Annotated in this window: 39 protein-coding genes and 2 tRNA genes (1 of these 41 running past the window's edge); 25 read left to right on the top strand and 16 right to left on the bottom strand. The window is 60.7% G+C overall.

Annotated features, from left to right (window positions below):
- From AC07OE_RS19380 to AC07OE_RS19300, 17 genes are all read left to right on the top strand, one after another.
- Positions 1–111 (top strand): EF-Tu C-terminal domain-related protein (locus tag AC07OE_RS19380; protein WP_495072202.1); only part of this gene is annotated, 111 nt, incomplete at its 5' end.
- 9 nt (positions 112–120) lie between these two features.
- Positions 121–196, top strand: a tRNA-Trp gene (locus tag AC07OE_RS19375).
- 99 nt (positions 197–295) lie between these two features.
- Positions 296–679: a preprotein translocase subunit SecE gene (gene secE / locus AC07OE_RS19370; protein WP_495072197.1), complete on the top strand. Its 384-nt coding sequence runs from the start codon at positions 296–298 to the stop codon at positions 677–679.
- Positions 679–1,269, top strand: coding sequence for a transcription termination/antitermination protein NusG (gene nusG / locus AC07OE_RS19365; RefSeq protein WP_495072196.1), 591 nt, complete (start codon positions 679–681; stop codon positions 1,267–1,269). Before secE ends, nusG begins: the two co-directional genes overlap by 1 nt.
- A gap of 138 nt (positions 1,270–1,407) precedes the next feature.
- Complete coding sequence (gene rplK / locus AC07OE_RS19360) at positions 1,408–1,839, top strand: 50S ribosomal protein L11 (RefSeq protein ID WP_057674553.1); 432 nt, start codon at positions 1,408–1,410, stop codon at positions 1,837–1,839.
- A complete protein-coding gene (gene rplA / locus AC07OE_RS19355) occupies positions 1,840–2,535 on the top strand; it encodes a 50S ribosomal protein L1 (protein WP_495072195.1) in 696 nt (231 codons plus the stop codon).
- Positions 2,536–2,767: 232 nt separating this feature from the next.
- A complete protein-coding gene (gene rplJ, locus AC07OE_RS19350) occupies positions 2,768–3,295 on the top strand; it encodes a 50S ribosomal protein L10 (protein ID WP_495072194.1) in 528 nt (175 codons plus the stop codon).
- 42 nt (positions 3,296–3,337) lie between these two features.
- A complete protein-coding gene (gene rplL, locus AC07OE_RS19345) occupies positions 3,338–3,715 on the top strand; it encodes a 50S ribosomal protein L7/L12 (RefSeq protein WP_495072193.1) in 378 nt (125 codons plus the stop codon).
- 274 nt (positions 3,716–3,989) lie between these two features.
- Positions 3,990–8,102, top strand: a complete 4,113-nt coding sequence (gene rpoB, locus AC07OE_RS19340; protein WP_495072192.1) for a DNA-directed RNA polymerase subunit beta — start codon at positions 3,990–3,992, stop codon at positions 8,100–8,102.
- A 19-nt stretch (positions 8,103–8,121) separates the two neighbouring features.
- Positions 8,122–12,348, top strand: coding sequence for a DNA-directed RNA polymerase subunit beta' (rpoC, locus tag AC07OE_RS19335; RefSeq protein WP_495072191.1), 4,227 nt, complete (start codon positions 8,122–8,124; stop codon positions 12,346–12,348).
- A gap of 246 nt (positions 12,349–12,594) precedes the next feature.
- Positions 12,595–13,002 (top strand): hypothetical protein, encoded by a 408-nt coding sequence (locus AC07OE_RS19330; RefSeq protein WP_495072190.1) that lies wholly within the window; start codon positions 12,595–12,597, stop codon positions 13,000–13,002.
- Positions 13,003–13,008: 6 nt separating this feature from the next.
- Positions 13,009–14,334, top strand: a complete 1,326-nt coding sequence (gene rsmB, locus AC07OE_RS19325) for a 16S rRNA (cytosine(967)-C(5))-methyltransferase RsmB (RefSeq protein WP_495072189.1) — start codon at positions 13,009–13,011, stop codon at positions 14,332–14,334.
- Positions 14,315–14,923: a DUF4390 domain-containing protein gene (locus AC07OE_RS19320; RefSeq protein WP_495072188.1), complete on the top strand. Its 609-nt coding sequence runs from the start codon at positions 14,315–14,317 to the stop codon at positions 14,921–14,923. The genes rsmB and AC07OE_RS19320 overlap by 20 nt, the downstream gene beginning before the upstream one ends.
- Complete coding sequence (locus AC07OE_RS19315; protein WP_495072187.1) at positions 14,920–17,208, top strand: sensor histidine kinase; 2,289 nt, start codon at positions 14,920–14,922, stop codon at positions 17,206–17,208. The genes AC07OE_RS19320 and AC07OE_RS19315 overlap by 4 nt, the downstream gene beginning before the upstream one ends.
- Before the next feature lie 38 nt (positions 17,209–17,246).
- Positions 17,247–17,918: a response regulator gene (locus AC07OE_RS19310; protein WP_495072186.1), complete on the top strand. Its 672-nt coding sequence runs from the start codon at positions 17,247–17,249 to the stop codon at positions 17,916–17,918.
- Positions 17,919–17,942: 24 nt separating this feature from the next.
- Positions 17,943–18,018: transfer RNA gene (locus AC07OE_RS19305), tRNA-Phe, on the top strand.
- 226 nt (positions 18,019–18,244) lie between these two features.
- Positions 18,245–18,826: a hypothetical protein gene (locus AC07OE_RS19300; RefSeq protein ID WP_495072185.1), complete on the top strand. Its 582-nt coding sequence runs from the start codon at positions 18,245–18,247 to the stop codon at positions 18,824–18,826.
- 6 nt (positions 18,827–18,832) lie between these two features.
- Here AC07OE_RS19300 and AC07OE_RS19295 read toward each other — a convergent pair whose 3' ends face one another.
- Positions 18,833–19,738, bottom strand: a complete 906-nt coding sequence (locus AC07OE_RS19295) for a phospholipase A (RefSeq protein ID WP_495072184.1) — start codon at positions 19,736–19,738, stop codon at positions 18,833–18,835.
- A 107-nt stretch (positions 19,739–19,845) separates the two neighbouring features.
- Positions 19,846–21,960 carry an ATP-dependent helicase gene (locus AC07OE_RS19290; RefSeq protein WP_495072183.1) on the bottom strand — a complete coding sequence of 705 codons (2,115 nt, stop codon included), beginning with the start codon at positions 21,958–21,960 and terminating at the stop codon, positions 19,846–19,848.
- 584 nt (positions 21,961–22,544) lie between these two features.
- Here AC07OE_RS19290 and AC07OE_RS19285 point away from each other — a divergent pair.
- Positions 22,545–22,934: a peptidase associated/transthyretin-like domain-containing protein gene (locus tag AC07OE_RS19285; protein ID WP_495072182.1), complete on the top strand. Its 390-nt coding sequence runs from the start codon at positions 22,545–22,547 to the stop codon at positions 22,932–22,934.
- Between the two features lie 36 nt (positions 22,935–22,970).
- Here the strand turns inward: AC07OE_RS19285 and AC07OE_RS19280 are convergent, their stop codons facing one another.
- The 7 genes from AC07OE_RS19280 to AC07OE_RS19250 all read right to left on the bottom strand — a co-directional run bounded on the left by AC07OE_RS19280 (position 22,971) and on the right by AC07OE_RS19250 (position 31,067).
- Positions 22,971–23,153 (bottom strand): energy transducer TonB, encoded by a 183-nt coding sequence (locus AC07OE_RS19280; RefSeq protein WP_495072181.1) that lies wholly within the window; start codon positions 23,151–23,153, stop codon positions 22,971–22,973.
- 398 nt (positions 23,154–23,551) lie between these two features.
- Positions 23,552–27,622, bottom strand: coding sequence for a pilus assembly protein (locus AC07OE_RS19275; protein ID WP_495072180.1), 4,071 nt, complete (start codon positions 27,620–27,622; stop codon positions 23,552–23,554).
- 20 nt (positions 27,623–27,642) lie between these two features.
- The gene (locus AC07OE_RS19270) at positions 27,643–28,191 is read right to left on the bottom strand and encodes a pilus assembly PilX family protein (RefSeq protein WP_495072179.1); all 549 of its coding nucleotides are present in this window, start codon (positions 28,189–28,191) and stop codon (positions 27,643–27,645) included.
- Positions 28,192–28,259: 68 nt separating this feature from the next.
- Positions 28,260–29,561 (bottom strand): PilW family protein, encoded by a 1,302-nt coding sequence (locus tag AC07OE_RS19265; RefSeq protein ID WP_495072178.1) that lies wholly within the window; start codon positions 29,559–29,561, stop codon positions 28,260–28,262.
- Entirely contained in the window at positions 29,558–29,986 is a 429-nt protein-coding gene (locus AC07OE_RS19260; protein ID WP_495072177.1) for a type IV pilus modification PilV family protein, read from the bottom strand. Before AC07OE_RS19260 ends, AC07OE_RS19265 begins: the two co-directional genes overlap by 4 nt.
- A 2-nt stretch (positions 29,987–29,988) precedes the next feature.
- Positions 29,989–30,588 carry a prepilin-type N-terminal cleavage/methylation domain-containing protein gene (locus tag AC07OE_RS19255; RefSeq protein WP_495072176.1) on the bottom strand — a complete coding sequence of 200 codons (600 nt, stop codon included), beginning with the start codon at positions 30,586–30,588 and terminating at the stop codon, positions 29,989–29,991.
- The gene (locus AC07OE_RS19250) at positions 30,582–31,067 is read right to left on the bottom strand and encodes a type IV pilin protein (protein ID WP_495072175.1); all 486 of its coding nucleotides are present in this window, start codon (positions 31,065–31,067) and stop codon (positions 30,582–30,584) included. The genes AC07OE_RS19255 and AC07OE_RS19250 overlap by 7 nt, the downstream gene beginning before the upstream one ends.
- Before the next feature lie 177 nt (positions 31,068–31,244).
- Here AC07OE_RS19250 and AC07OE_RS19245 point away from each other — a divergent pair, with 177 nt between their 5' ends.
- Genes AC07OE_RS19245 through AC07OE_RS19235 form a run of 3 tightly spaced genes read left to right on the top strand, consistent with a single transcriptional unit; the run spans position 31,245 to position 34,449 of the window.
- On the top strand, positions 31,245–32,750 hold the full coding sequence (locus AC07OE_RS19245; RefSeq protein ID WP_495072174.1) for an ATP-binding protein: 1,506 nt from the start codon (positions 31,245–31,247) through the stop codon (positions 32,748–32,750).
- A complete protein-coding gene (locus tag AC07OE_RS19240) occupies positions 32,740–33,444 on the top strand; it encodes a response regulator (RefSeq protein WP_495072173.1) in 705 nt (234 codons plus the stop codon). Before AC07OE_RS19245 ends, AC07OE_RS19240 begins: the two co-directional genes overlap by 11 nt.
- A gap of 24 nt (positions 33,445–33,468) precedes the next feature.
- Complete coding sequence (locus tag AC07OE_RS19235) at positions 33,469–34,449, top strand: AEC family transporter (protein ID WP_495072172.1); 981 nt, start codon at positions 33,469–33,471, stop codon at positions 34,447–34,449.
- Here AC07OE_RS19235 and AC07OE_RS19230 read toward each other — a convergent pair.
- Positions 34,446–35,201 (bottom strand): hypothetical protein, encoded by a 756-nt coding sequence (locus tag AC07OE_RS19230; protein WP_495072171.1) that lies wholly within the window; start codon positions 35,199–35,201, stop codon positions 34,446–34,448. The two genes, AC07OE_RS19235 and AC07OE_RS19230, sit on opposite strands and share 4 nt — an antisense overlap.
- Before the next feature lie 71 nt (positions 35,202–35,272).
- On the opposite strand from AC07OE_RS19230, the gene AC07OE_RS19225 reads away from it, so the two are divergent.
- Positions 35,273–35,605 (top strand): hypothetical protein, encoded by a 333-nt coding sequence (locus AC07OE_RS19225; protein WP_495072170.1) that lies wholly within the window; start codon positions 35,273–35,275, stop codon positions 35,603–35,605.
- Between the two features lie 172 nt (positions 35,606–35,777).
- Here the strand turns inward: AC07OE_RS19225 and priA are convergent, their stop codons facing one another.
- From priA to AC07OE_RS19205, 4 genes are all read right to left on the bottom strand, one after another.
- Entirely contained in the window at positions 35,778–37,916 is a 2,139-nt protein-coding gene (gene priA, locus AC07OE_RS19220; protein WP_495072169.1) for a replication restart helicase PriA, read from the bottom strand.
- Between the two features lie 373 nt (positions 37,917–38,289).
- Positions 38,290–39,417: a uroporphyrinogen decarboxylase gene (gene hemE / locus AC07OE_RS19215; protein ID WP_495072168.1), complete on the bottom strand. Its 1,128-nt coding sequence runs from the start codon at positions 39,415–39,417 to the stop codon at positions 38,290–38,292.
- 60 nt (positions 39,418–39,477) lie between these two features.
- A complete protein-coding gene (locus AC07OE_RS19210; protein ID WP_495072167.1) occupies positions 39,478–39,897 on the bottom strand; it encodes a CoA-binding protein in 420 nt (139 codons plus the stop codon).
- A 9-nt stretch (positions 39,898–39,906) separates the two neighbouring features.
- A complete protein-coding gene (locus tag AC07OE_RS19205; RefSeq protein WP_495072166.1) occupies positions 39,907–42,126 on the bottom strand; it encodes a protein-disulfide reductase DsbD family protein in 2,220 nt (739 codons plus the stop codon).
- A gap of 156 nt (positions 42,127–42,282) precedes the next feature.
- On the opposite strand from AC07OE_RS19205, the gene AC07OE_RS19200 reads away from it, so the two are divergent.
- The gene (locus AC07OE_RS19200) at positions 42,283–42,900 is read left to right on the top strand and encodes a hypothetical protein (RefSeq protein WP_495072165.1); all 618 of its coding nucleotides are present in this window, start codon (positions 42,283–42,285) and stop codon (positions 42,898–42,900) included.
- A 9-nt stretch (positions 42,901–42,909) separates the two neighbouring features.
- Here the strand turns inward: AC07OE_RS19200 and AC07OE_RS19195 are convergent, their stop codons facing one another.
- Positions 42,910–43,230, bottom strand: a complete 321-nt coding sequence (locus AC07OE_RS19195; RefSeq protein WP_495072164.1) for a DUF167 domain-containing protein — start codon at positions 43,228–43,230, stop codon at positions 42,910–42,912.
- A 134-nt stretch (positions 43,231–43,364) separates the two neighbouring features.
- Here AC07OE_RS19195 and AC07OE_RS19190 point away from each other — a divergent pair, with 134 nt between their 5' ends.
- Entirely contained in the window at positions 43,365–45,356 is a 1,992-nt protein-coding gene (locus tag AC07OE_RS19190) for an ATP-binding protein (RefSeq protein ID WP_495072163.1), read from the top strand.
- Between the two features lie 14 nt (positions 45,357–45,370).
- Entirely contained in the window at positions 45,371–46,201 is an 831-nt protein-coding gene (locus tag AC07OE_RS19185) for a creatininase family protein (RefSeq protein WP_495072162.1), read from the top strand.
- Between the two features lie 3 nt (positions 46,202–46,204).
- On the opposite strand, the gene AC07OE_RS19180 is transcribed toward AC07OE_RS19185, so the two are convergent.
- On the bottom strand, positions 46,205–46,273 hold the 3' portion of the coding sequence (locus tag AC07OE_RS19180; RefSeq protein WP_495072161.1) for a formylglycine-generating enzyme family protein. Its footprint extends 954 nt past the window's final position; only the last 69 of its 1,023 coding nucleotides appear in the window; its start codon lies off the right edge, out of view; it ends in the stop codon at positions 46,205–46,207.

The raw sequence follows: 46,273 nt of genomic DNA, 5'->3' as shown, positions 1-46,273 counted from the left end.
ATCACTGTGAAGCTGATCAACCCCATCGCCATGGAAGAAGGCCTGCGCTTCGCCATCCGCGAAGGTGGTCGTACCGTTGGCGCCGGTGTGGTTGCGAAAATCATCGCGTAAGGAAACTCTAGGGGTATAGCTCAATTGGCAGAGCGTCGGTCTCCAAAACCGAAGGTTGTAGGTTCGATTCCTACTGCCCCTGCCACCTGGGAATAGGTGGCAACCAAGCCCGCTACGGTGTAGCGGGCTTCAGTGTCTTGAGGATGCTGAAATTTAGTACAAGTGAAACGCGAATAAAGACACTATGGCCACGACACAAGTTCAAACCGTCAACACCGGCGCAGACAAAGCCAAGCTGGCTGCTGCTGCATTGCTGGTGGTTGCTGCGCTGGCTGCCTTTTATCTGCTGACCAAGCAGGGTCAGCTGGTTCAGTGGACTGCGTTGATTGTCGGTCTGGGCTTGGCTGCTGGTGCTTTTTTTACGTCGGAAACCGGGCGTCAGCTGATTGCCTTTGGTCGCGATGCCTGGCGTGAAGTCAGAAAGGTCGTTTGGCCTGCCCGCAAAGAGGCGATCCAGATCACGGCCTATGTATTCGGTTTTGTGCTCATCATGGCACTATTCCTGTGGCTCACGGACAAAACCCTTGAGTGGCTTTTTTACGATCTGATTCTGGGGTGGAAAAAATAATGACTGATGACGTGGTAATTCCCGTAGCAGAGCAAGCCGCATCCGCGCCTGTGAATCCAGATTTGCGCTGGTATGTGGTCCACGCTTACTCTGGGATGGAGAAGGCGGTTGAGCGCAACATCATTGAGCGAATCACCCGTGCTGGCATGCAGAGCAAGTTTGGCCGCATCCTCGTTCCCATGGAAGAAGTGGTTGAGGTCAAGAACGGCCAGAAGAAAACGACTGAGCGCAAGTTCTTCCCTGGCTATGTGCTGGTAGAAATGGTGATGGATGATGACACCTGGCATTTGGTGAAACACACCAACAAGGTGACCGGTTTTGTGGGTGGTGCGAAGAACCGTCCGGCTCCCATTTCGGAAGCCGAGGTGATGAAGATCGTCAATCAGATGCAAGAAGGCACCGACAAGCCGCGCCACAAGATTGAGTTCGTGGTGGGTGAGTATGTGCGCGTCAAGGAAGGTCCATTCACCGATTTCAATGGTTCGGTGGAAGACGTCAACTACGAAAAGAGCAAGGTGCGCGTGTCGGTCACTATTTTTGGCCGATCCACACCGGTTGAATTGGAGTTTTCTCAAATCGAGAAGACTTGATGGTCACCCGCCAGCAGTGGCGGGTTGGGTGTTTGCGCTATCCGACTCGGCGCAGATACATGTCGAGAGTCGTTAACCCCGGGGAGCCGAGGTCTGAGTTGTTCAGCACCGAGGCGTTATCACCCGTAAGGAGAAATCATGGCGAAAAAAATCGTCGGCTTTATCAAGCTGCAAGTGCCAGCCGGTAAGGCCAACCCATCCCCCCCCATTGGCCCTGCTCTGGGTCAACGTGGTTTGAACATCATGGAGTTCTGCAAGGCATTCAATGCGCAGACCCAAGGTGTCGAGCCTGGTCTGCCCTTGCCCGTGGTGATCACGGCATTTGCCGACAAGAGCTTCACATTCGTGATCAAGACGCCTCCAGCTACCGTGCTGATCAAAAAGGCCATCAAGCTGGACAAGGGTTCCTCCAACCCCCTGAAGGACAAGGTCGGCAAGATCACCCGTGCCCAGCTCGAAGAAATTGCAAAGACCAAGATGAAAGACATGACTGCCGCCGATCTGGACGCAGCCGTTCGTACCATCGCTGGTTCTGCCCGCTCCATGGGCGTGAATGTGGAGGGCGTGTAAATGTCCAAGCTCACTAAAAAGCAAAAAGCCCAAGTTGGCAAGATCGACAGCAACAAGCTGTACGCCCTGACAGATGCACTGGGTCTGGTGAAGGAATTCGCCAACGCCAAGTTCGATGAATCCATCGACGTGGCAGTGCAACTCGGCATCGATGCCAAGAAGTCTGACCAAGTGGTGCGCGGTGCTGTTGTGCTGCCCAATGGCACTGGCAAGACCAAGCGCGTCGCCGTGTTCGCCCAAGGCGCCAAGGCTGACGAAGCCAAGGCCGCTGGTGCTGACGTGGTGGGTATGGACGACCTGGCCGCCATGGTCAAGGCCGGTGACATGCCTTTCGACATCGTGATTGCTGCCCCTGATGCCATGCGTATCGTGGGTACCTTGGGCCAGATCCTCGGCCCACGTGGTTTGATGCCTAACCCCAAGGTTGGCACCGTGACTCCCGATGTGGCTACCGCCGTGAAGAACGCCAAGGCTGGCCAAGTGCAATTCCGTGTGGACAAAGCCGGTATCGTGCACAGCACCATCGGCCGTCGCTCGTTCGAAGCGGCCCAACTGCAAAGCAACTTGGCAGCATTGGTGGATGCCTTGAACAAAGCCAAGCCTGCTTCCAGCAAGGGCCTGTATTTGCGCAAAGTCGCTGTTTCGTCGACCATGGGTGTGGGTGTCCGCGTGGACCTGCAAACCATCTCGGCGTAATCGCAAATTTGGGCGGCTGGTAACAGCCGCCTGATGTGGTGGGCTGGTTACGTTAAGAGCGTAGCCAGGCCATCCAAGACCGTTGGTGTGCAGGCAACTGCGCTTAATAGTTTTAAGCCAACGCAGATGGCGATCCCGCTGCAGATGGAATGAGAGTTCTGTTGACAGTTGGTCGCTGCAATGTGGAGCACTACGCGACGCAAGTTGCAAGGTGCATTTAAAGGAGTAGACCTTGAGTCTGAATCGCAGTGAGAAAGAAGCAGTCATCAGTGATGTGACTGGCCTCGCCGCTAAAGCTCAAACGCTCGTGATCGCGGAATACCGTGGCATCACGGTCGCTGACATGACCAAACTGCGCAATACCGCACGCAGCAATGGTGTGAGCCTGAGTGTGTTGAAAAACACCTTGGCCCGCCGTGCCGTGGCCGGTAGCAGCTTTGAAGTTGTGTCCGACCAGATGACTGGTCCTCTGATCTACGGCTTTTCCGAAGACGCTGTGGCTGCCGCTAAGGTGGTGGCCGAGTTCGCGAAAACCAACGACAAATTGGTGATCCGTGCTGGTGCGTATGGCGGCAAGGCCCTGGACGTGAACGGCGTGAAGCAATTGGCAAGCATCCCTTCCAAGGAAGTGTTGTTGGCGCAATTGTTGGGCTTGATGCAGTCCCCCATTTCGCGTACGGCCCGTGTGCTGTCCGCGCTGGCGGAACAGCGTGGCGCAGGTGCAGCAGAAGCTGCTCCCGCAGAGGCAGTCGCCGCTTAATTGCGCTCTGTCTGTAGTAACCAATATTGTTAGGAAATCAAAATGGCATTCGATAAAGACGCATTTTTGACCGCGCTGGACAGCATGACGGTCATGGAACTCAACGACCTGGTGAAAGCCATCGAAGAGAAATTTGGTGTAAGCGCCGCTGCTATGGCCGCTCCCGCTGCCGGTGGCGCTGCTGCTGGCGGTGCTGCTGCTGAAGAGAAGACCGAGTTCAACGTGGTGTTGACCGATGCGGGCGCTAACAAAGTATCCGTCATCAAGGCCGTGCGCGAAATCACCGGTCTGGGCCTGAAAGAAGCCAAGGATCTGGTGGACGGCGCTCCCAAGGCTGTCAAGGAAGGCGCTTCCAAGGCTGACGCTGACGCGGCCAAGAAGAAGCTGGAAGAAGCTGGCGCCAAGGTCGAACTCAAGTAATCGACGGTGTTGCCTAGGCTGGAGGCTCCGAAAAGGGCCTCCAGCCTTTGCTGCTTGTGGGCATTGAAATTAGTGCACACTCAAAAGTAGTCCCAGACTGCTTTTGAGTGTCTTCTGATCCGACTGCAGAAGATGCCTTGGTACGGGTTGTGTGCAATGCGCAACCGTCCGCCAGTGATTGGTAGTGGCCAATCGCCAAGCCTGTTGAGAGTGGTGCTCAACGCGACAGTCGCCTAGGACCCCCAGGATTCCTCAGCCTTTGCCCGGAGATCTAATGGCTTACACATACACAGAACGCAAGCGAATTCGCAAAAACTTCGGTAGTCGCGATAGCGTGCTCGAAATACCCTATCTGCTGCAAATGCAAAAGGACGCGTACACCGCGTTTTTGCAGGCGGATGTAGCTCCCAAGAAGCGTACCGCAGAAGGTTTGCAAGCGGCATTCGAAGCTGCTTTCCCTATCGTCTCCCACAACGGCTTTGTGGAGATGAAGTACCTGGAGTACAACCTCGCCAAGCCTGCGTTCGATGTGCGTGAATGCCAGACCCGTGGTTTGACCTTTGCATCGGCCGTGCGCGCCAAGGTGCAACTAATCATTTACGACCGTGAGTCGTCCACCGGCCAGAACAAGGTCGTCAAGGAAGTTAAGGAGCAAGAGGTCTACATGGGCGAAGTGCCTCTGATGACCGGCAAGGGCTCCTTCATCATCAACGGTACTGAGCGCGTGATCGTGTCCCAGTTGCACCGTTCGCCTGGCGTGTTCTTCGAACACGACAAGGGCAAGACCCACAGCTCGGGCAAGCTGCTGTTCTCCGCACGCATCATCCCCTACCGCGGCTCCTGGCTCGATTTCGAATTCGACCCCAAGGACCTGCTGTACTTCCGTGTCGACCGTCGCCGCAAGATGCCCGTCACGATTCTGCTCAAGGCCATTGGCCTGAACAACGAATCCATCCTGGCCAACTTTTTCGTCAACGACAACTTCCGTCTGATGGACAGCGGAGCCCAGATGGAATTTGTGGCCGAGCGTCTGCGTGGCGAAGTCGCCCGCTTCGATATCACCGACAAGTCCGGCAAGGTCGTGGTTGCCAAAGACAAGCGCGTGACGGCTCGCCACACACGTGAGCTGGAGCAATCGGGTACTTCGCACATCAGCGTGCCCGAAGACTTCCTGATCGGCCGCGTCGTGGCCCGCAATGTGGTGGACGGCGACACCGGCGAAATCGTGGCCAAGGCCAACGAAGAGCTGACCGAAGCACTGCTCAAGAAGCTGCGCACCGCCGGTATCCAGGATCTGGCTTGCATCTACACCAACGAGCTGGACCAGGGTGCCTACATCTCGCAAACCCTGCGCACGGACGAAACCGTGGACGAGTTTGCTGCACGCGTGGCCATCTACCGCATGATGCGCCCCGGCGAGCCGCCCACCGAAGACGCTGTGCAGGCCCTGTTCCAGCGCCTGTTCTACAACCCCGATACCTATGATCTGTCGCGCGTGGGTCGCATGAAGTTCAACGCCAAAATGGGCCGTTCGGAATCGACCGGCCCCATGGTGCTGACGAATGAAGACATTCTGGCTGTGGTCAAGATCTTGGTGGATCTGCGCAACGGCCGTGGCGATGTTGATGACATCGACCACTTGGGCAACCGCCGCGTGCGTTGCGTGGGCGAACTGGCCGAAAACCAGTACCGCACCGGCCTGGCACGTATCGAAAAGGCTGTAAAGGAGCGTTTGGGTCAGGCTGAGCAAGAGCCTTTGATGCCGCATGACCTGATCAACAGCAAGCCGATTTCGGCAGCATTGAAAGAGTTCTTTGGCGCGTCTCAGTTGTCCCAGTTTATGGACCAGACCAACCCGCTGGCTGAAATCACCCACAAGCGCCGTGTATCGGCCCTTGGCCCGGGCGGTTTGACGCGCGAGCGTGCAGGCTTTGAAGTGCGTGACGTGCACGTGACCCACTACGGTCGCGTCTGCCCAATCGAAACGCCTGAAGGTCCTAACATCGGTCTTATTAATTCTCTGGCTTTGTACGCTCGCCTGAACGAATACGGTTTCATTGAGACACCGTATCGCCGCGTGGTCGACAGCAAGGTCACAATGGACATTGACTACCTGTCCGCCATTGAAGAGGGCAAGTACGTGATTGCTCAGGCCAATGCGGCTCTGGACAAGGACGGCACCTTGACCGGTGATCTCGTGTCTGCCCGTGAAAAAGGCGAATCCATCCTTGTAGGCGCTGAGCGCGTGCAGTACATGGATGTTTCCCCTGCGCAGATCGTGTCGGTCGCTGCCTCTTTGGTTCCATTCTTGGAGCACGATGATGCGAACCGTGCGTTGATGGGCGCCAATATGTCGCGTCAGGCCGTCCCCGTGCTGCGTCCGGAAAAACCCATGGTGGGTACAGGCATCGAGCGCGTTGCGGCGGTGGACTCCGGCACCGTGGTGACTACCACCCGTGGAGGTATCGTGGACTATGTGGATGCAACCCGTGTGGTGATCCGCGTCAACGATGCCGAGGCACAAGCTGGCGAAGTGGGTGTGGATATCTACAACCTGATCAAGTACCAGCGCTCCAACCAGAACACCAACATCCATCAGCGTCCCATCGTCAAGAAGGGCGACAAGCTGTCCAAGGGTGATGTGATTGCCGACGGCGCATCCACTGACTTGGGTGAAATCGCCATCGGACAGAACATGCTGGTGGCCTTCATGCCTTGGAATGGCTACAACTTCGAAGACTCGATCCTGATCAGCGAGCGCGTGGTAGCAGAAGACCGCTACACCTCCATCCACATCGAAGAACTCGTGGTGATGGCGCGTGACACCAAGTTGGGTGCAGAAGAAATTACGCGCGATATTCCTAACCTGAGCGAACAGCAACTGAACCGTCTGGACGAGTCCGGCATCATCTACGTGGGCGCAGAAGTTCTGCCAGGTGACACGCTGGTCGGTAAGGTCACACCCAAGGGCGAGACCACGCTGACTCCAGAAGAAAAGCTGCTGCGAGCGATCTTCGGTGAAAAGGCCAGCGACGTGAAAGACACGTCTCTGCGCGTGGACCAGGGCAGCTCCGGCACCGTCATCGACGTACAAGTGTTTACCCGCGAAGGCATTCAGCGCGACCGCCGTGCACAGCAGATCATCGACGACGAACTCAAGCGTTTCCGCCTGGATTTGAATGACCAGCTGCGTATCGTGGAAGCCGATGCGTTCGATCGTATCGAGAAGTTGTTGACCGGCAAGGTTGCCAATGGTGGCCCGCAAAAGCTGGCCAAGGGTACCAAGCTGGACAAGGCTTATTTGGCATCTGTTGAGAAGTTCCACTGGTTCGATATTCGTCCTGCTGACGAAGAAGTCGCGAGCCAATTGGAGAGCATCAAGAACTCGCTGGAGCAGACCCGCCACAGTTTCGACCTCGCTTTTGAAGAGAAGCGCAAGAAGCTGACCCAAGGCGATGAGTTGCCTGCTGGCGTGCTGAAGATGGTCAAGGTCTACATCGCTGTGAAGCGTCGCCTGCAACCTGGTGACAAGATGGCCGGTCGCCACGGCAACAAGGGTGTGGTTTCCAAGATCACTCCCGTTGAAGATATGCCGTACATGGCCGACGGTACCCCAGTTGATATCGTGTTGAACCCGCTGGGCGTGCCCTCTCGCATGAACATCGGTCAGGTGCTGGAAGTGCATTTGGGTTGGGCTGGTAAGGGCTTGGGCCACCGTATTGGCGACATGCTGCAACGTGAAGCCGCTGCGACCGAAATCCGTGGCTTTTTGGAACAGGTCTACAACAGCACTGGCCGTAAAGAAGACTTGGCCCAACTGTCTGACGCAGAAGTGCAGGAGATGGCCAAGGAGCTGACCAGTGGCGTGCCCTTTGCTTCGCCTGTGTTTGACGGTGCGACGGAGAAAGAAATCGGCGACATGCTGCAACTCGCTTACCCGGACGACGTCGCCAAGGCAAAGGGCCTGACTGCTGCGCGTACGCAAGCCCAGCTGTATGACGGCCGTACTGGTGACGCTTTCGAGCGCACCACTACAGTGGGCTACATGCATTACCTGAAGTTGCACCATTTGGTCGACGACAAGATGCACGCCCGTTCTACCGGACCGTACAGCCTGGTCACACAACAACCGCTGGGCGGCAAGGCCCAGTTTGGTGGTCAGCGCTTCGGTGAAATGGAAGTGTGGGCGCTGGAAGCCTACGGCGCGTCCTACGTGCTGCAGGAAATGCTCACTGTCAAGTCCGATGACGTGCAAGGCCGTACCAAGGTGTACGAGAACATCGTCAAGGGTGAGCACTCCATCGAAGCCGGCATGCCGGAATCGTTCAATGTGTTGGTCAAGGAAATCCGTTCCTTGGGCATTGACATCGAACTCGAACGTTCTTAATTGAAAGGGAAAGAGTCACATGAAATCTTTACTCGACCTGTTCAAGCAGTTCACCCCCGATGAGCATTTCGATGCCATCAAGATCGGCATGGCTTCGCCCGAGAAGATCCGTTCGTGGTCTTTCGGTGAAGTCAAGAAACCCGAAACCATCAACTACCGCACTTTCAAGCCCGAACGCGATGGCCTGTTCTGCGCCAAAATTTTCGGACCTATCAAGGACTACGAATGTCTGTGCGGCAAGTACAAGCGTCTGAAGCACCGCGGTGTGATCTGCGAAAAGTGCGGCGTTGAAGTCACACAGACCAAGGTTCGCCGTGAACGCATGGGTCACATCGATCTGGCAGCTCCTTGCGCGCACATCTGGTTCCTGAAGTCCCTGCCCAGCCGTCTGGGCCTGGTGCTGGACATGACCCTGCGTGACATCGAGCGCGTGTTGTACTTTGAAGCATATGTAGTCACCGACCCCGGCATGACTCCGCTGAAGAAGTACAGCATCATGTCGGAAGACGACTACGACGCCAAGTTCAAGGAATACGGTGACGAGTTCACCGCCAAGATGGGCGCCGAAGGTATCAAGGACTTGCTGGAATCCATCGACATCGAAGGTTCCATCGAGAAGCTGCGCAACGACCTGACCGGCTCCGAGCTCAAGATCAAGAAGAACGCCAAGCGCCTGAAAGTCTTGGAAGCCTTCAAGAAGTCCGGCATCAAGCCCGAGTGGATGGTGCTCGACGTGCTGCCCGTGCTGCCGCCGGACCTGCGTCCGCTGGTGCCGCTGGACGGCGGTCGCTTTGCGACCTCCGATCTGAACGATCTGTACCGCCGCGTCATCAACCGCAACAGCCGTCTGCGCCGTTTGCTGGAACTGAAGGCACCGGAAATCATTGCGCGCAACGAAAAGCGCATGCTGCAAGAAGCCGTGGACAGCCTGCTGGACAACGGCCGCCGTGGCAAGGCCATGACCGGCGCCAACAAGCGCGCACTGAAGTCCCTGGCCGACATGATCAAGGGCAAATCTGGCCGTTTCCGCCAGAACTTGCTGGGCAAGCGCGTGGATTACTCCGGTCGTTCCGTGATTACCGTGGGCCCAACGCTCAAGTTGCACCAGTGCGGTCTGCCGAAACTGATGGCCTTGGAACTGTTCAAGCCATTCATCTTCGCGCGTCTGGAAGCCATGGGTATTGCAACCACCATCAAGGCTGCCAAGAAGGAAGTCGAATCCGGTACGCCGGTGGTGTGGGACATCCTGGAAGAGGTCATCAAAGAGCACCCCGTGATGCTGAACCGTGCGCCCACGCTGCACCGTTTGGGTATTCAGGCCTTTGAACCCATCCTGATCGAGGGCAAAGCCATCCAGCTGCACCCGCTCGTTTGCGCGGCCTTCAACGCCGACTTCGACGGTGACCAGATGGCCGTTCACGTGCCCTTGTCGGTGGAAGCACAAATGGAAGCTCGCACACTGATGCTGGCCTCCAACAACGTGCTGTTCCCTGCCAACGGCGAGCCTTCTATCGTTCCTTCGCAAGACGTGGTGTTGGGCCTGTACTACACGACTCGCGACCGCATCAATGGCAAGGGCGAAGGCTTGATCTTCTCCGACACCGGTGAAGTGCAACGCGCCTTTGACGCGGGCGAAGTCGAACTCAACGCACGTATCAATGTGCGCCTGACCGAGTGGACAAAGAACAAGGAAACCGGCGAGTTCGAGCCCTCCACCAAGCTGTGGGAAACCACGGCCGGCCGTGCTCTGCTGTCCGAAATCCTGCCCAAGGGTTTGCCTTTCTCCAACATTAACAAGGCGTTGAAGAAGAAGGAGATCTCCAAACTCATCAACGTTTCGTTCCGCAAGTGCGGATTGAAAGAGACTGTGGTGTTCGCCGACAAGCTGTTGCAAAGCGGCTTCCGTCTGGCGACCAAAGCTGGTATCTCGATCTGTATCGACGACATGTTGGTGCCGACTGAGAAGCACGACATCATTGGCCGCGCCCAAAAGGAAGTCAAAGAGATCGAGCAGCAATACGTCTCCGGCTTGGTGACCGCTGGTGAGCGCTACAACAAGGTGGTGGACATCTGGGGCAAATCGGGTGACGAAGTGTCCAAGGTCATGATGGCCAAGCTGTCCAAGGAAACGGTCACCGACCGCCATGGCAAGCAAGTGCAGCAAGAGTCCTTTAACTCCATCTACATGATGGCCGACTCTGGTGCGCGCGGTTCTGCCGCTCAAATTCGCCAGGTGGCTGGTATGCGGGGTCTGATGGCCAAGCCTGATGGCTCCATCATCGAGACGCCCATTACCGCGAACTTCCGCGAAGGTCTGAACGTGCTGGAGTACTTCATCTCCACCCACGGTGCCCGTAAGGGGCTGGCTGATACGGCCTTGAAGACGGCCAACTCCGGTTACCTGACTCGCCGTTTGGTCGACGTGACGCAAGACTTGGTTGTGACCGAGCAAGACTGCGGAACACACAATGGTTATCTGATGCGCGCCATCGTCGAAGGCGGTGAAACCATCGAGTCGTTGCGTGACCGCATTCTGGGTCGTACTGCAGCTGATGATGTCTTGCATCCAGAGAATCGCGCAGTGCTGGCATCCGCCGGTACGATGCTGGACGAAGACCTGATCGAAGAGCTCGAAGCAGCAGGGGTGGATGAAGTGAAGGTGCGCACCGCGCTCACTTGCGAAACCCGCTTTGGTATTTGCGCGAAGTGCTATGGACGCGACTTGGGTCGTGGCGGGCTGATCAATGGCGGCGAAGCCGTTGGTGTGATCGCTGCGCAATCCATCGGTGAACCCGGTACCCAGCTGACCATGCGTACCTTCCACATCGGTGGTGCGGCATCCCGCGCTGCCATCGCTTCCAGTGTGGAGGCCAAGTCCAACGGTGTGATTGGCTTCAACGCCACCATGCGTTATGTGACCAACAGCAAGTCTGAGTTGGTGGTGATTGCGCGCTCTGGCGAAATCATCATTCATGACGAGCATGGCCGTGAGCGGGAACGCCACAAGGTGCCTTACGGCGCCGTGTTGACAGTCAAGGCTGACCAGACCATCAAGGCTGGCGCAATTTTGGCTAACTGGGATCCATTGACTCGCCCCATCATTACCGAGTTCGCTGGTAGGGCTCACTTCGAGAACGTCGAAGAAGGTCTGACCGTGGCGAAGCAGGTAGATGAAGTGACCGGTTTGTCCACCCTGGTGGTGATCGACCCCAAGCGCCGCGGCGCTGCCAAGGTCGTGCGTCCCCAGGTCAAGCTGATCGACGCGTCCGGCCACGAAGTGAAGATTCCTGGCACCGACCATTCGGTGACCATTGGTTTCCCGGTGGGCGCGCTGGTGCAAGTGCGTGACGGCCAGGACGTGGGGCCTGGCGAAGTGCTGGCCCGTATCCCGATCGAAGGTCAAAAGACCCGAGACATTACCGGCGGTCTGCCACGCGTGGCTGAGCTGTTTGAGGCACGTTCGCCCAAGGACAAGGGTGTGCTGGCCGAAGTGACCGGTACGGTGTCGTTCGGCAAGGAAACCAAGGGCAAGGTCCGCTTGCAGATCACCGATCCTGAGGGCAAGGTCTGGGAAGAGCTTGTGCCCAAGGAAAAGAACATCTTGGTCCACGAAGGCCAAGTGGTCAACAAGGGTGAGTCCGTGGTGGACGGTCCGGCCGATCCGCAAGACATTTTGCGCCTGCTGGGTTCCGAAGAGCTGGCCCGCTACATCGTGGACGAAGTGCAGGACGTGTACCGTTTGCAAGGCGTGAAGATCAACGACAAGCACATCGAAGTGATTGTTCGTCAGATGCTGCGCCGTGTGGTGGTGGAAGCTGCGGGTGACTCCGGCTACATCAACGGTGAACAGGTCGAGCGCTCCGAGATGCTCAACACCAACGACGCTCTGCGTGCCGAAGGCAAGATTCCGGCGACCTATACCAACCTGTTGCTGGGTATTACCAAAGCCTCCTTGTCCACCGACAGTTTCATCTCCGCCGCGTCCTTCCAGGAAACTACGCGTGTGCTGACCGAAGCTGCCATCATGGGCAAGCGCGACGAGCTTCGCGGCCTGAAGGAAAACGTGATCGTGGGTCGTCTGATCCCTGCAGGTACTGGCTTGGCTTACCACGAAGCCCGCAAGGTGCGTGAGACCATGGACGATGCCGAGCGTCGCGCCATTGCGGAAGCTGAAGCGGCCGAGCTTGCAGGTGGTGCGGATGTCGCGGGTGAGTACCCGTCGAATGAAGGCGCTGCTGCCGAGTAATCGCGCAGTGCCCTAGCGGCTATAACGCCCCAAGTCTGTGTAAGCAGCTTGGGGCGTTTTTTATGGGGCGGTTGCATGTTCCATGGTAGGGTCCACCCAGAGTTGTAAGGAAGGTCAGGCATGAATGCGTCGCTATTGCTTTGGCTATTGCTGGCCGCATTGGTTTTTTGGAGTGTGGGGTTATACAACCGGTTGATGCGTTTGCGTGCGCGCGGAATGGATGTACTCCAAGTGCTGGAAAAACACATGCGTACATGCGCCACCGTGGTCAACACCTTCTTATCCGAAGCCACCGCTGTGGATGCCAGTTTGCCGCCAGAATGGGAGGCCCTATCGAGGGCTATCCAGGCGCTAGATGCGGCCTGGAAGCTGCCGCGTCCTAACCCGTTGGCCACCACCGCACTGACTCCCCTCGCAGCGGCCTGGGACGTTGTTCAGGCGCAATGGCACGCTGCCAGTGATGTTCCCGCCGACCTTGCCGGACCCAGCGTGCCGCCCGATCTGCGCGCGGACTGGGATGCCAGCGTGCTCAAGGTGCACAGTGCGCGGGGCGGGCTGAACCAGATCCTCAGCCGCTACAACGAGGCAATCCATCAATTCCCCGCCAGCGTTGTTGCGGGCGCCATGGGATTTCTTCCCGCGGGGCAACTCTAGGTCAGCATGTCAGAACCCAATCAATCTCCGGCGCTGTGGCGCCAATTGCAAGCCACAGCCCGGGTCGTACTGGCCGTGCGTGGCGGTACTTCCGGCACTGTCGCAATGGATGCAGTGGACGCAGAGTTGCGCTCCGGTGTTCAGGCACTTGCCTTTCAGGTTTGGCGCAATTTGGGGCGCGCCCAGGCCCTGTCCAGTTTGTTGGCGAGCAAGAAACCGCCTCCAGCTGCGGATGCCTTGTTGTGTGTTGCGCTGGCACTGGCGTGGGATGATTTGCACGCGCCCTATGACGCTTTTACGTTGGTCAACCAAGCTGTTGAGGCCGCCAAGCGCCAGCAGGAGACCAAAGCGCAGGCCAATTTCATGAATGCCTGTCTGCGCCGATTTCTGCGCGAAAAGGATGTGTTAGTGGCGGCCACGCAAAAAGACCCAGTGGCCGTGTGGAATCACCCTGCTTGGTGGATTGCCCGCCTGAAGGCAGAGCGCCCTGCGCAATGGATGCAGCTGCTGTCAGCTGCCAATCGGCACGCCCCCATGACACTGCGACTTAATTCCCGTCGAACTTCGGTCGCGGCCTATTTGCCTCTGCTGGAGCAAGCAGGGCTTCGTGGTATTCATCGCAGCGGCCACATTGTGGAGTTGGGGCAGGCGGCCTCTGTGCAGACCGTACCGGGCTTTATGCAGGGCGTGGTGTCGGTACAAGATGCTGCGGCCCAAGTGGCGGCCCCGTTGCTGCTGGATGGGTATGCGGCCTCCGGTCCGTGGCGTATCCTGGATGCCTGTGCTGCGCCGGGTGGGAAAACAGGGCACCTGCTGGAGCTGGCCGATGCGGAGGTGATCGCGCTGGAGGTCGATGCAAGGCGAGCCCAGCGTATCCAAAGCAATGCCCAGCGCCTGGGCTTGGCGCCACACGTGGTCACAGCAGATGCGAGTCAACCGGACACCTGGTGGGACGGAAAGCCCTTCGACCTTATTCTGCTGGATGCACCTTGCACGGCTTCCGGCATTGTTCGGCGCCATCCAGATATCCGTTGGTTGCGCCGCGCCTCCGATGTGGACCAGCTTGCTGCAATTCAGCAGGGCATTCTTCGGGCGCTGTGGCCTCTGTTGCGCCCGGGTGGACGTTTGTTGTATTGCACTTGCTCTCTTTTCATGGCCGAAGGCCAGGGGCAGGTGCAAGCGTTTCTTGCAAACAACACCGAGGCCCGCTTGCTTCCATCTCCCGGACATTTGCTGCCGCAAATTGAAGGGGCGAGCGGTGTTGTCCCCGACAATCCGTTGGGTGACCACGACGGCTTTTTCTACGCGCTCTTTGAAAAGCGTACTGTTTAACAAGGCGGTACGCTGGTTGGCGTTCGTTGGGCTGGCCGGTTTTATTCGCTTGGCGATGGCGCAAGGGACCGCCGATTTGTCGCAGTTCGAGGTGGAGCGTGGCGTCGAAGAGGTAACTGTTTCTGCCCAGTTGCAATTTGATCTGTCCAATGCTGTGGAAGAAGCCTTGCTCAAAGGAATTCCCATGGTGTTTGTGGCAGACGCCGAGGTGTTCAAGGAGCGCTGGTATTGGTCTGACAAATCGATCGGCAGTGCTACGCGTCAATTCCGTCTGGCATTTCAGCCGCTCACGCGCCACTGGCGACTTAACGTGAGCAGTGGACCGGGCGCCGCCAGTGGCCTGGGATTGACCTTGAACCAAAGTTATGACACTTTGCAGCAGGCGTTGTCTGCCATCAAGCGCATCTCCCGATGGAAAGTGATCAATACCGCGGATCTGGATCTCAATTTGCGCTATCGCCTGGAGTTCCGTTTTCGCCTGGACTTGGGGCAGCTCCCCCGGCCTTTTCAAATTGGCGCGCTGGGCCAGTCTGAATGGGATATTGCGCTGGCCCGGTTCGTGATTCTGGCGCCCGAGGCGCCCAAATGACATCTCAGGAAGGCGCCAAGGCCCCGGTGGCTCCGGGCCACACCTCGCGCGCGGTGCGCCGAACGGTAACTTTGGGTGCCGCTCTGATGGTTGTCATTGGCATGTTGCTGCTGTACTTGCTGACGCAGGCCACCAACAACCGGGAGCTGTACGAGCGCAACTACGCGCGGCTGTTTGCCATCAATGTGGTTGTGGCGGTGATGCTGGGCGCAGGCATTGCTTGGGTTGGCTACCGGTTGATGGTGCGTCTGCGCCAGGGGCGCTTTGGTAGCCGCTTGTTGGTCAAGCTGGCCACCATTTTTGCGCTGGTAGGTGTCATGCCTGGGTTGCTAATTTATGTGGTGTCGTATCAGTTTGTTTCACGCTCCATCGAAACCTGGTTTGACGTCAAAGTCGAGGGGGCGTTGGAAGCGGGCTTGAGCCTGGGTCGCGTTACCTTGGACACGTTGTCCAATGACCTAGCCACCAAGTCACGAGCTGCGGCAGTTCAACTGTCAGACAGCAGCGATGGGGCTACCGGGATTGTGATTGAACGCCTGCTCGACCAGCTTGGCGCTTCCGACATCACGGTCTGGGGAGGGGGCGGCAACCTCATTGCGAGTGTTGGCCAGTCCAAATTCCAATTGAGTCCGGACAAGCCTACGACCAGCCAGTTCCGTATGGCACGGCAAGAGCGTTCGCTGGCCTGGATTGAGGGCCTGGAGGACGCCGTGCCTGGCACGCTGAGCAATGCACACATCAAAGCGCTGGTGCCCATCTCCAGTGCTGCACTCGGGTTGAACGCCGAAACCCGCTACATGTTGGTGTCACGCGCCTTGCCGCCCAATCTGGTGGCCAACGCGCTGGCGGTAGATAGCGCTAATCGCGAATACCAGGAACGAGCACTGGCACGTACCGGGCTCAAGCGCATGTACATCGGCACCCTCACGCTTAGTCTGTTCTTGGCGGTGTTTGGTGCGGTGCTGTTGGCGGTGGTGCTGGGCAACCAGATTGCCCGCCCGCTGTTGTTGCTCACCGAAGGTGTGAGCCAGGTGGCCGCGGGTGACTTGACGCCCAAGCTGGTCATGCAAGGCAAGGATGAGTTGGGGGGGCTTACACGTGCGTTTGCTTCCATGACCCAGCAGTTGGCCGACGCGCGCCAGGCGGTGGAAAGCAGCATGTCACAAGTGGATGCTGCGCGCGCGAACCTGCAAACTATTCTGGACAACCTGACGTCGGGTGTCGTGGTGTTGGGGCCCGATGGCTCCATCCGTTCCTCCAACCCCGGTGCCACACGCATCCTGCAACAACCGCTGGCCGCCTATCAGGGGCGTCCGCTTTCGGATGTGCCCGGCCTAGAGCCTTTTGGCATAGCGGTCCAGCAGCAGTTTGTGGAGTTTTTGGCACGGCAGGTGGAGCACGGACTGGACCATTGGCAGCAGTCCTTTGAGCTGGCGGGTAGTGGGGCGCCCGTGCAAAGTCCGTTTGACCGGGCCGTCACATTGGTGGCCCGGGGTGCCGAGCTACCTGGCGATTTGCGCCTGCTGGTGTTTGATGACATTTCCGAAATTGTGTCGGCCCAGCGCGCGCAGGCCTGGGGCGAGGTGGCCCGTCGGTTGGCACACGAAATCAAGAATCCGCTGACCCCCATCCAGCTCTCCGCCGAGCGGCTGGAGATGAAACTCAGCGGCAAACTGGAAGCCGGAGAGCAGGCCATTCTCACCAAGTCGGTCAAGACCATCGTGGACCAGGTGGATGCCATGAAGCGGCTGGTGAACGAGTTTCGCGACTATGCCCGACTGCCTGCTGCGGAGCTCAAACCGCTGGACCTGAATGCGCTGGTGAAAGACGTGCTGCAGCTCTATGAAGTCGACGCAACCAAGGTTCCCATCACTACCGAACTGGATGCACGGTGCCCGCCCGTGCGGGGCGATGCCGAACAGCTGCGCCAAGTGATTCACAATTTGTTGCAAAACGCGCAGGACGCATCAGAGGCCGCCGTGGCTGCGATGCCGGATGCCGCCCGCAGCGTGACCGTGAAGACACAATGGCAAGAGGCTTCGGGACGGGTACGCCTCATCGTGCAGGACCAGGGCAGCGGCTTTCCGGAGAACATTCTCAAGCGGGCCTTTGAGCCCTATGTCACGACCAAGGCCCGCGGCACGGGCCTGGGTCTCGCGGTGGTCAAAAAAATTGCCGACGAGCATGGTTCCCGCATTGACATTGGCAACCGCACCGTGGACGGCGTGGTCGTTGGGGCGCAAGTGTCGTTATCATTGGCGACAGACCACAGCGCACAAGTTTGAGTGCGGTACACAGGCATCAAAGGGACTGCGCAGACAACATGGCAAACATACTGGTAGTAGACGACGAGCACGGCATTCGTGAATTGCTTTGGGAAATTCTCAATGACGAAGGCCACACCGTCGAACTCGCGGAGAACGCTGCCCAAGCGCGGGCGGCGCGGCTGCGTGAACGTCCGGACCTGGTGCTGCTCGATATCTGGATGCCCGATACCGATGGTGTAACGCTACTCAAGGAATGGTCCACCACCGGTGCGTTGACCATGCCCGTGATCATGATGAGTGGCCATGCCACCATCGACACGGCTGTCGAGGCCACCAAGATTGGTGCGCTGGCGTTTCTGGAAAAACCTGTCACGTTGCAGAAGCTGCTCAAGGCAGTGGAGCAAGGCCTCTCCCGTGGCAACTTGCGCAAAACCGCCCCTTTGCCCCTGGCATCGGTTGCCGCAGCGGTCGCACAGGAATCAGTCGCTGTCCTGGCCGCCGAGAAGCTGGATGCGGGCCCTCAGGCGCAGCAAAATTTTGAACTCGACAAACCGCTGCGCGAAGCCCGTGACGAGTTTGAGAAAGCCTATTTCGAATACCACCTGGCCAAGGAAAACGGGTCCATGACCCGTGTGGCTGAAAAGACCGGGCTGGAACGTACTCACCTGTACCGCAAGCTCAAACAACTGGGGGTGGACTTGACGCGCGGGAAGCGAAATGGCGTTTAAATCAATGCTATAATTCAAGGCTCAGGCCCGGTAGCTCAGTCGGTAGAGCAGAGGATTGAAAATCCTTGTGTCGGTGGTTCGATTCCGCCCCAGGCCACCAAAACGCGAAAGCGGCTTCTCTGCAAAGGGAAGCCGCTTTTTCTTTGTGCTGTGCGCCAGCACACCCTCATGCTGAATTTCTCATAGTCCGACTGGCCTCTTGTCCCATGTGGGGCCGCACGGTACGCTTGCGCGCAATTCAAGGGGTGCCTTCAGGGAGGCAAACCATAATGTGGCAAAGGCCTGCATGCTGGAGTAACATGCAGGCGAAAACAAGAAGGAGTCCCATGTTCAGCAGGTTTCGGGGCAAAGATGGCACGCCGGACCCCAAGCAGGAGGCCCCGGATTCGCGTGGCCTGGAAGTCCGCGAAGACGATCCGGACACTGCCTGGAGCCTGTGGGATAGCGCGCTTGCCGAGCAGGACTCGCGTTTTAGCAGCCTGCCTCCCATCTCCTCTGCCATGCCTTTGGCACCCACTCCACCTGTGCCCCAGGTACGCAGTGATGTCCCTGCAGCGCAGCCTTTCCCGGAGTTGGATGCGCCTACCGTACCCATGGGTTTGGAGGAAGCTACCCCTGCCCAGCGCAAAGCAGTGGCGCTGGACATCGTGGAAATGCACCACCACCGCATAGCCAACACCATCCGCACCCTGTGGGGCTACAAGGAGTGCAGTGTCTATATCAACAAGCTGATCATGAACGGTGGCGACGGCATGGGCAATGCACGCATTGGCTTCAACCAGGAAGCCGCTGACGCGATGATGGTGCTGGCCGACCTGCACGATGCTGAGTTTGGCCCGGCCGACAGTGGCGGTGGGTTGGGTTTTGCCGATGCCTCTTTCAGCACCGGCATCAACGGCCACCGCTAACGGCGGCTACCAGTCCAGCAGCGTGAGCCCCACGCTGAGCACCGTGCGCCGGCGGTTGTAGTCCATCAACGAATCCCCATAGCCGCTGAACAGCTCGGTGTGAAAACGCAGGCTGCCACGCTGGTCGGTATCGCTGGCGCTGCCAATCTTGTGGAACCAGCCCAGGCGGACCGAGCCATTGGCATCGGCCTGCAGGGAGTGGCGCACGGTCAGCGCCAGCGTGTTGGTGGGGTTGACGTTCCAGGCCGCAGACACTTCGGCGCGGCCCACCAGGTCGGCGATGTCGGGGTTATCGTCGCTGGCGGCGTCTTCGGGCAATCGCTGCCACACGCTGGCATTCACGGCCACGGTATTGCCCAGTTCCAGCCCCGCACGCGCGATCACGCGATTCCAGCTGCGCGAGAGCGGCAGGCTTTGGCCGTTGCTCTGGTGGTTCAGGCTGATGCCGCCGTAACGCAGACGCCAACCCGAGGGCAGGGCCGACTCCACCGGGAAGATGTAGGTGAGCTCCGGCTCATGGTCGGTAGCGCGGAAGGGGCGCGACAGGTCGTTGTTGAACAGCTGCCAGTAGGACTGCTGGCTGTACGAAAACCACAGCGAATCCAGCCGGTTCGGGTCGCCACCGGTGAGCAGACCCTGGGCGACCTTGGTGCGCACCGAGAGCTGGATGCGCGTCTCGCTGGTGGTGTAGGGCTGGTACGTGCCTGTATGGCCCGCACTGGGTGATGTGGGCTGGGTATTGACACTGTCCGAGCCGATCACCGACAGGCTGATGGGGCGGTAGCCGCGCAAGCCGAAGGTGCCACAGTCGCTGGAGGGCTCCAATTCCCAAAAGCGGGACAGCGGCGTGGCCCGCGGGTTCTTGCAGCTGGTGTCGCTCTGGGGTGGTGCCCCAACGCTGTTGGCTGGCACAGTGGCCGGCGTGGTCAGTGCCGATGATGCGGAGTCACTTTGGGCGCTAGCCCCCGTGCAAACTGCGCAAGCAGCTATGAAAAATGTAGCGATTCGGGTGTGCAATGTCATCGGGGAGTGGTCGCCGCAGCGGTCGCGGTGGCTTGGGCTTTTGCGGCGAATTCGGCGCGCAGGGCGCGCAGCTTTTCGCGCGGGTCTTCTTTCACGGTGGTTTGGTCCAGGCCCATCTCGGCAATGAAACGGCTGGGCAGGGCGGCCACCATCTCGCGGCCTTTTTTGCGGCGGCGCGTCCAGCTCACGGCCAGGCTGCGCTGGGCCCGGGTAATGCCCACGTACATCAGGCGGCGCTCTTCCTGCAGGCGGGTGGCCATGTCTTCATTCGCAGCTTCGTCGGCCATGCTGGATCCACCCAGCGTGTCCGCACCGACGCCCAATTTGAAGGGCAGCATGCCCTCGGTCACCCCTACCAGCATCACATGCGGCCACTCCAGCCCCTTGGAGGCGTGCAGGGTGGACAGGGTCACGACGTTTTGGTCTTTCTCGCGCTCACTGATGGTGGAGAGCAGGGCGATGGTTTGCGCCACCTCCAGCAGGCTCTTGACTTCGCGCGTGGTGACACCGGCCACATCTTCGATCTGCCCACCGCAGCGTTGGGCCATCCAGTCGCAAAACTCCAGCACATTGGTCCACTTGGCGGAAGCTACTTTCTCGCTCTCCTCGCCGTCGTACAGGTGTTTCTCGTAGCCAATTTCCTTGAGCCATTCGGCCATGAAGGTGGCCGCCGCCTCGGCGCCTTCGGTGTGGCGGGCGCGGAACTCCAGGTCGTTGATGTAGCGGCCGAACTCGTGCAGGCTGCCCAGCGCCTTGGTGCTGAGCGCAGCGCTCAGTGAGGAGGAAAACAGCGCCTCGAACAGGCTCAGCTTGTACTGGCTGGCGTACACGCCCAGCGTACCCAGGGTGGTGTGGCCAATGCCGCGCTTGGGCGTGGTCACCGCGCGCAGGAACGCGGGGTCGTCATCGTTGTTGCTCCACAGGCGAAACCAGGCGCACAGATCGCGGATCTCGGCACGGTCAAAAAAGCTTTGGCCGCCCGACACCTTGTAGGGGATATTGGCCTTGCGCAGCGCCTTCTCAAACGGCTTGGCTTGGTGGTTGGCGCGGTACAGCACGGCAAAGTCGCGGAACTCCTTGTACTGCTTGCCCTGCGCGTCCACCACGCCCTCGGCACGCAGGCTCTGGATGCGGGCCACGGCGCGCTCGGCCTCGTGCTCTTCGTTGTCGGCATCCACCACGCGCACCGGCTCGCCCTCGCCCAGCTCGCTGAACAGCGTCTTGGGGAAGAGCTTGGGGTTGGGGCCAATCACGTTGTTGGCCGCGCGCAGGATGGCGCTGGTGGAGCGGTAGTTCTGCTCCAGCTTGATGACCTTGAGCGTGGGGAAGTCCACGGGCAATTTTTTGAGATTGTCCAGCGTGGCGCCGCGCCAGCCATAGATGGACTGGTCGTCGTCACCCACCGCGGTAAAGCGCGCCTTCTCGCCCACCAGCAACTTCAGCACCTCGTACTGCGTGGCGTTGGTGTCCTGGTACTCGTCCACCAGCACATGGCCCAGCTTGGCCTGCCAGCGCTCTCGCACCTCGGGGTAGTCGCGCAGCAGTTTGAGCGGCAGGCTGATCAGGTCGTCAAAGTCCACGCTCTGGTAGGCCACCAGGCGCTCCTCGTAGCGCCCCATGACGGTGGCGATGATGCGTTCGTTGTCGTCCGCGGCCTGGGCCAACGCCTGGGTAGCGGTCAGCCCTGCGCCTTTCCAGGCGCTGATGGTCCATTGCCATTGGCGCGCGGTGGCGGCGTCCACGGTGCCACCCGCGTCCTTCAGGATGCTGGTCACATCGTCGCTGTCCAGAATGCTGAACTGCGCCTTCAGGCCCAGCACGGAGCCGTCTTCGCGCAGCATGCGCACACCCAGTGCGTGGAAGGTGCAGACCAGCACGTCCTTGGCGGCGCGGCCAATGAGCTGTTTGGCGCGCTCGCGCATTTCTGCGGCGGCCTTGTTGGTAAACGTGATGGCGGCAATGCGGTTCGCCGGCAGGCCCATCTGGATCAGGCGGCCAATCTTGTGCGTGATCACGCGCGTTTTGCCCGAACCGGCCCCGGCCAGCACCAGGCAGGGCCCGTGCAGGTAATTGACAGCCTCTTGCTGGGCGGGGTTCATATCGGCGGCCATCGGTGCGCGTGCTCAGTATGCAAAAGGTGCTGATGATAGTGGGTTGCGCCACTGGTGGTTCTTTACTGTGCATTTACATGTGCTGCCAAATTCTTCCCAGATTGGTTGCCATATTGGGGCCTTGTTTCATTGAGAGAGATGTATGTCGCCGGAGGCACATTCTGTGGATGGTCAACTTTTTCAAGATATGCGTGTACTGGCTGAAAACATGGCAAGTCGTCGTCAGGCTTTGCGCTGGCTGGGTACAGGTGTCATGGCACCGCTGGCCTTGACTGCGTGTGGGGGCGGCGGTGGATGTGGTGGTAGCAGCACATCCAGCAGCGCCTGTTCTGTAATAGCGTCGGAAACCAATGGCCCTTATCCTGGAGATGGCACCAACTCTCTGAATGGCATTTTGGTGAATGCCTGGCTGCTATCGGGCATTGTGCGTAGCGACATTACCTCCAGCATTGTCTCCAGCTCCATGGTCGCAACGGGGGGGCTTGCAGGTGACACTCAATCTGGAAAACAGTCGGGCCAGTTGCGCGCCGTTGGCGGGATATGCCATCTATCTGTAGCATTGCACGCAGAGCGGTTTGCACTCCATGTACTCCACCGGCATCACCGGAGAGAACTATTTGTGCGGCGTGCAGGTCACCGATAGCAATGGCAGCGTTACTTTTCAAACCATCTTTCCAGGCTGCTATTCGGGGCGCATGCCGCATATCCATTTTGAGATATACGCTAGCGAGACTTTGGCGACCTCTACGCCCGCTGGTGACGGTATCAAGACATCGCAGATTGCATTCCCCATCGCCACTTGCAATGCCATGCACGCCACTTCGGGTTACAGCGCCAGCGTCGCGAATCTGGCCGCTATGTCCTTTGCAACTGACAATGTCTTTAGCGACGGCTACTCTACCCAGCTCGCAACAATGACCGGGAATACCAGCAGTGGTTATGCTGCTACTTTGAACGTGGGGATTTCGGTGTAGAACACGCCGTGTGTAGATGCAGGATGTGTACTGCACCTACTCGAGGTCGGAAACACGCAGCTCCAGATCCACTTGCGTCGGGACTGGTTTGCCATGCAGTAGTCCGGGGATATAGGCCGTGTCCATGAACATGGTTTTGATCTGCTCCACAGCGGGCATATCGCTGGTGGTGCTTTGGAGTACCACCACGTCTTGCACCTGACCTGTCTCGTCAATCAAAATGCGTAGCTGAATCGGCAGTCCTGAAAAATACAAACCCCGCAGACGGCCGGTATCGGGGGACGATTTTGGAACTACCGGTCCGTCCAATCGGTCCGCTGGAATAAACCGGGAAGGACTACCGAGTGTGTCCGCTATAGGAGGAGAAGGCGAGTCTAGCTCCGGTGCCCTATTGATGACTGCCTGTGGGCTAGGCCTGGCCTGAATAGTGGGGGATGGTGAGACCAGCCGTAACGTCACACCAGTCGGATCCACTCGGGAAACCGCGCCGGCATTCTCCGAGGGCCTGCGCTGCCATGCTTCCCATGCCAGCCAGGCACCGCCATGCGCAGCGACGGACGCCACTACGGCCAGCAACACCCCCTGCTTCCAGGGGGGGCGTTGCCGCTGCATAAACCTTACTGCCCTACGATATTGCGCCAGCCTAAACGTTTCACACCGGAGGAGGTCGATAGGCTTGTGGGCACGGTGACAGTACTGCCACTCGCATCCCCGCCAATCAAGCGCACTTTCCCGTTAATGTTTTGGATGGCCAGCTCAGTAATGATGCCAGAGGTGTTGCTTGACTTGGCAATGTAACTGCCAGCACTGTCCTGGAGCACGCTTTTCCCGGTGGAGATGTCAAAGCCCAGGATATAGCCTTGCCCAGAGGGCGAGCAGACCGTGCCATTGGGTAGGTTCACACCAAAAGCTGCGACGCCGTTGTACGCTACAGGGTCAACGTTGATACGTTCGGCATAGTAGGGGCTGCTGCTGTCTACCGACAAATCAAAATACCAGCCGGTGGCTACTGAGGGGGCGCTGCCAATGCCGTTCAGCATGCTGGTGTTGGCCTCCAGGCCGCTACGGGTCAACGGCGTTTCATAGACAGACGCTGCCTGGAACGCGCCGTGACCACTGGTACCGTCATAGATGGAGTAGACGCTCTGCACGGCCGTGCTGGAGGTGTCCGAGTCCGCCAGCAACCGCCCGGTGCCTACCAACACATAGCGCTTGGACGTGGTAGGGTGAATCTCTATCAGTGGGCGCGTGGTGACGGGCTGGGGTGTGCCCGAGGTCTTGTACAGAGTGGCCAGCTTGGTGGGCGCGCTGTAGGCTTCTGTGGTGGGGGTCAAGTCCAGCCGCCACAGGTTACCCTGTAGGTCACCGCCATACATGGCGTCGGCCGTGAAGTCTGCCTTGTTGGAGATGTAGGCATCGGCATGCGCCAAGTTCAGGGGGCTGCTGGTGGACCCCGTGGAGGTGGCCACGGTTTCCAGCAAGGCCCCGGTGCTGGGGTTCACAATGAAGAAGTAACCCTTGCCATCGCTGTTGTTATAGCCGGAGGTGAAGATCACCACCCAGCCGTATTTCTTGGTTTTCACCACTGTGGGGGCACCGTAGCTGTAGCCCATGCGTGCAATGGTTGTGGTGTCCGTGCTTGCAGGAAATTCCCACAAAATCTTGCCGGCCACGGCACTCTCGCTGGTCCAGTCTCCTGTGGTGACTGTCTTGGTGACTGTCTTGGTGGAGATACTGGTATCCGCGACGGTGGTGCTGGTGGTAGTCAGGGTGCCGGGGTTAGTTACGTCAATGGCGTAGAATCCTTTGCCCCCTTTGCCCAGGCCCCCAATCAACAGGGTGCGCCAGTCTGGCGTCGTACTTACTTTGGAGCACACACTGGTGCTGCTAGAGGTGCCGGCCTCGCACACGTTGCTCACATCTAGGTCAAATGACAACGGCGTGGCATCCACCATGTTGTAGTGCGAGCGGGTCGGGCTCCCGTAGGAGGCCAAGCCCGTAGTCGCCGCCGTGCTGGAGGTGCCGTAGACAAAGCTTGGGACATATGCGAACAGCTCTTGGCCACAAAACGAACAGGTCGTGTCGGTTGTCACGGTGACTGCAGTTGATGCAGTTGTTACGGCGGTGTAGCCTGGCAGCGTCCCATCGAACGCATGGAGCATGCCATCGTTGGCGCCTGCATACACTACGGTTCTGCGTTTCGCATAGGTGCGCTTGAAGCTGCTGTAGCCGGGGTTGTAGATGTCGTAGTACGACATGCTGGGGGCGCCTACTGCCGTCACTTTGGAATCTGCAATATCGCCCAAGAGGTAGCTGCGCTTGCGATAGATGCGGCTGGTGGACGTAGTGGTGGAACTCAATTCGTTGGTGCGGCTGCCGCGCAGGTAGTCCACATAGTCTGCCTGCGGCGTGCTGGAGGTCGATGTGGTGCCGGTGATGCTGGCAAATGATGCGTAGTAGAGACGCCCCGTGGTAGGGCAGGCGGCCAATGCCGTGCTGGTGAATTGAATACCTGCAGGCGTGCTAGCGCTGTCGCAATAACTGACGATATAGCGGGGCGAAGTGGTCAGATTACGCGCTTCCAAAAGGTCCCGACCGCTCCATCCCCTGGTATCCACGGAAGTGGCAACGCCCGCACTGCTGTATTCCACAGGCCTTGCCAATATATTGCCCGTCCAAGTGGTGGGGTCGTAAGTTGCTGAGTAGGCCGCATCCCCAGAATTGACGTTCGGCGATGCCATGGCATACGTGGAACTGTTGGCAGATCCCAATTCGCTGTCGATCTTGGCAAATGCCGATGTCAAGCTTGCCTTCATCGTTGAAGGCGTGTTGCCGAACAAGTAGTTGTCTGGTCGTTTATCGTAGGTGTCATAAGTGAAAGACACATTACTGTTGGACCACGCCGTTACGCCTGAGGAAAAGGTTGAGAACGTATCGCTATTGGTATACCAAGTTGCATTCGACAACGTGCTGGTGCTATTGCTGCTTGCGTAGGGAGAAAAGTTACTGGGTACCGTGAATCCACCATATTTGGCCGCCAGCCAATATTGATTTTTGCGCAGATAAGACGCCCCCTCTAACACGTCAACCCAATAAGTACTCACGGTCTGGCTCCCCGTCATATTGGTGTCGGAGTTCGTGCTGCTGGTGGTTGCACGCATATCCACGGTGTGCGCGTCGTAGGCCAAGCCCGCAATGTAGTAGGTGTTGTAATCGGTTTTGCCGTATTTGCTGCCTAAGCTACTTTCTCCCCCCTCCAACTGCCCCACCATATTTGTTGCCGTTGTGACACTGACCGATGTATCCGAGCTGACTTCGGTTGGCATGGTGGGTTCGGCGGTCCTTAGTGAGCTTCCGTACAGATTGCCATCCCGGTGGGTATTGACGTCGCCTATTCCCAGGATGAAGTTTTTCTGACAGGAATAGACAATAGGGTCTGCGCTGGTCCAGTTCGTGATGACCGGGAAACCGTCTGCCGAAGTGGCGGTGGTCCCTGATGTATAGCTGCTGACATTGGCCAGCCCTTTGTAATAACGTATTGTCGCGTAATACAGCTCGCTGACGGGGTCATAAGACTTATATGCCGTGCTGTTGTACCCGAATTTGTTCAGATAGTTCATCACCCCGCTGTTGCTTACCGTCACACCGAAATCGGTATAGGTGGCCGTGGCGTCGGTAGGCGCCGGGTTGGTCATCATCTTGCCGGTGGTGCCACTGTATTCGGGCGCGCTGTTCGCCACATCACTTGAACCCGGAACCGGTTGGTAAGGGCCGATATAAGCCATGCGTGCGCGCAACACACCACCGTCACGTGTGGCCGACGAGTCGTAAAGGTAGCCAAAGGCTGAGTACCGTAGCTTGAGCGCATAGGCCTGCATCAACCCCTCGGGCTTATAGGCAGAACCATACAGGGTGCAGTTGTCTTCTTTATAGGTGGCATTCACGCAGACGGCAACGTTAATGTAGACCTGATAAACCGTCCCCTCGCTCAGCGTGAGGCCGCTGTAATAATTCGTTCCCGTGATGGTGCTGCCGGAACTAAGACTTCCCGTTTTGGTGAAGAGCAAACGAACCCCTTCACCCCACGTCCGCGTGTACAAAGAACTCCAGCTCAGCGGCGTCGCGCCGCTGATGGTGCTTGCATTGCTGAGGATGGATTTGTTTGGCGTGTTACTAGACATACTGCCATTGGTGGACGCGTAAGTCTTGGTCAATATCGTGTCCAGATTGACGCTGCTGGTGCTGGTTGCCGTGTTTTCGTCGGTGCTGCGATAGCCGCCAGTCATAATGGATCGGAATTCATCCAATGCATGCATAGAGGCCCAGTTCATGTAGTTGCCACTCCAGTAGCCACTGCAAACGTGGCTGGTAGCGGTGCCGGCAGGATAGAAGTAGCTGCTAGCGGGCGTCGTAGTATTGTAACTATAGGCATAGCACAACGAGGAGTTGAAGTACCCCATATAGGTCGAACTCGCGCTGTACGCCGAGGTATAGGCAGGTGCCTGTGCCGTCGGGTACTCTACCGACAAGGCCAAAGCCAAATTGCCCGGTACTTGGACCGTGGAGAACATGGGAACGTCCGCCAAATCGATAGCCTGAGCTGAGGTGTGCAGGCCCACGAGCACGGGAAGAACAAGAATGGCGGCCTTGCACAAGGTATTGCGAATCACACGAATAAAAGCAGACATAGAAACTCCTGTGCCGCCCCTTAGGGCGGCGACACCATCATTTGTTGAAAGGTTTGGGTGTTGCGTGGCCCGTCCACGCGGACGGTGATGCGGTAGACGGCTTTGCCGTCCGCCAGAATTTGCTTTAGGCGTGCTGTGCCCTTGAGGTTGGGCGTACTGGTTTGCATGCTGCAGGTGGCATTGCTGAAAGCGCCTGTAGATGTGCACTGGCGGTCAATGACTGTGCGAATGGTGACTTGAGCATCCGTGTCGGTGATGTCATTGCTGCTCACAATGCCTGCAGTGGAAGCTGTCGTGTCATTGATGAGAACCAGTGGAATGCCCTGGTCATTGGTGTCCAAGCGCGTTGCACTGTAGTTATACGTACTGAGCGCGGACGCTTGGCGTGTGGATTCCGAGGCCAGACCTCCACTACTCAATGCGTAAATGGACTTGGCAAAGCCGCGCTCTGCCTGGTTGAGCAGGTCTTGCTTGAACGCGTAATTGCCAGCTTGCAGCAACGAGTTGGTAGTCGAGCGAGTGAGTGCTACTGCCGCTACCAGCATGAGGACCAAGCAAATCAGTGTCATCACCATCACTACACCGCATTGCGATGTGCGCAGTGTGCGTGGCGAGCTGGGAGGTGGGCGGCGGGCGTTCATAGGATGATCAGCGCGTTGCGCAACGGTATCTTGATATCCACGGTGCGGTAGCGGTAGTGCTGCTCCAGGCGCGTGGTGTCTTGGGCATCCGTTTTCAGGGTTCGCGTTGTTTGCTTGGTCGTCGCCAGATCAGGGAACAGGGTGATACTGCCGGTGGTTACCGCATCTTTTTCTGGCCGGCTGGTGCGCAAAATCAGGCCAATACGGACAGCCAAAATACGCTGCAAATGGTCGTTGGCGGTGGTCAGTGTTGCGCATGAGGACGTGCGCGCTGTGGTATCGGCTGGCCAGTTGACTTGTTCCTGCCCATATCCGGTCATCAGTTCCGCCACGGTGTAGGGGCTGGTCGTCGGCGTGACCCATTCATCGCTGCTGATCGTGCCGTCGCAATTGGCGTCCACCCCATAAAGGGCGTGCATTTCAAAAACTCCTTCTGCGCGCGCTGTGCTAGTGGTGGCGGTGCTGAGCAGGTCGTAGCTGAACAGGGTATTGTTGTCTCCCACGCCCAAGACCACAAACTGCGGCGAATTGCTGCTCACCACATTGCCCAGCGACATCACGCTGGATTCGATGGGCAGCGCGTCTACCGAGTTGTTGGTGCTGTGGTAGGCGCCCGCCAAGGGCAAGGTGTTGGTGGTGGTTAAGGTGGAACTTACCTGCTCGATGATGCAATCGGCCATGTTGATCGACGACACGGTGCTGCCCGAGGTGTTGTAGTTTGCCGAGGTGGGCTGGAGGGTGGCGGCCAGCACAATGTCATTCGCCAGAAAGCCCTGGTTGCTGGGCACGTTGATCACCGCAGCGCCCGGGTAGTCTGAAAACGCAGCAGCAGCGCCCCCCGTGCTGGAGGTGCCGCCCATAACAATCAGCATGTCGGAGCCCGAACCACTGACGCCGGGGGTGGTTTGGCTGGGCAGAATGAGCACGGGGGCCAACCGCAAATTGCCAACTGTGCTGACGACTGTGTTGAATGGCGCGGGAAGTGCGGTTTGGCGCGGGAGTATTTGGGTTTCAGTGCTGCCGCTGGTATAGCGCGCCCTCAAGGGGCAGCCAAAGGTGTAGGGTGCGGCCTGGCTGAAGCCGTTGCCGGCATTGCGCACCCATTGGTTGAATAGGTTGGACGTGTAGTTGCCGGCCTGGTTCAGGTCGTTCGTAGAAGTGATGGTGCGCTTGCGGCCCTCGGCATCTCTCATCACCAACAGCATGGCCAGGGACAAGATGACGCCAATCAGAATGCCTATCATCAACTCAATCAAGGTGACGCCTCGCTGGCGTGTTGCGATGAGGGCGAGCTTCACGGAATGACCACCTTGCTGTAATACGTGCTGTCGCTGGTTTGGGATGGGGGGCGCCAAGTGACCGTGATGGTGGTGGTGGTAATACCCGACGTGGTGCTGGACGCGATTACTCCCAAGCCATTGGGAAGGCCGGAAACCGTTGCGTCACTTACGCGCGACTTCCATGCAGTGAGTGTGGTGGGGGCGTTGGTACCTTCTAGCCACATGTCTGCCACCAGCTGGTTCACCAGGGCGGCCGCGCGGGAGCGGTCTTCAGCATTCACCGAATAGGCGACGGACTTGGCCTGCATGGCCACCATGCCCAACACACCCAGGGAAAAAATGAGTAGCGATACTAAGACCTCGATCAAGGTGGCGCCGCTCTGGCGGCGTGCGCTGGGCCACAGTGCTGTGGGTTGCGGACGGTAAAAGGGGTGTGTGCGCATGGTTAGCAACCGTCGGGGTTGGTGGTGCTCAGCGTTTTGCTGGGGTCGCACAGGCGCACTTGTCCGCCTATGCTGACCGTTACATTGAGGGATCGGTCGGCGCCCGTACGTGAAACGCTGTAGGTCTTGGCGGTTGCGGCACACGCAACACCCAGCACATTATTGGTTGCCGTGCTGGCCACGGCCTCCAGGTTGCCCAAGGAGCCAAAGCACGCCACGGGGTTGGTGCTGGCGATGGTGACACCGCCTTGGGTGCCATAGTTGCTCCCCTGGATGTAGTCGGTGGTCTGGGCCGTTGTGGTGGTACTGCCCAGAAGCGGCAGTGCTTGCACATACCAATTGATGCCGTTGCTGGCAGGAGCCGTACTTAGCCCAGGGGTTGCGTTGGTGACCACAAAAACGCTCAAGCGGTTGCGTCGCATGGCCTCGGCCTGCGCCGTGCGCAGGCCATTGGCAATCTCCTCAGCCACACTGCGTACTTTGGCATTGGCCATCCACTGCGCGAAGGATGGCAGGCCTGCCAGCATCAGCAGCCCCAGAATGGTTAACGTCACCATCAGCTCTATCAAAGAAAAGCCGCTGACATGCTGGTGCTTCAGCACGAGTCGCCCTTGCGCATGATCCAGCACGCGCTGGTGGCACCACCCCAGGCTGTGGACATGGTGCTGGATTTGGTGTCTGCCTGGTTGATGGAATAGGCGAATCCATTGACCACGCCCGAGCCACTTGCAGTGGCCGTGAAAGTCGTCGCCGTGAGATTGCTACAGACGGTGGAATATGGTGTTGGCTTCGTATAAGTGACTGCCACAGTGGTACACGGGGCCGTGATAGTGGTGCTGACATCCAAGTAAGTGCGGTTGTCTTGGTAGTACTGCTCCATCTTGACGCGGGTGGCGATCAGGTCATTGGTCATCGTGACCAAATGACCGCGCAGCACATAGTCTCTGTAGGCCGGCAGGGCAACGGCGGCCAGGATGCCAATAATGGCCACCGTGATCATCAGTTCAATCAAGGTGAAGCCCTGTGCTGCCTCGCGGGGCGTGGCTGCGCATCTTGCGCGCGACTGCATATATTCAGGCACTCTATTCTCCAAACGACTCTATCGACCAAATTTGCCTGCCAATGTGGGAGGCTTTTAGGAGATTTGCACCGGTTGTCGGTGTGGTTTGCCCGTTTGTCGCCAGATCGGGGGGCATAAGCTGCTTTACTATTCCGTGCTATGGCGCTATCTGGGGTTACACATTCCCCCTCTCAAACTTTGGCAAGACACCTGACGTTTCAGCGCAAGGTGTTGCTGGCGCTGGTCGCGCTCACGCTCAGTTTGCTGGCAATATTTATTGGGCTGTCTCGTTGGGGGCTGCAGCGCAGCCTGGGGGACTACGTTGCGGAGGTTGAGCTGTCGCGGATGGACTGGTTTGTGCAGAAGCTGGAACAGGCCTATGTGGAACGCGGGAGCTGGATGTTCGTCGTGGAGGATGAGCAGGCGTGGTTTCGGTTTCAGTTCCCGGGCCGGTCCGGGGCCGAATTAGCCTTTCGCCGCCCTCCCCCTCCCGACGGGGACTGGCGTCCCCCACCCGACGGTGGCTCTGGTCCGATGGGGGCTCCGCCACGACCAGCAGGCATGGGGCCGCCGGACTCGGTGTACCAACGTATGGCGCTTCTCGGTGCCGACGGTAGTTCCCACATCGCGGGCAGCTTGCAAGCCGTTTCTGCGGCGGCCCGACGGCCCTTGCGCTACCAGGGTCAGCTGATTGGGTACCTGGCGATTGCACCCATGCACAGCATGGCAACGGATGCCGGGCGCGCCTTTCTGGCAGGGCAGTCATTCTTCATCGTGACCACAGGGTGTGTGGGTGGGCTGTTGGCGCTGTCGCTGTCTTGGTGGTTGTCCGGGCGCTGGCTCCGCCCGATCCGTGAGCTCATCCAGGGGGCCGATGCGGTGGCCCATGGACAACTGGATACGGTTGTGCCGGTGCGCGGGCACGACGAGCTCGCACACCTCTGCGAGACCTTCAACGGTATGACTGGGCAACTGCATGAGACGCAGGCCAACCACCGCCGCTGGCTGGCTGATGTGGCACATGAGTTGCGCACCCCACTCGCCGCCATGCGTGCTGAAATTGAGGCCACCCAGGATGGTGTGCGGGCATATACGCCCGCAACGGCCGAGCGGCTCCATCGGCAAGTGGTGCGCCTGGGGCAACTGGTCGAAGACTTGCGCGCCAGCATGGGACAGCGTGATGGCCCGATACGGTTCGCGCCCGGGGTCAACCCACTGGCAGTGCTGCTGGAGGCGGTGGGCTTTGTGGCCGAGCGCTTCCAGCGCGCGGGAATGCAGGTAGCCACGGGTGAGGTGCCTTCGCTGGCGAAGCAACCCTTGGTGAGAATGGTCGCAGACGCCGCGCAGTTGCAGCAGGTATTTATCAACCTGCTGGAAAACGCGTTGCAGTACACCCGACAGCCCGGCGTGCTGCAGATCAGCGCCACCCTGCTGGAGCAGGGGCGGATCCTGATCCGGCTGGATGATTCCGCGCCCGCGCCCGCGGCGGCGGACATACCCCACCTGTTTGAGCGTCTCTACCGCGGCAACACCTCGCGTGGCCGCAGCACGGGAGGCTCCGGCCTGGGGCTGGCCATCTGCCAAACCATTGTCCAGGCCCATGGCGGCAGCATGGCGGCCGATTTTTCTCCTCTGGGCGGATTGCGTGTCGAGTTGGTGTTGCCCCTGCAGCAGGGAATTCGGGAGATGGGCGATGCTAGTTAACGTGCCACAACAGACGGTATTGGTGGTGGAGGATGAGGCCGACATCGCCTCCGTTGTGCTGGACTATCTGCGGTTTAACGGCTACGCGGCCGAACACGTGACGGATGGCTTGGCCGCCATCGAACACATTACCCGGTCCCCGCCCGATTTGCTGTTGCTCGACGTCATGCTGCCCGGCTGCGACGGGTTTGCCGTGCTCCAGGCGATACGGCGCTTCACCCCATTGCCGACCATCATGCTGACCGCCCGGGTGGAAGAGATTGACCGCCTGCTGGGACTGGACTGCGGTGCGGATGACTACATCTGCAAGCCCTTCTCTCCCCGAGAAGTCGTTTCCCGTGTACGTGCCGTGCTGCGGCGCACAGCGGGCGTGCCTGAGGCGGCGGCGATAGCGCCAACACTGTTTTTGGACTGCGACCGTCGTCGGGCCAGCCTGCATGGTCGGCCCCTGCAATTGACGAGCAAGGAGTTTGAGATCCTGAAGACCTTGTACTCCAGCCCTGGCCGGGTGTATTCCCGCACACAGCTGCTGGAGTTAGCCTACGCTGGCGAACTGGATGCCAACGAGCGCGCCGTGGATAGCCACGTGAAGAACTTGCGCCGCAAGTTTGCCCTGATCGATTCACAACACGAATGGTTCCGCTCCGTCTACGGGGTGGGTTTTTCGTTGGAAGACCCTCTTGCACCCATTTAAAAGAGCGCAGACTGAACCCTGAACATGCTGCAAATCCTCACCGTCACCTTTCCATTCTTCGCCCTGGTGCTATGTGGCTTTGTCGCCGCGCGCCGCGGCATGCTGCCACTGGCGGCCATTCCCGGGCTCAATGGCTTTGTGCTGTTCTTTGCGCTGCCCTGCATGCTCTACCGTTTTGGCGCCAGCACGCCCATCGCCCAGCTGCTGGACCCCAACGTGGCGTTGACCTACCTGCTGTGTGCACTGGTCATGGTGGCGTTTGTGGTGGCGGTCACGCTGCATGGCCGCATTGGCTGGAATGACGCGGCCTTTGGCGCGCTGGTGGGCGCCTTCCCCAATACCGGCTTCATGGGTGTGCCCCTGCTGGTGGCGCTTTTGGGTGCCAAGGCGGCAGGCCCGGCCATCGTGAGCATCCTGGTCGACATGGTGTTCACTTCGTCGCTGTGCATTGCGCTTTCGCGCCTGGGCGAGAACGCGGCCACGGGCGGCGTGTCCGCTGCGCAGGCCGCCAAAAATGCCCTCAAGGGCGTGGCTGCCAACCCCATGCCCTGGTCGATTCTTCTGGGCGCGCTGGTGTCGGCCTTGCAGATTGAATTTCCGCAGCCCGTGGTGGCCACCGTGGGGCTGCTGGCCGATGCCGCATCGCCCGTGGCCCTGTTCACCATTGGCGCGGTCTTGGCCCGTTCGCAGATTCTGGCCAAGGAAGACAAGTCGCACCATGTGCACTGGCAGGAATATGTGCCCGTGGCGCTGATCAAGCTGTTTTTGCACCCGCTGCTGGTGCTGCTGGTGGGCGTGTCGGCCGTCAGCCTGGGGGTGCCCATCGACAAATTCGCACTCACCGTGCTGGTGCTGCTGGCCGCATTGCCTAGCGCCAGCAATGTGTCGCTCTTGGCCGAGCGCTTTGGCGCCGACAACGGGCGCATCGCCCGCATCATCCTGGTCTCCACCGCCGCCGCATTCTTCACCTTCTCGGGTGCGGTGGCGCTGATGGTGGGGATCTAGCCCGCCTTTACCTGCGCATAGGCGGCGTTGAGCCGGCGTATCAGGGGCTGGTTCATGCTGCGCGTGTGGCGGCTCCAGCGGTCCATGGTTTGCTGCAGCTCGGGTTGCAGCCGTGCCGCCAGTGCGTGGTCGCCGCTGGCGCAGGCCCAAATCGCATATTCAGCGCGACTCTCAAAGCTGCCAAAGCGGGCGACGGCCGATTCGAATTCCCCCTGCGCCTCGGCGCGCTGGCCCGCTGCTGCGTAGGCCTGGGCCAGCAGCAGGCTGACCTGCTCGGCCCGGAAACCCGCGTCGGCCTGGCGGATGAACTGCAGGTGGGTGATGGCGTCCGTGGCGCGCTGGCACGCCAGGTAGGCGCTGGCGGCGCCCAGGCGAATCTCCAGGTCCGTGGCAAAGGGGCCTTTGAGGCAGGCTTCGTAGTTCTGCGCGGCTTCTTCGGGCTGATCGCCAGCCAGCAGCGCTGCCGCCAGCCGCATCTGGTTTTGCGCCGTGGGCGTGTAGTCAAAGGCCGCGCGCGCTTCGCGCAGTTCCTTGGTGGGGTCCAGGGTTTTGGCGGCCGCTGCCACCACCTGGCGCGCCCCGCGCTCCAGCCGCGAATTGGGCAGGTAGATCACCAGAAAGTAGACGATGCTGCCCAAGAGCGGAAACGAGAACAGCACGAACAGCCAGTACAGCTGCTGGCCGCTGCGCACCACGTGGACCGCAAAGAACAGGGCAATCAGGATGTGCAGACCCAGGCCGGCAAATGGCATTTTTCTTCCTCGTTGTGTCAGTTCAAACCGCAATTTCGCTGGGGCCATAGCGTACTGTGCAAAATGGGAGCATGGAAACACTCCTGAATTTTGTTGCCCACGTGCTGCGTCGCGTGTTCAAGTTGGTGCTGGTGGTGTGGGTCAGCCTGTTGGCGCTCAGTGTGCTGATGGTGGTGCTGGCCACCGTGGCCTTGAGCGTGTTGTGGTCGCTGCTGCGCGGCCGCAAACCGGCCCTCTTTACTACCTACACGCGCTTTCGCCAAGCCTCGCAGCAGTTCCGCGCGGGCGGTTGGGCACGCCAGGGCGGCTTTGCGCAGCCCTCTGCGCAGGACGTGGTGGATGTGCAGGCCAATGAGGTGCGGTCCGAGGTGTTGCCGTTGCCTGGGGCTTCTGACAAGACTTGAGTTCTTTGGGCTCGCGTGCCTGCGGGTTGGCGCGGCCGGCAGCGTGGCCCGCGTTCTCCGGTTCACCGGCCCCGCCCACCCGGTGGTGTGAGACGCGGCATCAACCATCAAGTCACTACAAAAACAGTAGCTGCTCGCGCATATTCCACGAGGGCTAGAGCCCTAAAAGGCATCAAATAGCCATTGGATCCACATCAATCGCCCAGCGGATCAGCCCCTTGCATTCGGGCTGTGCGCGGGTGGCGTGCAGCACGCTTTGCCAGCCGTTCAGAAACTGCTGCAGCGCCGCACGTGACGGGCTCTCAATCAACATCTGGGCGCGTTCCACATTGGCGATGCGCTGGATGGTCATGGGCACGGCGGGGTACAGCGTGAGCTGGTCCAGCACGGGGGGCCAGCCTTCCCACTGCGGCATCTCGGTTTGCGCGAACGTGCGGGCGGCGTTCAGAAAAGCCTGGGCTGCTTCCTGCGTCTTGGCGTCGGCGCGCACCAGGGCCTGGGCGCTGAAGGGGGGCATGCCGGCCTGCTCGCGTTCCTGCAGTTGCTGCGCGGCGAAGGCCGGGTAGTCGTGGCGTTTCAGCGCCGCATACAGCGGGTGCGCGGGCTGGAAGGTTTGTATCCACACCTCGCTCTGCGCGCCCAGCGCGGCGTCGCGGCCGGCGCGGCCGGCGGCCTGCATGAGCAGACTGAACAGGCGTTCGGGGGCGCGGAAGTCACTGCTGAACAGCGCGCTGTCGGGGTTCACCGCCGCCACCAGCGTGATGCGGCGGAAGTCGTGGCCCTTGGCAATCATCTGGGTGCCCACCAGCACATCCACATCGCCCGCGTGCACGGCGGCCAGTTGCTCTTCCAGCGCGCCCTTGAGGCGGGTGGAGTCGGCGTCGATGCGCGCGATGCGCAGGTGCTCACCGTCGGGGTTTTCGGGCGTGGCCGAGCCCGGCCGCCGCACATCCACCAGTAGCGTGGCCAGGTGTTCTTCCAGTTGTTCGGTACCGCGGCCTATGGGTGCGATGTCCACATTGCCGCAGTCCGGGCAGGCGCGCGGCACGCGCTCGGTGAAGCCGCAGTGGTGGCAGCGCAGCGTGCGGTCGATCTTGTGGAACACGCGGAAGGCGCTGCAGTGCGGGCATTCGCTCTTCCAGCCGCAGTCGTCGCAGGCCAGCACGGGCGCGTAGCCGCGGCGGTTCAAAAACACCATGCACTGTTCGCCGCGTGCCACGCGCTCCTTGATGGCGTCCACCAGCTGGGTGGAGAACACGGCCTTGCGCGGCTGGTGGTTCATGTCCACCCGGCGCACCAGCGGCAGGCGCGATGCTTCGCCCACGCGGCTGGGCATGTGCAGCCGCAGGTAGCGCCCGCCTTCCTCAGACGGGCGGCTGTGGTGCCAGCTTTCCAGAGACGGCGTGGCCGAGCCGAGGATGACCTTGGCACCTTCGAGCTTGCCGCGGTAGACGGCCAGGTCGCGCGCGGAGTAGCGGGCGCCCTCGCTGCTCTTGTAGCTGGGGTCGTGTTCTTCGTCCACCACGATGAGGCGCAGCTTGGGCAGGCTGGCAAACACCGCCATGCGCGTGCCCAGCACAATGCGCGCCGCGCCGCCATGCGCGGCCAGCCAGCTCTTCAGTCGCTGCGGGTTGGTCATGCCGCTGTGCAAGCTGACCACGGCGTGTTCGCCATACAGCGGGGCAAAGCGGGCCTTGAAGCGTTCCTCCAACTGTGGCGTGAGGTTGATCTCGGGCACCATGATGAGCGCTTGGGCATCCGGGTCGGTGGCCAGCAGCTTGTGCACGCAGTGCAGGTAGACCTCGGTCTTGCCGCTACCGGTGGCGCCAAACAACAGGAAGGGGCCGTTGTGCGCGTCGATTTGGCCCACCACGGTGGCCTGCTCCGGCGTCAGGGCAGGCGCGGCCAACACGGCGCCGCTGGCACCTGCGGCCGGCTTTTTGCGCTTGAGGCGGCGCGCCATCTGCTCGGGGCTCAGCTCGCGCAGTTGGGGGGGCAAGGCGGCCAGCGCCACCTCGCCCACCGAGCGCTGGTAGTAACTGGCGGCAAATGTAAGCAGTTGTTGCCACTGCGCCGTCAGCGGGGCGATGCCTTCCAGCGCGCCAGCGATGCTGCGGACCTTGGCCGGATCGAACTCGCCTGTGGCTTCCGCCTCCCCACCATCCCACACCACACCCAGGGTTTCGCGGTTGCCCAGGGGCACGCGCACCAGCGTTCCGGCAGGTAGTGCCTGCTCACTTTGGTAGGTCAGCACCGGGCCCAAAGCGGCGTGCGCAGGGGTGTTCACCAGCACCGGCAACCAGCAGCTCATGGGGCTTGCACCGGGCCCGAAAAGGCATTTGTGGGATGAAACGGCACTTGGGGTAATTTATTGATGTGAACTGGCGAAATAAAGGCTAAGTGCTTGATTTGAAAGAACTTTACAGGCCGTTCACGTTTTCTGTGGATAACTTTGTTGATATGTCCGTCCTGCGCGTTCCGAAGCCTTGTAAATCAAGGGTTTGCTTGCGCTGCCCAGAAAAAAAGCAAACTTTTAATCCCTTATGAATCAAGCACTTACGAGCGCTATGGCTTTTATAGCGGTGCTCCCCCGAGCGGGGGAAGGGATAACCCTAGCACCCCCATTTTTGTGCATAAGTAAGTTTCTTTGCGTTTGGTTTGGTGCATGAATCGTGGTAATGAAATTACGCACGCAAGCGCTTGGAATGGCTGTGCACCGCATCCACCAGTGCTGCCACATGCTCGGGCGGCGTGTACTGGCTGATGCCGTGTCCCAGGTTGAAGATGTGCGTGGGACCGGTGCCTGCGCCCTGGAATGGCGTACCAAAGCTGTCCAGTACCTTGGCCGCTTCCAGTTCGATAGCAGCGGGTGGCGCAAACAAGACGTTGGGGTCGATATTGCCCTGCAGTGCCTTGCCCGGTCCGTTCTCCACGCCGCCCACCAGCGCGCGCGCGGTGCCTAAGTTCACGGTCCAGTCCAGGCCCAGCACGTCGCAGTCCAGCGCCTTCATGTCCTGCAGCCACAGGCCGCCGCCCTTGGTGAACACGATGCGCGGCACCACCTTGCCGTCGGCCCCATGGCGCTTGAGCTGCGACAGTACGCGTGCGGTGTAGGCCAGGCTGAAGCTCTGGAAGGCACCGTCGGCCAACACACCGCCCCAGCTGTCAAAGATCATCACGGCCTGGGCACCCGCATCAATCTGCGCGTTCAGGTAGGCCGCCACCGAATCGGCGTTGATCGCCAGCATCTTGTGCATCAGGTCGGGGCGGCTGTAGAGCATGGTCTTGACCAAGCGGTAGTCGTCACTGCCTTGGCCTTCCACCATGTAGCAGGCCAGCGTCCAGGGGCTGCCGCTGAAACCAATCAGCGGCACACGGCCCTTGCCGTCCTGCGTGAGCGCGCTGCGGATGCTGCTGACGGCGTCAAACACGTACTGCAGCTTGGCCATGTCGGGCACTTCCAGCTTGGCCACCGCGGCCTCGTCGCGCACGGGGAAGGCAAAGCGCGGGCCTTCGCCCTGGGCAAACGACAGACCCAGGCCCATGGCATCGGGCACGGTCAGGATGTCGGAGAACAGGATGGCGGCGTCCAGCGGGTAGCGGTCCAGCGGCTGCAGGGTCACCTCGGTGGCGTAGTCGCGGTTGGTGGCCAGGCCCATGAAGCTGCCGGCCTTGGCGCGCGTGGCCACGTACTCGGGCAGGTAGCGCCCAGCCTGGCGCATCAGCCACACGGGGGTGTGGGGTGTGGCCTGGCGCATGCAGGCTTGCAAAAACGTGGGGTTGTGCAGGGTGTCGAAGGTGGTGTCGGTCATAGACCGATTGTCGCAGGCCAAGGCCACCCCGGCCTTGCGTTGGCGCAAGGCCTGCTGCGCTCAGGTGTGGCGCGCGTGCTCCACCTTCAGGCACTTGTTCTGCACCACCAGCAGGCCGGCGGCGCGCGCCTTGGCCGCGGCCACCTCGTGCGCAATGCCCAGCTGCAGCCAGATGGCAGGCGCGCCAATGGCAATCGCCTCGTCCACCACGGGCGGCACATCCTCGCTGTTGCGGAACACGTCCACGAGGTCGATGGATTCGTGTCGCGCCGCCTCGGTCAGCGTGGGGTAGGCTTTCTCGCCCAGGATCTCGCTGGCATTGGGGTTGATGGGCACGATGCGCCAGCCGTGCGCCTGCATGTAGCGGGCCACCCCAAAACTGTCGCGGTGGGGCTTGGGGGACAGGCCCACCACGGCCACGGTCAGGGGCTTGCTGACGAGTTGGGCAATGGTCTGGGCTTCGGTCAGGGGGGTAGTCATGGCGGTGGTTCACAGGGTGGCAATGGCGCTGCGCAATTCGCCGGGCGTCAAAATTTCGGACAGCACCACGGGTGCCCTACCGGGCGCGTACAGCACATACACCGGCACACCGCTGCGGCCCAGCGCCTGCAGCGCCTGGGTGATGGCGGGGTCGCGCCGGGTCCAGTCGGCGCGCAGCAACGTGACCTGTTTGGCCGCCAGGTCGGCCTGCACCTCGGCGTTGGCCAGCGTGGTCTTCTTGTTCACCTGGCAGGTGATGCACCACGCCGCGGTGAAATCCACAAACACCGGCTTGCCCTGTTCCAGCGCCACCTGCACGCTGCCAGGCGCCCAGGCCTGCCAGCCGCCTTGGGCGGGGGCGGCTGTGGCGGCTGCTTCGGCATCCGATTTCAAGGCATATTGGCCAGTAGCTCCCGCAAACACTGCGCAGGCAGCTATGGAAATAGTAGCAAGCAGCGTGCGGCTGCGACCCTGCAGGCCCAGCGACCAGACCAACATGCAAAGCCCCAGGATCAGCAGCAGCAGGCTGCCGGCACCGTCCACCCCGCTCAAATGCCCCAGCACCCACACCAGCCACACCACGGTGGCTGCCATGGGAAAGGCCATGAAGTGGCGCAGCGTGTCCATCCACGCGCCGGGCCGTGGCAGCCAGCGGCCCACGGCAGGCACCCAACTGGCCAGCAGGTAGGGCAGCGCCAAGCCCAGGCCCAACGCCGCGAAAATGGCCAGCGCCTGTGCGCCCGGCAGGGTGATGGCGTAGCCCAGCGACGCACCCATGAATGGCGCCGTGCAGGGTGAGGCCACCGCCACCGCCAGCACGCCGGACAAGAAGGCCTCCGCCACCGGGTGGCGCAGTTGCAACGTGGCCAGGCGCTGCGGCAGCACGCTGCCCACATTCAGCCAGCCTGCCAGGTTCAGCGCGATGAGTGTGAACAGCAGCGCCAACGCCACGATCACGCCGGGCGACTGCAGCTGGAAGCCCCAGCCCAGCTGCTCGCCGCCGGCGCGCAGCGCCAGCAGCAGGCCGCCCAGCGCCAGAAACGACAACACCACGCCCGCTGCATAGGCCAGGCCCTGGGCCTTTTGGGCGGCGCGCGATTGGCCGGTCTGCGTGGCAAAGCCCAGCACCTTGATGGCCAGCACGGGAAACACGCAGGGCATGAGGTTCAGGATCAGCCCGCCCAGCAGCGCGGTGACCAGCACCCACAGCAGGCTGCCGGGCACAGTATTCGCCGCCGGTACCTGGGCGTTCGCATCCAGCGCGGCCTGCAGCGCAGGCGATACCTGGGCCGGGACGTCGGTCTTGGGCCAGGTGCCGGTCACGGGCACCTCGGCACGCAGCCGCGCATCGCCCTGCACCAGCACCCAGGCCACGGTGGTGGGGCTGGTGGAGCGCTGGGGCGAGAGCGGCACCGATGCGGTCCACACGCCATCCTGCCAGCCTTGTTCGCCGGCGCGGCTGGCGGTCTTGCCGGCCACGCCGTCGCCGGATGCTGGCAGGGCGGGTGTGTTCAGCAGCTCGGTGGTTTCTGGGAAGGCCTGCACGGCCTTGCCGCGCCAGGTAGCGGGTAGGCCGCTGACTTGCAGCGCCATGGTTTGGGCGTTCACCTGCGCGGTTACCTTGCCGGCAAAGGCCTGGGGGGCTGCGGCCCAGGCCTTGGCGAAGTCGGCCGCCTGGCCTGCGGTGGAGCTGCGCAGCGGCAGGCGCAGCGCAAACTGGCCCTCCTGCGGAATGCATTCCTGCCGGCACACCAGCCAGCTGGCCGAGAGGCGCACGTCCAGGTCCTGCGCCAGCGCACCGGGGCGGAAGTCGGGGCCCAGCGTGACGGGCACGGGCAACAGCACCGTGCCCTCGTAGCCCAGGTTGGCCAGGCTACCGATGGCGATTTTTTGTGGGGTGGGCCAGGCAATATCTCCCGCCGTGGCGCCAGTGGGCAAGGTCCATTGCAGCTGCGTGGGCAGGCCGGAGTCGCCAGGGTTCTTCCAGTAGGTGTGCCAGTGCGGCTGGTGCTGCAGCTGCAGGCCCAGCCACACCGTCTTGCCGGGGCCCACGCCGTCGGGCGCGTGCGCCACCAGCTCGGCACGCACCTGCTCTGTCTGCACGATGCTGTTGGCAGATTGTGTGCCAATTTGGGCGCTAGCCCCCGCCACCATTGCGCTGGCCGCTATCAAAACAGAAGCAAATCGGAGCGCCCAGTGGCGACGTGAGAAGGAGGCGCGAGAGGTCATGGCTGTGTGGGAGCGGCGGGGCGGACTAAAGTTCCGGGCAGCCCATTGTGCTGGGGGCTGTGCAGCGTTATAACAGCCCCCTCGGCCCCCGGCTGGGCCGTGTGCGTGACCCCAACCCACCCACAGGAGACTTTGCTATGACCCCCCCTTCGTGCAATGCGCTTTGCGGCCCTCGTGTTGGCTGCTGCCCCTCTGGCCTCCCAGGCCGATGACGCCGGTACGGTGTACACCCAGCTGGGCATCAACGGGCTGGGCTTGGGCTACGCGGCCTCGGTGACGCCCGACTGGGCGGTGCGCGGCCAGGTCAACTGGCTGCCCAAGCAAAGTTATACGGGCAATGTGGGCGACTTCGGATCTGGCGCCAACCTGACCGTGGACCTGACCTGGAGCTCCTTCCAGCTGGTGGGAGACTGGTACCCCGGGGACGGTGGCTTTCGCCTTTCCGGCGGGCTGGTCTTCAACGACAACAAAATCACCGTGGCCGGTACCGGCAGCGTGAACGGCACCAACGGCACGGTGAATGGCGAGATCAAGCTCAGCGAAGACGTGGCGCCCTATCTGGGGCTGGGCTACTCCATTCGTCCACGTGCCGCCAAAGGCTGGGGTTTCAACATGGATGCAGGCGTGATGTTCCAGAACCCCAAGGCCAGCCTCACTGCCACCGGGGGGCCCAGTGCATCGGACATTGCCGCCCAGCGCGCCAAGATGCAGGACGCGATCGACCAGCTCAAGGTCATGCCCGTGATTGCGCTTGGGGTGAGCTACTCGTTCTAGGTCGGCAGGCTAAGGGGCCTGCGTGAACACCGCAGGCAGTTTTTTGGGCGCGCGGATGCGCAGTTGCTTGTGAATGCTCTCGCGCCCGAACACCACGGTGATGTCTGCCACCGCCACACCGAACAGCGGTGCCAGATAACGCACCATGTGGTCTGTGGCCCGCCCGTTCTGCGGAGCCGCCGTCACACTGACCTTGAGCTGGGTGCCCATGGGCTTGCCGATGGCGTCTTTGCTGGCCGCGGGCTTGCCCAGAATGTTGACGACCAGCGTGTCGCCGTCCCATGTAAAGAAGGATTCGCCGGTGGCATTGCGGGGGCGTGGGGAGGACATAGCGGCATCATAGGGCGCACCAGCGGTATGCCTTTTGCTTGACCATACCCAAGCCGCCCAACGATACTTTGCGCACAGCGGTGTGGTATTGCATTTTAGGGGGCATCAGGTTGGTCCAAACAAAAGGCTTTGCGGTGAAGTTCCCCAGTCTGTCCTTGCGCCAGACGCTGATGCTTGGGGCCGCACTGGGGATCCTGTTGCCGGCCTTGTTCCTGGCCTACTTTCAGGTCACCAGCAAACTTGAAACCGAGGTCAAGCTGCGGGTGGAGGCGCCCATGCGCCAGTACGCCGAAGTGCTCTCGCGCGGCATGGCCGTGGCGGTGTGGAACCTGGACCGCGGCGTGGCCAGCGAGCTGGTGGACGCCGTGATGCGCAACCCCGATGTGGTCAGTGTCACCGTGACCGACGAATTCCGCGACGTGTTTGTACGCAAGCACAGTGACGCTGTGCCCACCGTGCCCACGCTGACCGACCAACGCGACATTTCCTACAACGGCGCGCGCGTCGGCCGCCTCACGGTGGAAATGAGCCCCGAGCGCATTGAGCGCGAAATGCGCCAGGACCTGATGCGCTTCATGCTGGCCCTGCTGGTGCAGATGGCGCTGGCGTTCCTTTTTATCTGGCCGCTGTTCAATAGTCGCGTGCTCAAACCGTTGCTGCAGCTGCGCGAAGACGCCTCGCGCCTGGCCCGCGGCGAGCTGGACCAGCCACTGGCCTGGCAGCGCCAGGACGAAATGGGCGAGCTGGCCCATGCGCTGGATACTATGCGTACCGACCTAGCGGCGCTGATGTCGGAGCGCGCGCAGAAGACCGTGGCCCTGCAGACCGAGCTGGCCGAGCGCAAGCGCACCGAAGAGGCCTTGCGCGTTAGCCAAACCAAGTTCGCGGCCATTTTCGATGCCTCTCCCATTGCCATGTCAGTTTCCTTGGTGGATCCTGATGTGCTCACCGTGGATGTGAACTCCGCCTGGGTGCGCGTGTTCGGGCTGGACCGCAGCCAAGTGGTGGGGTCCAACGGTGCGCACACCGGTATCTGGCGTGACGCGGATGCGCGCCGCGACGCGCTGCGCATTCTGCAGGCGACCGGAGAGCTGGTGGGTTTCAAGTCGTGGATGCAGCGCGGGCAGTCCCGCGAGCCCATCCTGTGCGAGCTGTCCGGCCGCGTGGTGCAACTGGGCAGCGACCGGGTGCTCATCATGGCGTTCGACGACATCACCGCCAAACACCGCTACGAAGAAAACATCCTGCAGCTCAATGCCACACTGGAGCACCGGGTGGAAGAGCGCACGCAGGAGCTGTCGGCGACGCTGACCCAACTGACCGTGGCCCAGGCCGAACTGGTGCGGGCCGAAAAAATGTCAGCCCTGGGTTCGCTGGTGGCGGGCATTGCGCACGAACTCAACACCCCCATCGGCAACAGCCTGACCGTGGCCAGCACGCTGCAGGACCATGCCAATGCCTTTTCCAACAGCATGGCCCAGGGTCTTACGCGCAGCCGCCTGGAAGAGTTTGTGGGCAACACCCGCCAGGGTGCCGGCATCCTCATGCGCGGCCTGCAGCACGCGGCCGAGCTGGTCTCCAGTTTCAAGCAGGTGGCGGTGGACCAAACCAGCCTGAACCGCCGCACCTTTGACCTGCACGCCACGGTGAACGAAATCCTGCTCACCCTGGGCCCCACGATCCGCAAGTCCAACCACCGCGTGCTCTGCGATATCGCACCCGACATCGTCATGGACAGCTACCCCGGCCCGCTGGGCCAGGTCATCACCAACCTGATCAACAACGCCTTGCTGCACGCGTTCGACGGCGTGGACCAAGGCTGTGTGCAGGTGGCCGCAAGCCTTACGCCCGATGGCTCGGTGCGCCTGCAGGTCAGCGACAACGGGTTGGGCATTCCAGCGGCACACCTGCCGCGTGTGTTCGACCCCTTCTTCACCACCAAATTGGGCCAGGGCGGCAGCGGCCTGGGTCTGAATATTGTGTACAACCTGGTCACGCGTTCGCTGGGCGGTACGGTGCATGTGGCCAGCAACCCCGGTGAGGGTGCTACTTTCAGTCTGGTGCTGCCGCGCCATGCGCCAGTGCTGGCGTTGGACCATGTGGAACCCGAGGCGCTGGCCACCTAGCCTAAGATAGGCGCATGCAAAACCCTTCCCGTTTTTGGGCCGACTGGAGCACGCGCGATTTCGCACGGCAGCGCGCTGATGGCCAACTGGGCGCCACCATAGCGGTGCTGCCCGTGGCCGCCACTGAGCAACACGGCCCGCACCTGCCGCTGCGCGTGGACACGGCGCTGGTAGACGGCGTCGTGGCGGCCACCGTACCGCATATTCCCGCCGATGTGCCCGCCTTGTTTCTGCCCACCCAGGCTGTGGGCTTCAGCCCCGAACACGCAAGTTTTCCAGGCACGTTGACGCTCAAGGCCGAGACCGTGATACGCCTGTGGACCGAGCTCGGCGAGAGTGTGGCCGCTACGGGGGTGAAGAAGCTGGTGCTGCTTAACTCCCACGGCGGTCAGGTCGGCTTGCTCGATGTGGTGGCGCGTGACCTGCGCGCTCGGCTGGGTATGTTGGTGTACAGCGTGAACTGGTTTGGCCTTCCGCTCATGGGGCCTGCGGGCGAGGACGTGAATGCGTTGTTCAGCGCCCACGAACACCGCTTTGGCATCCATGCGGGCGAGATCGAAACCTCGATGATGCTGGCGCTGGCGCCCGGTCAGGTGGCGATGGCGCAGGCGCAGAACTTTGCATCGACCTCTGAAGACCGCGCAAAGAAATTTGCCATTCTGGGCAACGGCAAAAGCGCCAAGCTGGGCTGGCAAATCCAGGACTACAACGCCGCCGGTGCCGTGGGCAATGCCGCGGCCGCCACGGCCGATAAGGGCCGCGCCGTGCTGGACGCCGCGGGCCGCGCACTGGCGCAAACGCTGGCCGAGATTCACCAGTTGCCGGCTGACACGCTGCGCAACTAGGGGTTACTTCGGCGCGTCCATCACCAGCCGCATACCCACCAGGGTATAGCGCGTCTGGGGTGAGTTCCAGTT

This window comes from Rhodoferax sp. GW821-FHT09E07 (assembly GCF_059416145.1).
The sequence above is the reverse complement of the archived record's forward strand: the minus strand, read 5'-3'. Positions and strand labels throughout refer to the sequence as shown.

Bases quoted from the DNA above. Each gene is read 5' to 3' on its own strand.
- AC07OE_RS19200 (WP_495072165.1), top strand. From the start codon at position 42,283: ATGCGCTTTGCGGCCCTCGTGTTGGCTGCTGCCCCTCTGGCCTCCCAG.
- rplK (WP_057674553.1), top strand. From the start codon at position 1,408: ATGGCGAAAAAAATCGTCGGCTTTATCAAGCTGCAAGTGCCAGCCGGT.
- AC07OE_RS19330 (WP_495072190.1), top strand. From the start codon at position 12,595: ATGCGTACATGCGCCACCGTGGTCAACACCTTCTTATCCGAAGCCACC.
- AC07OE_RS19290 (WP_495072183.1), bottom strand. From the start codon at position 21,960: ATGGCCGCCGATATGAACCCCGCCCAGCAAGAGGCTGTCAATTACCTG.
- rpoC (WP_495072191.1), top strand. From the start codon at position 8,122: ATGAAATCTTTACTCGACCTGTTCAAGCAGTTCACCCCCGATGAGCAT.
- rpoB (WP_495072192.1), top strand. From the start codon at position 3,990: ATGGCTTACACATACACAGAACGCAAGCGAATTCGCAAAAACTTCGGT.
- rsmB (WP_495072189.1), top strand. From the start codon at position 13,009: ATGTCAGAACCCAATCAATCTCCGGCGCTGTGGCGCCAATTGCAAGCC.
- AC07OE_RS19185 (WP_495072162.1), top strand. From the start codon at position 45,371: ATGCAAAACCCTTCCCGTTTTTGGGCCGACTGGAGCACGCGCGATTTC.
- AC07OE_RS19225 (WP_495072170.1), top strand. From the start codon at position 35,273: ATGGAAACACTCCTGAATTTTGTTGCCCACGTGCTGCGTCGCGTGTTC.
- AC07OE_RS19300 (WP_495072185.1), top strand. From the start codon at position 18,245: ATGTTCAGCAGGTTTCGGGGCAAAGATGGCACGCCGGACCCCAAGCAG.
- AC07OE_RS19260 (WP_495072177.1), bottom strand. From the start codon at position 29,986: ATGCGCACACACCCCTTTTACCGTCCGCAACCCACAGCACTGTGGCCC.
- AC07OE_RS19270 (WP_495072179.1), bottom strand. From the start codon at position 28,191: ATGACACTGATTTGCTTGGTCCTCATGCTGGTAGCGGCAGTAGCACTC.
- AC07OE_RS19205 (WP_495072166.1), bottom strand. From the start codon at position 42,126: ATGACCTCTCGCGCCTCCTTCTCACGTCGCCACTGGGCGCTCCGATTT.
- AC07OE_RS19285 (WP_495072182.1), top strand. From the start codon at position 22,545: ATGTACTCCACCGGCATCACCGGAGAGAACTATTTGTGCGGCGTGCAG.
- AC07OE_RS19275 (WP_495072180.1), bottom strand. From the start codon at position 27,622: ATGTCTGCTTTTATTCGTGTGATTCGCAATACCTTGTGCAAGGCCGCC.
- AC07OE_RS19315 (WP_495072187.1), top strand. From the start codon at position 14,920: ATGACATCTCAGGAAGGCGCCAAGGCCCCGGTGGCTCCGGGCCACACC.
- hemE (WP_495072168.1), bottom strand. From the start codon at position 39,417: ATGACCGACACCACCTTCGACACCCTGCACAACCCCACGTTTTTGCAA.
- rplL (WP_495072193.1), top strand. From the start codon at position 3,338: ATGGCATTCGATAAAGACGCATTTTTGACCGCGCTGGACAGCATGACG.
- AC07OE_RS19210 (WP_495072167.1), bottom strand. From the start codon at position 39,897: ATGACTACCCCCCTGACCGAAGCCCAGACCATTGCCCAACTCGTCAGC.
- AC07OE_RS19240 (WP_495072173.1), top strand. From the start codon at position 32,740: ATGCTAGTTAACGTGCCACAACAGACGGTATTGGTGGTGGAGGATGAG.
- nusG (WP_495072196.1), top strand. From the start codon at position 679: ATGACTGATGACGTGGTAATTCCCGTAGCAGAGCAAGCCGCATCCGCG.
- AC07OE_RS19195 (WP_495072164.1), bottom strand. From the start codon at position 43,230: ATGTCCTCCCCACGCCCCCGCAATGCCACCGGCGAATCCTTCTTTACA.
- AC07OE_RS19230 (WP_495072171.1), bottom strand. From the start codon at position 35,201: ATGCCATTTGCCGGCCTGGGTCTGCACATCCTGATTGCCCTGTTCTTT.
- AC07OE_RS19310 (WP_495072186.1), top strand. From the start codon at position 17,247: ATGGCAAACATACTGGTAGTAGACGACGAGCACGGCATTCGTGAATTG.
- secE (WP_495072197.1), top strand. From the start codon at position 296: ATGGCCACGACACAAGTTCAAACCGTCAACACCGGCGCAGACAAAGCC.
- AC07OE_RS19235 (WP_495072172.1), top strand. From the start codon at position 33,469: ATGCTGCAAATCCTCACCGTCACCTTTCCATTCTTCGCCCTGGTGCTA.
- rplA (WP_495072195.1), top strand. From the start codon at position 1,840: ATGTCCAAGCTCACTAAAAAGCAAAAAGCCCAAGTTGGCAAGATCGAC.
- priA (WP_495072169.1), bottom strand. From the start codon at position 37,916: ATGAGCTGCTGGTTGCCGGTGCTGGTGAACACCCCTGCGCACGCCGCT.